Genomic DNA, 57,671 nt, shown 5'->3' on the forward strand with positions numbered 1-57,671 from the left:
CAAAACGAAACTTGGAACATCGAAGGTATTGGAAATGATGCAAAAATTTATATATTTGACCGTTACGGAAAATTGTTAAAGCAAATAAGTCCAGGAGGAACAGGTTGGGACGGTACTTACAATGGTAATGCTATGCCAACTAGTGGCTATTGGTTTACAGTAGAGTACAACGAACCTTTAACAGGTGAACGTAAAGAATTTAAAGCCCATTTTACCTTGAAACGATAAACAAGATCTTTCAATTATAGAAAAGTCTGAGCATTACGTAATGCTCAGACTTTTTTTATAAGTTATCTGTAATGAGTCTGTAAAATTATTAAGGTAAAAAAAGTATGAAAAATAATAAAAGTTAATCTCTCTAATATAATTACAAACGCTCTATCAGTTTTTATAATTTTAGTGACGCTACATTAGAAGTTGTAAATCCGATTAGAATGTTATTTATAAAGACATGTTTTATATTAGTCTGTTTACTTTTTTTAAGCAGTATCAAACTTATATGGCGTCTACTGGTTTTTCGTTGGGTAATAGTTAAAAGAAGTTTAGAATATTATATTTAAAAATGATACAGAAAAAAGCCTAGACATATGTACTGTTCAGGCTTATTTTAAGAAACACGTTATTAGATGTTAAAACCAACAGTGAAAACAAAGTCTGTAAATTTTGATTGGATTTCTGCCGAATCCGTCAACCCTTCATTGTATAATTGATGGTTTATATCGCGTTTCGCTTGACTAAAGGCCAAGTCTAAATTTAGATTTCCAAAACTATAACCAAAGCCAAGTGAATATCCATTAAGATCACCATAAAAGTCAGTATTTTCATAAGGACTTTCTTCAATACGATAACCACCTCTAAAGCTAAGTTGTTTGTATCTGTATTCTCCACCGAAACGATACGACGCTGCAGATGTTAAACGATTGTTGATGTCATTATTTATACTAGAGAACAAAGCGTTAGACGTTGGTTTAAATTTTGTATTACTATAATCTTTAAGGGAATAATCAAAACTTAATAAGCCACTCTTACCAAAAACATAAGCTAAACTACCTGTTAATTTACCAGGTGTTTGTAATTTATATTCTTCATATACGTTAATTACATTAGGATTAATAATTAAACCTAGATCTGAGCCACCTTCTTGTCTTGTCGTTTCCAAATACTGCGATGTCTCGTCCGAAATTCTATACCATGTTGGTGAGTTGTAAGATAAGCCGAGCCTAAATTCTTCAGACAATTTTGCAATACCTCCCAATTGAACCGAAAAGCCACTTCCCGTTGTAAGCAGGTTATTTTCAAAATAGACATCAGTCACTATTGAACCTGGGTTAGAATTTGATTCTTGCAAAAATGTAGTGCGTTCAAAATCTATAAAATGAGAATTTAAATTTATTCCAAAATAAAATTTATCGTCGTAACTGGTCGCAAAATTAAATGCTAATTTACCATTGTAGCCTCTACTGGCATAGGAATATCGCTGTGCGTAATCGCCACCTACTATAGTCGAATTATAAAGATCAGTATTCGCATCTCCATCAGGGTTTATAATAAATCCTTCATATCCTAAAAAAGCTTGTTGGTGTTGAAATCCAAATAATGAACCGATCTCCGAATAGGCTTGGGAAAAGGACTCTTCAGATAAAACTGAAATATCATTTAGTGGTAAACCGTTGGCATTAGCCACAAAATAAGATCCAATAGTATTGTTAGGGTTTACACCGCTAGCTATCCAATCAGTATCAAAATCTGAAGTTCGATCATACGCCACACTCAACGAAAATTTTTTCCACGGGGAATTTGAGTTTGTATTATTAAAAATAAAAGCAGCCCCCAACTGATGTAAATCAATGTTTGAATCGGATGATGAATTATTTCCATTAAAATAATTAGTATCGTTATTTCTATCAAATAAACCTGCCGATATAGAAGCATGACTATTGTTAAAAACGGCCGAACCAGCTGGATTGATATTAACGCTAGACATATCACCACCCAAAGCTCCAAAAGCACCGCTCATAGCTTTAAATCTTGCTGTGCCTTGTAAGTCTTCAGTAGAATACCTTACGGCATCAGTAATGTCTTGAGCTAAGATATAAGACGTGCTTAATAAGCCTATGCTAAGCATAAGAAACTTTTTCATAAATAATTTTTTAAAATTTGGAATTAAATAAAATGTTTACCCTCGGCCTCTTCGGCTATTACTAGAAGAACTACTACGACTACCACTACTAGATCTAGAATTACTAGATGACCTTACACTTCCTGATGAAGATCTTGAACTTCTTGAGCTAGAAGATCTTACTGACCCAGAAGATCTTGCACTTCTAGTAGGTGTTGATATTCTACTACTAGAACGGGTTGATCTCGTTGACCGGGTTGTTGTAGGTCTAGTACGAATTGCTGCAGGTCTTGATATTCTTGAATTAGAGCTAGATCGGCGAACTGAAGGTTGTGCTGTACTTCTACTTCTAAGAGTTCGTGTATTAGAATTAAATCTTGTACTTGTGCTTCTTGAATAATTAGACGTGGCAGAATTAGATGATCTGCGTATAGTAGAAGTCGTTCTAGATATGGCAGAATTGCCTCTACCAGTGCGACTCAAATTATCATTATAGAGTAATGATCCTCTCCTCGAATTGTTATAAGCAAATCTATTATTAGATCTGTAATAACCATGATTCCATCCATAATTAGTATAACCGTAACCATAATGCCATGGGGAATGATAACCATAACCGTAATAGCCGCCATAAACCCAAGGATTGTTCCATCCCCAATTATCATATCCATATCTCCAAGGTCTGTTCCATCTGTAGTGACCGTATCCATATCCATAACCAAAACCACCATTTATTAACCACGGACTGTTATAACCATACCAACCGTTATCAATAAAATTAACGGTAACAGTGTTGTTATTTTGTCCCCAACCACCGTAAGCCGGTTGTTGCTCTGTTGTCTCCGAAGAGGATTGAACATAGTCACTTTCGTAAGAGTCAATATCGGTAAATACTTCGCTTTCTTCTTTTATGGCTTCAACCTCTGCCGTGTTTTCTGCAAAGTAGTTTTTATAATAATTTGAATTATCTGTTGAAGTGGTTACAACTGGGGTTTCTGTATCGTCATTGTCATATTCATCTGTAGAATAAATGCCATCATTATCATAACCTGCGTATTGAAACGATCCACAAGAAGTTAACACAGTCGCTAAACCAAGTGCAACAAAAAATGGCAATTTTTTAGTAAATAAATTTTTAAATTGCATAACTCTTTTTTTTATTGTTGAACATAGTAAAAATAGTTAGTTTTGTTGAACTATTTAATACATTTAACATAAGCACAACATTTGTGCCAAAACACTGAAAATGAGCAAAAATCTTACGAGTAGAGCTGAAGATTATTCAAAATGGTATAATGAACTGGTGGTAAAGGCTAATTTAGCCGAAAATTCTGCAGTTAGAGGTTGTATGGTTATCAAACCTTATGGTTATGCAATTTGGGAAAAAATGCAAGCAGAATTAGACAGAATGTTTAAAGAAACAGGACATGAGAATGCCTATTTTCCTTTATTTGTGCCAAAAAGTTTATTTGAAGCTGAAGAAAAGAATGCGGAAGGTTTTGCTAAAGAATGTGCAGTCGTTACCCATTATAGATTACAGAACGATCCTGATAATGAAGGTAAATTAAGAGTTGATCCCGAGGCTAAATTAGAAGAAGAATTGGTGGTAAGACCTACAAGTGAAGCTATCATTTGGAACACTTATAAAGGATGGATTCAAAGTTATAGAGATTTACCAATATTAATAAATCAATGGGCTAATGTAGTGCGTTGGGAAATGCGAACGCGATTATTTTTGCGTACGGCAGAATTTTTATGGCAAGAAGGCCATACGGCTCATGCCACTAAATCTGAAGCATTAGTAGAGGCTGAGCAAATGAATGATGTGTATGCTGTTTTTGCAGAAAATTTTATGGCTATCCCAGTTATTAAAGGTGTTAAAACAGAAAGCGAGCGTTTTGCTGGTGCGGTAGAAACGTATTGTATAGAAGCTCTAATGCAAGATGGAAAAGCACTGCAGGCAGGTACTTCTCATTTTTTAGGACAAAATTTTGCTAAGGCGTTTGATGTTAAGTTTACCAATAACGAAGGCAAATTAGATCATGTATGGGCAACTTCATGGGGAGTTTCTACACGATTAATGGGAGCTTTAATTATGACTCATAGTGATGATAAAGGATTGGTGTTACCGCCAAATTTAGCGCCATTCCAAGTGGTTATTGTTCCTATATATAAAAATGATGAACAATTTATTTCTATCTCAGAAAAAGCTGAGTCTATAATAAAACAATTGAAAGCTTTAGGGATTAGTTGTAAGTTCGATAAAAGAACGACGCATAGACCAGGTGCTAAATTTGCACAACATGAATTACAAGGAGTTCCTTTACGTATTGCAATAGGACCTAAAGATTTAGAAAATAATACGATTGAATTAGCTCGACGCGATACATTAACGAAGGAGATTGTTGCGATGGATGAATTAATCTCTACGGTTAAGGATCTTTTAAAGATTATTCAAGGAGAATTATTTCAAAAAGCAAAAGAATTTAGAGATGAGCATATAACTACGGTTGATGATTTTGAGACGTTCAAAAATGTTTTAGAAACCAAAACTGGTTTTATTTCTGCACATTGGGATGGCACTATAGAAACAGAGCAAAAGATTAAAGAGCTGACTAAAGCCACAATACGATGTATTCCTATGCAGAATAAAACAGAAAGCGGAAAGTGCGTATACAGCGGAAAACCGTCTAATCAACGCGTGCTTTTTGCTAAGGCTTATTAATTTTTTTTAAAAAAAAATTACTTTGGTGTTGCAAAAGTAAAAAATAGTTGTATTTTTGCATCCGCAATGGAAACGTTGTTGGTTCATTTAAATAATAAAAATACCAAAATGGCCCGTTCGTCTATCGGCTAGGACGCATGGTTTTCATCCATGTAAGAGGGGTTCGATTCCCCTACGGGCTACAATTTTAATAAGGAATAAGGAAAAATATAATGGCAAATCATAAGTCAGCTTTAAAAAGAATTAGAAGTAACGAAAAGAGACGTGTACTTAATAAGTATCATCATAAAACAACGCGTAATGCAATAAAAAAATTACGTGAACTTACTGATGCTAGCGAAGCACAAAAAATGTTGCCTTCGGTACATAGTATGATAGATAAATTAGCTAAAAAGAATATTATTCATGCTAACAAAGCTGGAAACTTAAAGTCACAGTTAACTAAGCATGTCGCTGCAATTTAATTGTAGTTTCTACTAAGATATTAAAGTCTTTCCAATTGGAAAGACTTTTTTGTTTTCTGGTATTTCCTTCTTTTGGCTCTTTTACTAAAAATTACGATCGTTGTGATGATAATAAGAGCAATGCCTAATAACCAAAATATTAAATTCGATGTTGTGTTGAAATCGATTGGGGTAGTATCTCCTATTAAAACTAAACCAGCCCAATATTGTGGTGCTATGGTTCTCCCTTCGGCAGATGCAATATAATCTAGTTTGGCTTGTTGTAGTGCTTCGTCCTTTGCTAAGCCATTATCAAGATGACTGTAAAACCTTTCTATAATTATAGAGCTAGATTGTTCATCTATTTTCCATAAACTTGTTAATATGCTTTCGCTACCTGCATAATTAAAGGCATGTGCTAAAGATATCATACCTTCCCCAGCTTGGTGTGTGGGTTTACCTGTTTCGCAAGCCGTTAAAATTGTGAGGTTAGAGGATAAGTTTTGATTATATATTTCGTAAGTGTATAACGAATTATCTTCTGATGAAATCGTATCATTGACATTTTTAGCAAAAATTAGTCGAGATAATTCTGGAGATATATTATTAGATTCTGCATGAGTTCCGATATGAATAATTTTATGCTCTTTAGCTTGTTTTGTAAATATCTGTTTAGACGCTTTTTCGTTTAAAAAAGACCTGCCATTGAAACGTTTTGAGGACTTCTTAGCAAGATCCATGGCAAATGGTTGAGGCAATAATGTTAAATAAGTCTTGTCTAAAATGAGTGAATCTGTGATGGTATACCGATAATCTAATTTCATTTTAGAATTAAACTCTGGAGCAAATGCTATGAAATCAGCCTCATAAAATTTCGTTTTTTTGGAGTTGTGTAATAATAGTAAACTGTAATTGTATGATATGTTATATTTTGCGAGTAAACTAGTTGCAGCTAATTCTCTAAAAGAGGCTATAGGATTAGAAATTAAAGTCTCAAAACTTAAATTAAAGAGTTCGCCATCTGGAATAATTATAACATTTTTAGAATTAATTTTTTCTGCAAATGGGTTCCATAATTTATTAAAGAGCGCATTATAAATTGTACTTATTTCTGAAATATTAAATTGGTGGTGTTCTATTGAGTAGATTAAATCTTTAAGATTATTTGAGTCTAATTTGTAAATATTTCGGTCTGATTTGGTTACAACAAAAGCATATAAATCGTCTTCTATAAACAAATAACGTACAACTGTTGTCTGATTAGAAATATTATCTTGTAATTTATCCAAGGGTTTCTCGAGTATGGCATAACGCATTTTGTAATATTGAGGATAATGCTGTTTTAAAGTATCTAAAAAAATAGTCCACTGCTTACGGGCTTTAAAGAAATCATCGATATCATTATCTAATGATTGCGCGAGTTTGTTTCTAAGTTTTTCTTCACGTTTTATTTTTTCTTCTGGAATATTCAAAAAATTGATATTCTTCCTTAAATTTAAGTGGAGTCGTATTCTATTGTATATTATGGATTCGTGTAAACTAATTAGTTTATTTAAATAGTTCTTGTTTTTTGTTAAATAATAGAGTTCTAAGTAAATTCTCTTGCTAAATGAGATGATTTCTTTATTGTTTTCTAAATGCGCGTTGATATTATCAATAGATACGAAAATAGATTTCTTTTGCTCGATACTTGTGAGCGCTGCAGTGGTGGTTTTAAGTAGTTCTTTTAAGAATAGACTGTCTCTGGTTGGTGCTAAATAATATTTAGATTTTGCATTAATGAGTAAAATTTCAGCTTTTTTATCTTCAATTTGTATTTTATTATATCCCTCTTCCTTAGTGTTGCTATTATAGATATTTAAGCTATATTCTGTCCATTTTAAACTTTCTTCGTAATCCTTAAGCTTTAGAGCAACACGAGCTAAGGTTACCAATAATTCATTAGTTAAGTAATCATTTTCACCATTCTTTTTCAAGAAATAGTGGTAAGGTTCTTTTAAGGTTGTATAGGCTTTTTCTTTATCATTTATTTCAGCATATGTGAGTGCTAAATTCATTTTGCTATACAATCGGTTTGTATCATATTCCCCCGAATTAGATTTTATATAATACTCATCACTAAGTGACCAATACGTTATAGCTTTATTATATTGTTTTGTTTGATAGAAATTAGTCGCATATGCATTGTACAAAAAAGCATGAAGCTGATCGTTTTCATCAACCATGTCTCGTAAACAAACATCGGCCTTATTAAGATATTTTAAAGCTTCATCATACGCTTTTATTGTATTTTTTATTTCGGCCAGATTGAGTGCTGCCATAAAATATTCTTGGGAATTATGGTCAAAATGTTGCTCTGCATGCTTATATGAGAGCTCGGAGATTTGTTCAGATTTTGTAAAGTCTCCAAGATCATTATATAGGCTAGAAAGATTAGTATAGCCAATACCGATATTTCTTTTAACTCGCGGAGCTAATGGATGATTTGTTGCTTTTTTTAGAAAGGTTTTACTTAAGGTTATAGACTCTTCCACTAAAGTTTTAGCTTGTTCGTGTTTGCCTTGATTTAGATACATTAAAAACAAATTACCTTTTATAGCGGCAGGAAGATAAAGCTGATTTTCGTAATTTTTTTCTAGAAATTTCACATGGTCTAGTGCGGCTTCAAAATAATAGATAGCGCTATCTTGTTTTGACGAATAATACATGGTTGCCCCCATTAAGTTATAAACTCTGGCGGTAATTTTATACTGTAATTTTGGTGATTTTTTTATAATTTGTACCGCTTGTCTAATATGTTGCTCTAACAACGCAATTTTACCTAATTTCATGCCATAATCTCCTAGGTAATATTCCGAAATTAATAGGTGTTCATTAGCTTTTAACTTTGAAGCGTGGTTTCTGGCTATTAAAGCGTAATCATAAGCTTTTTGGATGTTGTTAAGTTCAAAATATAATTTGGATAGGTTTATATTTGTTTGGTACAGAGTGTTCGCATCCTTTGTGTTATTCTGAATTAATGATGCTAAATGTTCGCTTACAGTGTTGGCGTTGACATCTTTATTTTTTAATAATTGAATTTTCCCCACTATATACACATATCTAGCTAAACTATTGTATCTTTTTTGAGCTATTAAATTAGCTGTTTGCTCATTTATTTCTAATTCTGCTTTTTCTATAGAATTACGTTCTAGAAGTGTTTGAATATTTGATATACCGCCAATTGAATCATTTTGCGTAAACGCTTGTTTTCCAATCAAAATGAAAGAAAAAAGCATAAAAAGCCTATAACAATTATAAAATCGTTTCATAATCAGTGCATTAAATAAAAACAAGTTAATCGTTCAGTTCCGATAAAAGGGCTTTGCTATTATCTATCGTTGAGTGTTGTAAATTGGATTTTGCTTTGTCTAGATCATTAGATTTTAAATAGGCCAAACCTAAATAATAATATGCATCGTTAACCAATGCAAATTCTGAGTTTTTTGTTACTTTTTCTAAAAACGAAATCGCATTGTGTTCTTTCTGGTTGGCCAAATGTGCTACACCAATGAAATAATTTAAGGTATCGTTATTTATTTTTATGTTTTGCAAACGTTCCCATTTAGAGATAGCTGTGTTATAATTTCCTTGTTTATAGTCAACCATAGCTTCATAAAATTTATAGTTGTCAGAACTACTCATTGTAGTTGGTAATCCAGGATCTGGAGTAAAATATTTTGAGTACAGTTGGTTATTAAGATTACCACTTATTATCCAAAAACTACCTGCAGCAATAACAAGTGTAGCCGCTATTACGAGTCGTTTCCAATTAAAATTATAAATTTTAGAATCGTTAACGTTGTGCTTTATATTGTGACTTTCAATGTCATTATGAAATTTATTTAACTGTTCTTTTAATGTCTGGGCTTCAATACCCATTATAGTAATTTTAAGTTCTTCAACCTTAGTTTTGAAATCCGAGTCATTATTTAAACGTTGATCAAAGTCATGTAAATCAGAATCATCCAGCCAACCATTTAGATATTTTTCTATCTGTTCAAATTCGTTTTGTGATAAGTGAGGTAGGTTCATTGTTGCTAAATATCAATTTTTAAAAGCTATTTCTCTAAGTTTTTGCATACATCTGTATTTTTTATTTCGAGTAGATGCAGCATTTAAGGCCAATTCCTCAGCAATTAAATTCAAAGATTTTTTTTCAAAATAAAACTTACGCAATAAGCTTTTACATGCCTCGCCTAAATTTTTAAAAGCATGCATTACATCTTCTAATCGTTTATCTTTTAAAATGTCATCGTCAATATCATTATATTCTTCTGCTTTAATTTCAAAATGCTTTAATCGTGATGTTACAATAGTTTTTTTATAACCTTGCGATCTCAAAACATCCAACCATTTATTTTTAGCAATTGCGTATATATAACTATTAATAGAAGTTTCGCTCTGTGGTCTGAATTTATTTTGTTTAACATTTTGCCAAACGGCTAAAAATGCTTCTTGATAAATATCTTTAGCCTGATCTTTAGAGCCATTGTTTTTTAATATAAAAATTTCAATTTTGGGATAATTATACCTGTAGATTTTCTTTAGTATAATAGGATCATTATCCTGAATGGCAAGTATGACTTGACGTTGGGAATCGGTTTTAAATATGTTTTTCATATTATTAGCTAAACAGAATAAATATACGACTAATTCATTTTCTTTCAAATAGTTACGTTAGTAAATAGCTTTTTGTCGGCGAATGTTTTAAATAAACCCGTAATGGTACATAAATTGAATTCACAGTGGAAACTGCGGCAAAAGCAGTGGTTTTAATAGATTTTAAAATTAGTTTCTGCAGCAATATAGAATGAAGCAATTAAAAACTTTATAGGTACAATCATTATAAATATTAACTTTGCAGTAAAACATGTAAGATGCACAAAGCTGGTTTTGTAAATATTATTGGAAATCCTAATGTTGGTAAGTCGACATTGATGAATGCGTTTATAGGTGAAAAGCTATCTATAATCACCTCTAAAGCGCAAACTACGAGACATAGAATATTAGGTATTGTAAATGGTGAGGATTTTCAGGTGATTTTAAGTGATACGCCGGGAATTATTAAACCAGCTTATGAATTACAAGAATCTATGATGGATTTCGTAAAATCGGCTTTTGATGATGCTGATGTGCTGATTTATATGGTTGAAATAGGAGAGAAGGAGTTAAAGGATGAAGCCTTTTTTAATAAAATAACCAATTCTAAAATTCCTGTTCTACTGTTATTAAATAAGATTGACAAATCTAACCAAGAGCAATTAGAAGAGCAATCTGAGCTGTGGCAACAAAAGGTTCCTAATGCTGAGTTTTTTCCTATTTCTGCGACGGAAGGATTTAATGTTCAAAATGTATTTAATAGAATAATCGAATTACTACCCGAATCTCCGGCCTTTTATCCAAAAGATCAATTAACCGATAAACCTGAACGTTTTTTTGTAAATGAGGCCATTAGAGAAAAAATCTTAATGCATTACAAAAAAGAAATTCCGTACGCTGTAGAGGTTGATACCGAAGAGTTTTTTGAAGAAGACAATATTATAAGAATGCGTTCTGTAATTATGGTTGAGCGCGAAACTCAAAAAGGAATTCTCATTGGCCATAAAGGAACCGCTTTAAAACGTGTTGGAGTGGAGGCTCGAAAAGATTTAGAAAAATTCTTTGGTAAGCAAGTGCATTTAGAGTTATATGTAAAAGTTAATAAGAATTGGAGGAGTAACCAGAAGCAATTACGTCGTTTTGGATATAATCAGAAATAGTAAGGACATCTTATTCGCAATAGTTTTTATTTTTAACAGATAATGGTTGAGTGATAATCGCCGCTATAATTTTTTAATCTTCTACCTTTATTATCTTCTCATTTTTTGGTAGAATTAGCTACTCAAGCTAATAGGCATAGGTATTTAGTAGTGGCTTGTTTTTCTTTATGTCGTAATAATGAGCTTGTATTGAATCCGAAAATAACTGCTAATTTGGGCATTGTGAGCCATATATAAAATCGTTATAATAATTATATAATACGCATCTAGAATGCTACGAAATTATTGGAATGAAAAATGGAGACAGATTGAATATGAAGACAAGATTTCCAAAAAAGAAAAGTTAAAATTTCAAATTACTGCAGAATCATAAATTGCAAAACCGATGAAGAGTTTTTCGAAAAAGAATACTTTATAAATAGATATTAAGATTTACCTATTAAACAAAAAAAGAACGGAAAACAGATTAGTAGGTATGTCCATAAACTTATTGCTAATCAATTGTTTTTTTAAAAAAATCACGGCGTTTGTATTATTCACTTTTCAATTACGACAAAACCAACAATCGGTTAGAAAATTTAAAATGAGCGACCAAAAATTATTAAACGTCAATCAAATAACGAAAAAATAGGTTGACTATGATAGCAAAACGATTCAGGGAGTCTGAAATGAAAATTACAGAATTAAAACAGAGGAAAATTGGGGTTCTGTAACGGTACAGAAAGATGAGTCACATACGGTTAATTAATTCTTAGTTACAAACCAATTTACAAAAGTAACGTAACTATTAAAATTGATTTTTTTGCTACGATAAGGCATATACGACATCGCCAAATAATAAAATAAAGCTTAACTTCTTAAATAAAGTCACAATTTTAAAGCCATTCATTCCTAAATTTGCAAGAGTGAAAATAAAGTTAGAAATAAAAAACGTTAATTCAATGCTGTTCATATTTGGACTAGCATTCTTGCTTATAATTTCTCCGTGTAAAATTAGAAATTTTATTCAGGCTGAATTTGGTGTTCCTACGACGCAAGTTTTAAACAAAAGTCAATCAGTACTTTCTCAATCTAATTGTCAGACGTTTAATGAGTCTATTCAAACTATTTCTAAACAAACGATTGAGCAACCTGATTATCTCACATCAGAAGCTTATAATTTTGAATTTCTAATAAATTCATCTAATAATTCTTTTTCTCAAGGAACGTTAAAAAAACGACAGGTTGCGGATGTTCCTTTATACATTTTATATCAAAATATTCAAGTTTATATGTAATTGATTTTTCGATGAGTTAACATTAAAGCAGTTAAAAGACTGCATTTTATCAATTACAAATAATAAACATGAAAAATATAAAAAATGATGCAGGGCTGTTAGCTTTAGCATTAAGATTGGTAGTGGGATGGACTTATTTTTCCGCTTTTTGGAGGAGAACTGCACTAGCCAACAAACTAGACCCAGAAGCCGCAGGATATATCGGTGAAAAGTTTAACGCTTTTTTACCCAACGCCTTAGGTATAAAACCCCTAATTCAATATCTAGTAGAAAATCCAGATGCCCTTTGGATTAATATGGTAATTTTCACGATCATTGAAGGTGTTGTAGGTTTATTCATTATGTTCGGTTTGTTTACCCGAATAATGAGTATAGGTGTTTTTGGACTTGCAATGGGCATTCTATTAGGTTCAGGGTGGATTGGCACAACGTGTCTCGACGAATGGCAAATAGGAGTGCTAGGAATCGCTACAGGATTTGTCTTATTTTTAACTGGAAGTGGAAAATACTCTGTGGACAATTATTTAGTTAAAAATAATAATACAATTACTCAAACGAAATGGTTTGCTTGGTTTGGTTCAGGTTTAATACCCATAAAAGAAAGTGTTTTTTCCAAAGTTGTTTTATTTGGTTCTCTATTTATTTTAGGAATGACATTAATGACAAACCAAGTATTTCACGGTGGCTTGTGGGGAGCCCTTCATAATAAATCGGTAAAACCAAAACTGGAAATTACCGAAGGAAAAATAGTGAATAATATATTAAGCTTTGATATATTTAGAACGGAAGGTGTGGACGTATATGGCGCTTGGGTAATTGGTATTGAATTGTTTGACGACAAAAAAAGTTCAATCCTAGAATATACTCAAGATGATTTAGCCATACTTAAAGATAAGAGTATTTCAAATTACTATGTAGCTAAAATAAAACCAGGTAAACATAGTCTCATTGTTCCATTAGGAGCTAAAGCCAAATTAAACTTGAATAATGAAGTTTTAGCAACATTGCCAAACGGAACCTATACACTCAAAATTACTGACATAAGTGGTGCTTTTTGGGAATATAAGATTGTAAAATAATAACAGTTATCCATGTGTCAAATCAATAACGGTTCGGGTATAAACTCGAGCCGTATTGTATCCCACTAAAATATCTCACTACTTATAAGAATAGGTTGTTAATTGGGCTATTGCGTTAATGTTTTATTGATGTTGTAGACCTTATAAGAAGACTCAATATGTTTTTACAATTTTTTGATTTTACGACTAATTAGTTTCTTAAACAACATGGATATTTTACGGTACCAATTAAAATATCTCGGAATATTTAAGTTTGAATCCATATTTAGACCTACCAATTATTACTGTTTAAATTTGAAATTACAAGCGCTTGCTTTGTAATATTTATATAACAGAGGTTATATGAATAATTTTAGATCATCAAATTTTACTGCTCAAGACGTTTTACAAATAGATGCATTAATTAAAGACTGAACTATATAACAAAAACTGGCAAAAATTGTAACTTTACCAAATCGTTAGGGGTGCCAAAATTATGGCTGAGATGATACCCTATGAACCTGATATGTTTAACAACAGCGGAGGGAAACGAGGATTGTATATAATCAACATATATAACTATACAAGCCACTTTCGCAGCTGCGGAAGTGGCTTTTTTATTAACAAAAAATGACAATAGAAATTATGTCTAAGAAAGAACAATTCGAGAAAATACTAAAAGAAATACGAGACCAGTCGCCTTTAGTTCATAACATCACCAATTATGTAGTAATGAATAATACGGCCAATGCGTTGCTAGCTATTGGTGCATCACCAGTAATGGCACATGCCATTGAAGAGGTAGAGGAGATTACTTCCATTGTCTCGGCTTTAGTCATCAATATGGGGACCCTGAGTCCAAAATGGGTTGAGGCAATGGAAATAGCAATAAAAAAGGCAAATGCACTTAATAAACCAGTTGTTTTTGATCCTGTAGGTGTGGGAGCTTCTACATACAGAACCGAGACAGCTTTAAAAATAATAGAAAGCTACAAACCTTCCGTTATTAGAGGAAATGCTTCAGAAATTTTAGCATTAACACAATTAAGTAATAATACTAAAGGAGTCGATAGTACGATCAGTTCTGAAAATGCATTGCATGCGGCACAAGAACTATCAAAAAAACTAAATAATACAATTGTTATAAGTGGAGCCACAGATTACATTATAACAGGCGAAAATATTGATAAAGTCACCACTGGTAAACCTATTATGGCTAAAGTTACCGGAATGGGCTGCACGGCTACTAGCATAATTGGATCGTGTATTGCTGTAAACCCAAACTATCATATGGCATCATACTTGGCCATGGAATTAATGGGGGAAGCTGGCAATATGGCTGAAAAAATATCAAAAGGGACTGGTAGTTTCCAGATGAATTTTATCGATGCCTTATATCAAATAGCGAACGAAAAATGAAAAAGGTCAATTATTCTCTAATGTATGTTACAGATGAGCGAATTACAGACCATACGCAATTCTTAAATGTTCTAGAATCTAGCCTAAAAGGAGGTGCTAGCATTGTTCAATTGAGAGAAAAAAAGTTAAATACAAAACAGTTTTATTTGCGAGCAATAGCGGTAAAAAAACTTTGTGCAAAATACAATACGCCACTTATTATAAATGATAGAATTGATATTGCTCTAGCTATAGATGCATATGGTGTACATATTGGTCAGAAAGATATGCCGGTCTGCATTGCACGGACATTATTAGGAAAAAATAAAATTATAGGTTGGTCTGTAAGTAATGAGGAGCAAGCGGTAGAAGCCAATAATCTAGCGGTTAATTATATTGGTTTATCCCCAATTTTTAAAACAGAAACAAAAATAAGGGACTTAGATACTCCGTTGGGTGTTGAAGGTTTAAAAAAAATAAAAAAATTAAGTAATAAATTTATTATCTGCATAGGCGGAATCGATAAATCTAATACAGCAAAACTAATACAAAATGGATCCGATGGTGTAGCCATAGTTTCGGCTATTTCACAAGCCAATAATCCAGAACAAGCAACACAACAATTAAAAGAAATTATATGTCAAACTGGTACAAAGCAATAAACCAAAACACAGCACGCATATTGGAACAAATCAAAGCACATGATTTTATAAAAGAACTTATGGCTGGTACGCTATCAAAAGAAATATTTAATTTTTATATAAACCAAGATGCTATTTATTTATCTGAATACAAAAAGATTTTGGCCCAAATTGGTGTTAAATGCTCAGATGAAAATGATACACAGTTTTTTTTGAATGCCGCAACAGGAATAATAACTGTAGAAAATGCACTGCACCAGAATTTTCTTAATGAAAAATGTATTATAAATGAAGCCTCGGTGACTTGCGAACTTTATATAAGTTACTTGTCTCGCATGACACATACTAAATCTTTAGAAGAAGGTCTTGCGGCTGTACTTCCATGTTTTACTATTTACCAACAGATTGGGGATTACATTTTAGCCAATCAAACAAACAAAGACAATAACCCATACCAAGATTGGATAAATACTTATGGTGGAGAAGCGTTTGCAAATTCAGTGAAGAATGCTATCGAAATAACTAATAAATATGCCATTAAATCATCACCAGAGCGCATCGATAAAATGAATACAGCTTTTGAAAAAGCATCAAAATTAGAATGGATGTTTTGGGACAGTGCGTATAATAAAGAATCATGGAAAATATAAAGACATTATATAACAGTGTGTTGACTATTGCAGGAAGCGATTCTGGAGGTTGCGCAGGAATACAAGCAGATATTAAAAGTATTTCAGCATGTGGCGCATTCGCTGCAAGTGTTATTACAGCATCTACAGCACAAAATACAATAGGTGTTATTGATATACACCCAATGCCTATTTTACATATTGAAAAACAACTGGATGCCGTGTTTTCTGATATAAATTTTGGAGCGATTAAAATAGGGATGCTTCACTCATGTGAAGTAATAGAAACGGTTGATCGAAAATTAGCTGAATATAATGCGAAAAATGTGGTTATAGATCCTGTAATGATTGCAACATCAGGTGATAAATTAATCACTGACAATGCCATAAATTGCTTAAAAAAGTTACTGCCAAAAGCATTACTTATTACACCCAATACTAAAGAAGCAGAAACCTTAATTGAACAACCGATAAATAGGCAAAACGCCGAAGTTGCGGCTAAAAATATTGGGATGAGATTTAAAACATCCGTATTGCTTAAAGGAGGTCATTTAGAGGATTCGGGAGATGGTATATTTGATGTTTTGTACGACTATTCAACCAATAAAATAACTGTATTTAAAAACTCAAGAATAGACACAAATAATACACACGGTACAGGTTGTAGTTTGTCATCAAGTATAGCTGCGTATTTAAGTAAAGGATATAAATTAGAAAATGCTGTTAAGGAAGCTTGTAAATTTATAAACCTTGCTATTGATAATGGCAAAAATAAAATATTCGGAAAAGGTAACGGGCCTATTAATCACTTCGGATTATAACAGAGGTCTAAAATATATAATAACACGTGTTGTGCTTGATCGGAACATCAGCTATTTAAAATAAAATGATTTAAAAGTTAATAATTTCTGAAATACGTAATACATATGAATTAGATGAAATAATCTTTAGCTAACTTAAATTTGTTGCTTAGATATATTTTTGAAAAATACTTGCGGGTAAAAGAACAAAACTAAATGTAGAATTATTTCCCAGGAAAATGTATACAATACGCTCCAACAAAATTAAGAGAATTGATAGAGTGCTGCTATCTCGAATTCCATAAGCATTCAAATTTATAGACTGCACTATAAAAATTTTTTACGAACTGCTTCAAAAAAAATTAAAACTATACATCGTAATTTGCTTTAAAGTCAGTATTTCAGCGTGTTGGCGTATTGTTTTGTTTAAATTAATTACGGGCGTCCTTTTTGTGGCCTATTTCGAACGTCAAATAAAATATATGATCAGTAAATTTCTCTATTCATTTTTTAATCTGCATGGCTTTGAATACAGAAAAAAATAAAGAGCTTTTTATGTAAAGTTTGAATATGGTTATAATAATGCAGATAATCTGTTAATGTAGTTAAAACATTTCCTTCAATATTTTGTTTAATGTTATTTATGGAAATGATAATTATGAAATTCCAAATTTCAAAATAATCGTACGTAGCATTAAAGAAATTTAACGATAACTGCTTAGTGTTGTATTCATAAAAGTTTGTAAGCGATACATTTCAGGTTTACCTTTTGCGCGTCCAATCCTGCCCGCAAAATACAATCCAAACCATATAAGAATCATTAGAATGCTGAGACATAATTGCAAGGAGTATGAATTTTCTAAATTATAATTGGTGTACGCCCAAATACCGAATCCAAAAAATAGGGCAGCTGTAATAAAGTGCAAAAACATAAATAAGGTCCAAACGGTTGGATTAGGGCCAAATAAACCATGCACAATAGCTTTGTCAGGTCCGTCTTCGTTAATCTCTAAATGTAGTTGTGGTGACCAAAAGTGTTGATCTTTTTTCGGAAATTTTAAAAAAACATGATCATCTATTCTAGAGACAATAAATTCCGTTTGAATGGATTTTTTATTTTCAAAACTTTCTAATAATGTTTGGTTATTAGTTGCTATTTCAAATTTAAATCGAGGTCTTAGAACAATTTCGTTAGCGAGTGGCATATTTTCTTTTTAAATGGATATTATGCTATCGTAAGATAATAAATTCGCAACGTCTATTAATTGAATATTCTGTTTCTGTACAATTTTCACCACATGGAACTAAAGGCTTTGTTTCTCCAAATCCTTTTGAGGTTAAACGACTTCGCGAAATACCGTTCTGCACCATGTATTCTAAAGTAGCACGAGCTCGTTTTTCAGAAAGATCCATATTAAATTCATAACTCGCTCTAGAATCTGTATGGGCACCTAGTTGAATTTCCATCCGTGGATATTTTCTAAGTAAAGCGACTAACACATCTAAGGTTTTAGCTGCTTGTGCTTTAATATCCCATTTCGCAAAGTCGAAGTAAATATTTTCTAACTCAATGTACGTATTACCTTCATCATCATCGGTTACTATTTCTTCAGCATCTTTGTATGATTCTATTTCGAGCTCAATATTAAATTCTATATTACCTTTGTCATTGGTATCAAAAAATTCAACTTGAGGAATGTATTTAGGTTGAAAACCTTCAACAGAATACTTCTGATTGGGTTTTGTGATTAATTTGTAACGACCATCTTTGCCCACCAATTGTTCCGCAATGACGTTACCATCTTTGTCAAATAACGTTACGGTTGTATTAGGTAAGATTTCGCCCGTCACTTTATCTGTAACTAACCCTTCTATATAATAACGTCTTTCATTTTCAATACGTTTAAAGGTGTATATATTATCTACTCCAAAGCGATTAGAAGATATATAGCCGGTATTTGAAGAGTCAACTACTACAAATGCGAAATCGTCTTTTTCACTATTTACGGATTCTCCTAAATTAAGCGCATCTAATAATTCATTGGTATCTGGATTAACACGACTTGAAAATACGTCCAAACCACCAAACCCGGGTTTACCATTAGAGGCAAAATAAAGTGTACTGTCTGTTGCTACAAACGGAAATTGTTCTCGATGTTCCGTATTGATATTATCACCTAGGTTTACAGGTTCTCCAAATGAAGTGCCTCCTATGATATCCACATAGAAAATATCGAAAGACCCTAAAGTGCTAGGCATGTCACTAGAAAAATAGAGTTTTGTCTCATCGTTATTCAATGCGGGATGCATGGTAGAATAGGTCTCGCTAGAAAAAGGTACAGGTGAAACGTTTGTCCATTCGCCATCCACTAGTTCTGCTTTAAATATGCTAACTACTGCAATTTTTGTAGAATCTAAATCAACTCGTTTTTTAAGATTTCTAGAAAAATACATGGTTTTACCATCTTTTGTAAAAACTGCATTACTTTCATGTTGTTTAGATGTATTTATTTTTTTATTGAAAGATTCAATACTATCTAATGCCATAGCGTCTCCCATGGTTACTGTTGCTTCGTATAAATCTAAATAGGGTTTACCGTTCCATTGATAATTTGGGTTTTTTAAATTTTTAGTTGAGGAAAACACAATTTTTTTTCCATAAAGTCCTACACCAAAATTTGAACCTCCTACATCACCCGTTAAACTTTTTAGTTCATATTCGTAAGGAATAATACGTTTTAATAAAGATTTAAAACTATCCGTATTGAGTGGGTTGTTTAAATGGATAGTAGAAATTTTGTCGGCCTCTTTATAATTTTTAATACCTTTTAAAACATCGAAATATTTAAAGTAAAAGTCTTCTGTTAAATCGTTTGAGTCAGCCTTAGAATCAAAAACCTGTTTATAAGCTTTGTAGGCACTTTCAAATTCTGAATTATAATAATAACAATCCCCTAATTTTTCTAGATTAGCAGCTGTTTTCGGTAATTTCACAAAAATTTCTGCCGCCTCGACATAAGCTCTATTTTGATAAAGTTCATTTGCTTTTTTAGATTGAGAAAAGCATAAGCTTCCTGTGATTAACACAGCAAATAAGATATATAGTTTAAACGTTTTCATTTGTCTTCAATTAGAAAAATCTTGGTGATTTGTCAAAGCCTTTTCCGAGTGTACCAATGTTAAATAATAACATTATTTCGTGAGATCCAGAATTAAATCGTCCTAAATTAGAAATGGTATGATCGTAGGCATATCCAATACGGATCCCTTCAATTACTGAAAAATTAACCATACCAGTATAAGAATCATCAAAACGATAACCTAATCCAAACTCTACCAAATCATTATAACGGACATTGGCGGTTAAGTCTACGGATAAAGGAGCTCCATTAACACGTTTTGCCATAAAAGCTGGTTTCAATTTAAATCTATCACTCAAATCTAAAACATAACCTCCTGTTAAGAAAAAATGGATGTTTTCAGAACCTTGTGAAACTATACCGCTATCTTCTTCTAAATGTTTTGTCTCCAATAAATTTGGCGCCGAGAAGCCTAAGTAGAAGTACTCAGAAAAAAAGAATAATCCAGCTCCAACATTAGGAAACGTTCGACTTATGTTTTCCTCAAAAGCAGGATCAGGTAAAGGATCTGAATATACAAATCCGTCAAAATTGGTGCTGTAAAAGGTAGCTCCGGCCTTAATTCCAAAAGACAATTTTGTGTTATCACCTACCGGAAGTACATAAGCAATATCAGCAAAGGCACTTGTTTGTTTTACGACGTCCCCAATTTTATCATGAACTATTGATATGCCACCTTCCATACGATCCGTGATTGCAGAATGTATAAAATAGGTGCCTGTTGTTGGGCTGCCAATAGAATTAGCCCATTGGGTACGATAGAGTAAACCAATATTCATCATTGAATTATCGTCAGTAGCGTATGCAGGATTTATCACACTCATATTATACATATATTGCGTGTATTGCGGATCTTGTTGCGCATGAGATACCAGCCCTAAAATTAGGAATACTATAGTAAAACAATATGTGGTTATTTTATTAATCATTTTAAATATCGTAATTATCTACTGAGATAAACCCTGCCCTGTACTGATTCTGTTTCTCCATCGTTAAATTCTATGATATAAAAATAGACACCAACAGGTAAAACAGAATTGTTATTTTTTGAAGTGCCATCCCATTTTGGGGAATTTTTATTGCCCTCGTAAAGTATATTGCCGTATCTATTATAGACGCTTAATTTATAATTAGGAAAGAGTTCATCTAAGTAAAGAATATCGAACACAGGATTAATGGCATCTCCATTAGGTGAAAAACCATCAGGAATTATAATACTGTCAATACATTTAACAAACGCAATACTTGTTTCAAGTCTAACTGAGCTTTCACAACCGCTAATGGTTTGAATCGCACCATAATAAATTGCTCCATCTTGTAGTAATTCTGAGTTATCAATAGCCATACCATTTTCAGATTGATTATACCAAACTACTATTTCACCTTCAATAAGATTAATGTTAGAAATGTTGTTTGATAGATCCGCAATGGTAGAATTATCTTCTAAACAAAATTCGACTTCATTATTAATTAGCTGTGGAGTAGGTGGATCTTGAACTAATATTTTAAATGGCTCTATATTATCTGTGATAGCACTACACGATTGTCCTAGAACAAACAACTGTGTTAGCGTTACCATTGTAATTCCTGGATTTGCTATAAGTGATTGTGGGATTGTAAAAGTAGCACTGCCATTAATTATACTAATGGCTACCGTATTAACCGAATTATTAGCTTCAGAGAGTTGGTAAACAATAGAATATTCACCATCTGGTAATTGATTAGCGCCGGATATTAATATTTCTGCATCTTCAAATTCAAAACAAATAAAATTACTAGCCATAGACAACTCAAGTCCGGTAACATCTGGAAGTTCAAGTATGGCAACGGTTACTATAGCAGAAGCCGTTAAATTGCATTCTGTTGAGGTTACTGTATATGTATATTCACCGGCTAAATCAATCGATGGATCAAAAATTCCGGTCCCATTAGTAAGCGCAGGACTCCAAGTACCACCCGTATCTGGTGTTCCTCCTAGGCTGTCAAATAGATCAACTGGATTAGTCTCATCTATACATAAAAGAAGTGAATCATCCACACCAGCATTTGGTGGAGTACTAATGGTGACAGATACTTCTGCAATCGCATCTGGACAATTAGAATTCACCGAAGATACGGTGTAAATATATGTTCCGGCACTATCAACAGCTGGATCAAATACTCCAGTGCCACTGGCAAGTTCAGGAGACCATGTCCCGCCTGTTTGAGGTGTGCCTTCTAAACTGTCAAACAGGTCAGTTGCAGTAGCATCACTACAGAATTCGATTGAACCATTGGCTCCAGCATTGTTGGCCAATGAAATAGTCACTGTTACGACAGCAGAACTAGTTCCACATGAATTGTTCAAAGTATATGTGTAATCACCAGCAACATCAACATTTGGATCAAACATTCCAGTGCCGCTAGTTAGAGTAGGAGACCATGTTCCTCCTGTTTGAGGTGTTCCCCCTAAACCATCAATTAAATCTACCGTCGTTTCATCCGTACAAATATCTAGTGTGCCGTCGTTACCAGCGTCTGGTGTTTGTACAAAAGTGACAACAACATCTGCGGTTGCATCTGGACAAGTAGAATCAGGATTCGAAACCGTATAAGTATAAGTTCCTGCTACATCAACCATTGGGTCAAAAATTCCGGTTCCACTGTTTAAAGCTGGAGTCCATGTGCCGCCTACATCAGGTGTTCCTCCTAAACTGTCAAATAAATCTACTGTGGTGACCGCTGTACAAAGTTCTAGAGTACCATCAGTTCCTGCATCATTGGTATTAGATAAAGAAACCGCTACTGTGGCCGAATTTGTGCCACAAGAATTAGTTAATGTGTATGTGTAGACCCCTTCCGAATCCGTATTGGGATCAAAAATTCCTGTTCCGCTGTTTAAAGCAGGCGTCCACGTTCCTCCAGTTTCAGGCGTTCCCGCCAAACCATTGAATAAATCTACTGCATTTATTGAATCACATAAATTCAACGTGCCATCATTGCCAGCATCCGGTTCTTGTAAAATAGAAACTGTTACTGTAGCTGTTGCATCAGGACAAGGTGTAGCAGCATTTGAAATGGTATACGTGTAAACTCCTGAAGTATCTACCATTGGATTAAAAATTCCGGTGCCACTGTTTAAAGCCGGAGTCCAGGTGCCACCAACATCTGGTGTTCCTCCTAAACTATTGAATAAATCTACTGCAACATCTGTAGAACAAAGTTGAAGTGTGCCATTTGTACCAGCATCATTTGTACCAGAGAAAGACACAGTTACTGATGCAGAATTTGTTCCACAAGCATTGGTTTGTGTATATATATACGTCCCTTCTGGGTCTGTATTAGGATCAAATAATCCTGTTCCACTAAATAAAGCAGGAGACCAAGTTCCGCCTGTTTCAGGTGATCCAGCAAGGCTATCAAATAAATCTACGGTATTTGTGGAATCACATAGATTGAGAGTACCATCATTTCCGGCATTAGGCTCTTGTATAATGGATACTATAACTGTTGCTGAATCATCGGGACATAAAATTGTACTATTAGAAACGATATAGGTGTAAACGCCAGGAGCATCAAACATCGGGTTAAAAATTCCTGTTCCACTATTTAAAACAGGTGACCATGTGCCACCGAGATCAGGGGTACCTCCTAAATTATTGAATAGATTTATTGGTGCATCATTAAAACATAGTTCTAAAGCGGCGTTGTCTCCTGCTTGATTGGCATCTATTACTGATACTGAAATTGTAGCAGAACTGTTTCCACATAAGGCTGAATTAATAGTATAGGTATAATCTCCTTCAGCGTCTAAGCTAGCATCGAAAACTCCGGTTCCACTAGAAAGTGCAGGTGACCAAGTTCCTCCAGATTGAGGCGTACCGCCAAGGCTATTAAATAAATCTGCTGTGCTACTTAGGCTACATAAAATTAAGTTTCCATCTAAACCTGCATCTGGTGCTAACTCTACAAAAACTTCAACTGTAGCGGAGTCATCAATACAAGCTCCTGTTCCAGATGTTGTATAGGTATAAATTCCAGCTGTATCAACTAAAGGATCAAAAATTCCTGTACCACTAGCAAGGGATGGTGTCCATGTTCCACCAGTACTTGGTGTTCCGCCTAAGCTATTAAAAAGATCGATAGAGCCGTCATCAGTACAAACCGTTACCGTACCATTTAAACCTGCATCCTGAAATGGTACAACAGTTAAAGTTACTGTTGCTGTAGCATCCGTACAAGGTGCTGTTCCTATCACCGTATAGGTGTAAGTGCCTTCAGCATCAATTAATGGATCAAAGATATTGGTGCCACTAGTTAGTGCAGGTGTCCACGTACCACCAACTTCAGGTGTGCCTCCGAGACTATTAAACAAATCAACTGGTCCATTGTTATTACAAATGTTTTCTACCGCATCTATTCCAGCATCTGGTGCAATATCTATTGTTACTTCAACTGTGGCTGTGTCATCAATACAAGGTCCTGTTCCAGATGTTGTATAGGTGTAAATACCAGCCGAATCTATTGAAGGATCAAAAATTCCTGTACCACTTGTTAACGTAGGAGTCCAAATTCCTCCAGTTTCAGGTGTACCACCAAGACTATCGAAAAGATCAATTGTATTAGTATTACTACAAATTGTTATTGAACCGTTTAATCCAGCATTTTGGAAAGGTGTAACCGAAATTGTTACATTTGCCGTTGCATCAGCACAAGGACTGGTTCCTGTAACCGTATAAGTATAAACACCAACAGGATCTAATAAAGGATCAAATATATTGGTTCCACTAGAAAGAGTTGGTGACCATGTTCCACCAACTTCTGGAGTGCCTTCAAGCGTGTCGAACAAATTAATAGTGCCATCATTATCGCAAATATTAACTTCAGCGTTGATACCAGCATCTGGTTCTTCTAAGATGATAACATTAACTTCTGCTGAAACATCTGTACACGGCGGTGTGCCCGCTAAAGTATAAGTATATAATCCTGCAGTATCAACTGAAGGATCAAAAATTCCTGTACCACTATTGAGTGCGGGAGTCCAAATTCCCCCAGATTCAGGGGTTCCCCCTAAGCTATCAAATAAATTTACGGGTGTAAAATCAGAGCTACAAATATTTAGAGAACCGTCTGTGCCAGCAATGGGTAATGGGTTTATAGTAACGTTAACCGTTGCGGAGTCATCAGGACAAGGAGAATTACCTGTTAAAGAGTAGGTGTAAATGCCAGGTGAATCGATTAATGGATCAAAAACTCCAGTGCCGCTATTTAAAGCAGGTGACCAAACACCACCAGAATCGGGTGCTCCACCAAGATTGTTAAACAAATCTACCGTTCCTACATTATCACAAATGTCTATTGTTCCGTCTTCACCAGCATCTTGAAACGCTGACACCGAAACATTAACTGTTGCCGTTGCATCTATACAAGGTGCTGTTCCACTTACAGTATAAGTATATAAACCGTCTGTGTCTATTGTAGGATCAAATACTCCAGTGCCACTTGCTAGCGCAGGTGACCACGTTCCACCAGTTTCGGGTGTGCCTCCTAAGCTTAAATACAAGTCTAATGCACTATCTTCACTACATATTTCTAATATGCCGTTTGTCCCCGCATTTGGTTCTGGAATAAGAGTTACTGTAATAATTGCCGAATCATCAGGGCACGTATTTCCAGAATTTACGGTGTAAGTGTAATCGCCTGCCGAATCAATGTTAGGGTCATAAATTCCAGTGCCGCTATTTAAAGCAGGTGACCACGTACCTCCTGTATCAGGTGAACCACCAAGCGTAGTAAATAAATCGATAGTTGTACTTATGTTGTTCTCACAAACATCTACAGTTCCATCTTCACCAGCATTGGGCCCTTCATCTAAAATGGCAATCACCATAAAGCGAGCAGAACTCTCACATGGGGGATCTAAGGTTGTACCGTAATAGGTTTGGCCACTTATTAAAGGAGTGTTTGTAGGTAAAGGAAAGGCCGAGAATAATGAAATATACCAATTATTATTTCCACTTGCTACTAAATCTCCAACGGTTGGTGTAGATCCTGAAGTACTACAAAAGTTTTGAATCATATCTCCAGTTGGCATAGGAGTAGCACCAACATTTACTAAAACAGTTAGTCGAGATGTTCTACAACTACCATCTGGACTCGCTTGATCGGCATAATACAAGGTGTTATCCATTAATATATCCGTATCATTTAAAGGAGTGCCTCCAGAAGGCGATAAATACCATTGTACATCATTTCCTGTTGCATCTAAACTAGCAACAGTTGCGAGTGTAGGATCGTCTAGACATACACCTTGAAAGGGACTTCCAACTGGTGGTCCATAGATAGTAATAGTAACTTGAGCTCTAGCTCCACATGAGCCACTATTGTCATCGGCATAATAATCTTCTCCGCTAATAAGACTAGCAGAATTTGGAAGTGGTGTAGTAGAAGTGGCCGTTTCATACCAAACAATTCCTCCACCATTATCAATGGCTTGTAAATCCCCAACTAAAACCGATTGTATATCGCACAAAGTTTGTGTATTATCAATTACTGTCGGACATTGAGCATTAGCAGAAGTTAAACCGCAGGTTATTAATAAAAGAAGAAATGTTACAAGTACAGAATAACATTTATAACTGTGCTCTTTGGCTTTCATTAAAAAAATTTAAATAATTACTTTTAGTTGAAATCGATGCCATGGATTAAGAACAGCACGTTCAAAATAAAATCGTTGACTTGCTAATTTGTTAGATTAAGGGGAAACAAATATATGTAATTAGCCATTACTTAACAAAATTAAAATTTACAGATTTTATTTCATTTTAATTTATTGTTATTCAAGTTCTATCATACCCTCATTTGAATTATATTGTAATAAATGAACACCAGAATTTGAATAGCTAGAGGGATTTATTTTTTGATAATCGAATTTTAAATGTGGATGTTGAGAAATCACTGTATTTATTGTTTCTTCAAAAGAGTTATTTTGTGATAACCTTAATAGGGTGTCAAAAGTAACATCAAATCCTAATTGAGAATATCTTGTGGGTTTAGTGCCAAATACATTTTGGTAATTAGAGGAGAAGTCGTCAATATCTTTCCTGTTTCTAGGATCGGTAATTGCTGGATATATAAGTTTTAAAACACGGTAACGCATATCTGAAACTTCATTTTGATTAGGTAATAATGATGATTTCAGCATAACCAATTGAATTCTATGATCTGACAATTTGCGCATTAATGTTGTAGTCGTATTTAATAAAATAATAGTCTTGTCACTATCCAACACGAGATAATTTAATTGGTCTTTACTTAGTGTTTTATCTAGTTCTTTCGAGTCAAAAAATCCAGCGTTATCCACGGTTAAAAATTGAGCATCTGGGAGGGTATTGTGTATTAATTCTTTATTTCTAGGTTCGTCGAGATCGCTAACTATTACAACATTAGCGTCTTGTTTTGCTAAATAATTTAGGGTCTTGGTCTTTTGGAAATTTTCAGAAGGCACAGATTTATAGACCTTTAAGCTATCTTTAGAGTTAATGTTAGATTCTATGCCTACCACAGAGAATGTTTGCTTTGATTCAATTTTTGGATAATGCGATGCATTGTCCAAAAATGGAACTAAAAAGGCGTTCTTTTTATGTGGACTGTCTATCTTTAATTGTGTTTTGGCTATATTCTTCTTTATTAAAGTGACGTCAAAATTTAGATGTAAAGCTTTTGCGGAATCAATGGCTATTTGTGCTCCTTGAAAAAAATCAATATATTTTTGAAAATCAACATTAAACTGAATCATTTTTTCTCGTTCTTCAGAAGCACTCAATTCTTCACTCGAGAAAGGAGTGTAAAAGTAAATTCCGTTAGATGTTGAAGTAATTAAATTATTAAGTAACGTTTCAGATTTATGGTTTATTCTTTGTTCTGCGTGATCATCGGTTGTATTATCTGTTAGGTCATTAGACGCCTCATTTTGCGATACTGTATTTGGCATTTTAATTATATCGCCTTTATTTACGGAAACTAATAATTTAGGATTTAAAGCTGTAAATTCGTTAATTGGCATGCCTGCTTTTTTAGCCAATCCGTAAAGTGTTTCCTTAGCCTGAATAACATAGTCCTCATAACCACTTTCCGAGAATGTTGTATCTATTGCTATTGAATTTTTTTCAGTATTATTAACATTATTAGTCGTCGAATCCTCTTGTATATTGGTAACGGTATTGTCCGTTAAATTATCCACATCAATTCTATGACCTGCCATTAATAATTCTACAATATGAGGGTTTTTTTCTTCGAGCTGGGCAATGGTGAGATTAAAACGTTTTGCCAAACCAAATTTGGTGTCACCAGGTTTTACCAAATATTCTCCTTCTTTAAACACTTCATAATCTTTATCTGGAATAGTTAATATAAGTCCTATCTGCAAATACTCAGATAATCGTCCAGCATTTGCTCCTTCAAGTTGTGCTACGCTAATCCCATTTGTTCTTGCAATACCCCAAAGAGTTTCTCCTTTTATTACTTTATGCTCACCTGCTTTTGCGCTGGTCGTCTCTTCGGTAATAGTCTTGTCGAGATTTATAAGATGCCCGGCTTGAAGCATGCGTACAATATGTGGGTTCTGTTGCTCTAATTGGGCAATGCTTACCCCAAAACGCTTAGAAAGTCCAGATTTTGTCTCTCCACGTTTAACTTTGTAATTGTTTACTCTTGTGTCGGTTATGGTAGTGTTTGTAGAGGACGAATTGGTATTGTTTGTGGTGGGAATTTTAAGAGTACGCCCTGCGTATATGATATCTCTTGAGCCTGGGTTGAGCTCAAAAACTGCATTTGGACTAACGTTATATCGCCTAGAAATCATATATACATTTTCACCTTTTTTTATGGTATGGTCAAAATAGTTTTCTTGAGCTATTACAAGTTTAAAGCTTATAACTAAAACTATAATTAGCGTAAAATATTTCCCCATTAGTTTTGAAAAATTTAATATAATTATTAGTATTTGAAATCATGTTCAAATACGTAAGAGGTTAATTTGGATATACTTAAACCTTTAAGAAAAGGGCTGATTCCTGAAGGGTTAGTCTCGGTTTGTTTATAAAATTGGGTGCTTAAGTCATAATTAAATACACGCAATAAAATTACAAAAAATAGAGGCTTTATATTTGAAATTTATACTTGTTATCAACAGGATGTTAACAATGTTTTTACTGATAAATACTATAGTCTATTTAGTATATCATCGATTTTAGGCTATATTATGAAAAGTCGCAAATAGAGTATTATAACTAGTCAGTATATAGTATCTTTGTCGCTCTAAATAAAAAATAATGAGCAATATAGTCGCTGTAGTAGGTCGTCCAAATGTAGGGAAATCGACATTTTTTAATCGTCTTATTAAAAGGCGTGAAGCAATTGTTGATGCCGTAAGTGGTGTAACAAGAGATCGTCATTACGGTAAAACTGATTGGAACGGTAAAGAGTTCTCTTTAATAGATACAGGAGGATATGTGGTTGGTAGTGATGATGTTTTTGAAGCAGAAATAGACAAACAAGTGGAACTGGCTATTGAGGAAGCTGATGCTATAATTTTCATGGTTGATGTAGAATCTGGTGTCACTGGAATGGATGAAGACGTTGCCAAATTATTACGAAAAGTAAAAAAGCCTGTTTTTTTAGTGGTTAACAAGGTTGACAACAATAAGCGCTTAGAAGATGCTGTGGAGTTCTATTCTCTTGGTTTGGGAGAATACTATGCTATAGCGAGTATCAACGGAAGTGGAACAGGGGATTTGCTAGATGCTGTTGTTGAGGCGTTACCAGAAAAAGAAGAGGAGGAAGAAGATGAATTACCAAGATTCGCAGTTGTCGGAAGGCCAAATGCTGGAAAATCTTCATTTATTAATGCTTTAATTGGAGAAGAAAGGTACATCGTTACTGATATTGCTGGTACGACAAGAGATTCTATTGATACAAAATATAACCGTTTTGGATTTGAATTTAATTTAGTAGATACAGCGGGTATTCGTCGTAAATCTAAAGTAAAGGAAGATTTAGAATTTTACTCTGTAATGCGAAGCGTTAGAGCTATAGAGCACTGTGATGTTTGTTTAGTGGTTTTAGATGCTACTCGTGGTTTTGATGGGCAGGTACAGAATATTTTTTGGTTGGCAGAACGCAACCGTAAGGGCGTTGTTATTTTAGTTAATAAGTGGGATTTAGTAGAAAAAGATACTAAAACAGCCAAGGAATTTGAGAAACACATCAGAAATGAAATTGCACCATTTACCGATGTTCCTATTGTGTTTATCTCTGTTTTAAATAAACAACGTATTTTTAAAGCTATCGAAACAGCGGTTGAAGTTTATAAAAATAGAACTAAGCGTATAAAAACGAGTGTGCTCAATGAAACTTTATTGCCAATAATAGAGCATCAGCCACCTCCAGCTTATAAAGGCAAGTTTGTAAAGATAAAATACATCATGCAATTACCTACACCACAGCCGCAGTTTGCATTTTTCTGTAATTTACCACAATACATTAAAGAGCCTTATAAACGTTTTTTAGAGAATAAATTACGTGAAGAATTTGACTTTACCGGTGTTCCAGTTAGTGTTTACATGCGGAAAAAATAAGAATTTAATGCGTATTCTATTTCGATTAAAATTTACAATTGCTGTCTTAGTTTTTTGTTTACTCTTTACTAAAATACAATCACAAAACATACCGCAGATTGCCGCAGTTGGGAATCAGTTTTATTGTTCCGAATTACCCATGTCTATTGTCACCAATATCAGTATTTCTAATACTTTGGGTACGCTAGATACTGTATTTGTACAAATTTCTACCGGCTATACGCTTGGTGAAGATATTTTATATTTAGAAGGCATACATCCTAATATTAATGCCAATTGGTCTGCAGGAGAAGGACTACTTACATTAGAGGGGCCAGCCTCGTTTTCAGAATTCGAAACCGCCATAAGTGCTATCCGGTTTCAAACGACCCAAAGTGTATTTACTCAAGATAAATTTTTTTCTATCAATTTAGGGGAGGCAAATTTTCTGCCGTCTACTGGTCATTATTATTTTTATGTAGCAGATTTAAGCATTACTTGGTTAGAAGCTAAAGCGGCTGCGGAACAACGCAGTTATTTTGGTCTGCAGGGTTATTTAGCAACGATAACATCTGAAGAAGAAATGCAACTTACGGGTGAGCAAAGTTCTGGCACTGGATGGATAGGTGGTTCAGATCAACAAAATGAAGGCGTTTGGATATGGGAAACTGGACCAGAAGCGGGACAAGTATTTTGGGAAGGACTTTCAAATGGTTATGCACCAAATGATATGTATGCATTTTGGAATACTAGTGAGCCAAACAATTTAAATAATGAAGAAGATTACGCACACATTACGGCACCTAATATTGGTATTTTAGGCTCTTGGAATGATTTAACCCTTACTGGGGGCAACGATCCCAATAGTGATTTCCATCCCAAAGGCTATATCGTTGAATTTGGTGGTATGCCAGGCGATCCTGACATAAATATTTCAGCGAGTACCACAATTGTAACACCAAAGTTAGAAGTAACAACTTATACCGTTTGCAATAGTAGCGGATCTCAGATTACCTTAAATTCTAATGCAGATAATGCCTATTGGTACGATTCTTTAACATCTACTACGGTTGTAAATTCTGGTTTAACTAATCAAAATCTAATAGAGGGGTCAACAACTTATTGGGTAGAGCTGATTTTTAATGGGTGTAGTGAAGGGGCTAGAATTCCAATTACTGTTAATGTCAATGCGTCTCCTGTAGCGAACGACATAACCATAATTCAATGTGAAGATGATAGCATCGATTTTATTTCTACGTTTTATCTCAATAATTATAGAAATGATATTGTAAGAGATGACAATGGACAAATAGAGACGGGTTTAAATGTTCGTTTTTTCGAAGACGATTTACTTCAAAACGAAATAACGTCCAATAGTTATAATAATAGTGTTGATTTTCAAAAAATTTATGCTTTAGTCACTAATGAATCTACAGCTTGTTTGTCGTTAGCAGAAATAACATTACAAGTGAACCCGCCTAACGGATATTCTGCGACTTTAGAAGTTTGCGATGATCTCGAAGCTGATGGTTTTGCAACTTTCAATTTATCTGAAGCTAACCCACAATTGCTAAATAGCGAAACCATTAATACTACAGTTTCATATTATTTAACATTTGATGAAGCATTGGAACAAGCCAATGAAATCGTTGATTCTTTTACCAATGTCGTTGCTTTTAATCAAGTGGTTTATGCCCGAATAAACATTGATAATAATTGTTACGCAATTAACGAAGTTGTTTTACATGTGAAAGATTTACCAAATGTGCTACAATATGAAGAGATTTACTATTGTCTAAATAGTTTTCCTGAGACCATAACATTATCTGGTGGAATTATAGACGATGTACCGAACAATTACTACTATAACTGGTTTACTGGCGAAACAACTATGGATATTGAGGTTAATGAACCGGGCACATATTCGGTAACAGTTACACAGCCATTAGGTTGTTCTAACGAAAGAACGATAACGGTTTTACCATCTAGTACTGCTGAGGTTGAAAGTATTGAGGTCACCGATTTATCGGAGAACAATACCGTTTCAGTATTAGTTAATGGGAATGGGGATTACAGATATGCTTTAAATAACGAGAATGGTATTTACCAAACTTCGAATCATTTTGAAAACGTACCAGCAGGATTTCATACTATTTTTATAAAAGATATAAAAGCCGATTGTGGTACGGTGTCTAGTGATATTTCCATTTTAGGATTTCCAAAATTCTTCACGCCGAATGGGGATGCTGTAAATGAAACATGGCAAATTACCGGATTTTCTTCAGAATTTAATAATACGGCTACAGTTGAGATTTTTAATCGATACGGCAAACTAATAACAATTCTAAAAGCCAATAATTCGCAGTGGGATGGTACAATAAATGGCGCCATGGCGCCAAGCGATGATTATTGGTTTATAGCGAGATTTATTGATGGTAGAACTTACAAAGGCCATTTTACATTAAAACGATAATTTTACAAAAACTTTAAGATTTTTCATACGGTTTCTGTTCTATTTTTGAAAACGCTATTCATCAATCAATCAACCACCATGAAGAAACTAATTCTAGTTCTTACGGTATTTTTTACACTCTTTTCATATTCGCAAGAAAAATCTTTTGAACTTACAGGTACACTCTTAGCAGAGGACAGCAAGACGCCAATTGAGTCTGCGACCGTTTATTTAGAGCGTGTCAAAGATAGTTCGGTGGTCTCTTATACCATTTCAGATAAAGACGGGAAATTTAAAATAGAAAGTACGACTTACGATAAAAGCTTAAATTTTTTCGTATCCTATATTGGTTATAAAACCTATGTTAAAAAAATTGATATTGATAAAGAACAAATTACTTTATCTACAATTAAAATGGAATTAGACAATCAGTTAGATGAAGTTATAGTAAAATCTACGGCTCCGATAACTATTAAAAAAGATACTCTAGAGTTTAACGTAAAATCTTTTAAAACAAAAAAAGATGCTAATGTTGAAGATTTGCTAAAACAGTTACCAGGAGTAGAAGTTGATGAACAAGGTAATATTAAGGTCAACGGTAAAGCGGTAAATAAAATATTGGTAAATGGCAAACCTTTTTTTGGTAACGATCCTACGATTACGACCAAGAATTTAACGAAAGATATTATCGAAAAAATTCAGATTGTAGATACTAAAACAAAATCTGAAGCTTTTACAGGGGAAGAAGGTGATACCGAAAACAAAACCATTAATCTTACCATAAAAGAGGAAAATAATAAAGGTGTTTTTGGACGCGTATCTGCGGGTGCAGGAACAGATAAGCGTTACGAATTTGCAGGTATGGTGAACTTTTTTGATAACGACCAAAGATTAAGTGTATTAGCGGGAGGTAACAATACAAACTCCCCAGGGTTTAGCTTCGGTGAAATTTCTAAAATGTTTGGTCGCGGTGGCGGGGTTTCTTTTAACAGTAACGGTTCATTCGCTTTAGGCGGTCGGTCTTTTGGTGGCGGCCAAGGTATTACAACTTCGCAGAATGCCGGAATTAATTTTGCCGATGTGATAGGTGAAAATACAGATATTGCGGCTGATTATTTTTTTGCATCAAGTAATTCTGAAGATGAATCATCGACAGAACGTGAAACAATTTTAGCAGATACTCGTTTTTTTACCAATTCTAGGTCCAGAACACTAAGTGACACAGATAGCCATTCTGTAAATTTAGAATTTGAAATTGAAACAGATTCTACATTTCAAATCAGCATAGAACCGTCATTTAGCTACTCTAAATCAAGTACCCGATTTTCTAGTAATGAACAAACTTTAGATGAAGATTTAGTGTTAACCAATCAGTCGGATGTAAACTCAAATGTAGAAAATTTTGCAAGAAGGTTTTCAAATCAAATTTCGGCGACCAAACGTTTTGGAAGTAGAGGAGCTTTTGTTCGAATGGAGATAGAGACTAGTATTAATCAGCAAGAGAGCGATGATTTTTTAAATTCAGAAGCGGAAGTTTTTGGTGCAAATCCAGAAACTATAGAACGTAACCAATTTACCGATGGCGAGAAGAATAGCTATGGAATCACCACGGAAATGACCTATAGATATCCTATAATCGCCAAAAAGTTTTTTTTAAATTTTGAATATGAATATTCACGAGATAAAGACAAAAACACAGAAAGTACTTTCGATTTTAATAATACCTTACAAGATTATACTAATTTTAATAATGATTTAAGTACAGATTTCAAATATTTAGACATTCAAAGTGTGCCTACTTTTGGATTAACTTATCGTGGTGAAAAATTATCTACAAGAATAAAAGCAGCCTACAACATGCGGACTTTAAAGAATGAGGATGTATTAAGACCGCAATTTAACATAGAACGAGAATTCGAAAATATTGAATTAAATTCAAGAATTAATTATAGGTTTAGCCCTAAGGCTTCCATTTATGCTAGTTACAGATTGGCTAATAATCCACCAGGTCTAAGACAGTTACAGGCGTTTACGGATGTGTCCGATCCCTTAAGAACAATCATTGGAAATCCTAATTTAGAGCCCTCAAACAGTCATAGTGTTTATGCTGGTTATAATGGATTCGATTGGCAGAAACGTACCGGTTTATATGCTAATATCAACGCCAGATTTACTAACAACCAAGTAGTATCTAAAACGATTGTCGATCCCACAACATTGAAACGAACAACAACGTACGAAAATGTAGATGGCAATTATAATTATGGTATCTCTGGCAATTATACCAAAGATTTTAAATTAGATACGCTTAGAACCATAAAGTTGAGGTTGAGAGCACGTTATAATTTTTCTGAACGAATTAATTTTAATAATGAGGTACAATATGCGAGTCAAGTAAAAACTTTATCGCCAAGAATTGGTATCGATTTTCTTTGGAATAAAGTTATGGAGTTTAAACCTTATTATCAGTTGCGTTTTACAACTAATGCCTATGATATTGCAGCTTTTGACGATCGGGAATTTACCAGTCATAATGCAGGGTTAAGAACCGCAACGTTTTTACCTAAAAATTTGGAATGGCAAAACGATATTAATTTTAATTATAACCCAAATGTCTCTGATGGTTTTCAAAAAAGTGCATGGTTTTGGAATTCCACGCTAGCCTATAGCGTTTTAAAAGAAAAGGCTATAATTTCTTTAAAGGTCTATGATTTATTAAACCAAAACACCAATGCGAGAAGGATTGCAACGGAAGATTATATTGAAGATAGACAAAGTACAGTTTTAAGGCAGTATTTTATGCTAAGTCTAAGTTATAAATTTAATAGTTTGGGAAGCAAAGGAGAAACAGGAGATGGTGATGTTATCTTTTTTGATTAATTATATTTAGGCTCAAAGTTTTCAGAAATTATAAATTAAAACGATAATCCGAATTATATTTTTTCAATCTCACGACTGCTTATTATGTTTTTATAACACTAAACACTACTTACTAATAGCTTACCAGCCACCTGAAGCTCCACCGCCTCCAAAGCTACCGCCACCGAAGCCTCCACCAAATCCGCCGCCTCCAAAGCTTCCACCTCCAGAACTGCCGCCAAAACCTCCAAAGCCACCAGAAGATCCGCGGGAATAACTACCACGTCCCATATTACTTAAAATAATGGCTTCGAGAAGACTTCGACTTCCCGAACGATTGCCTCGGTTGCCACCACCTCCTCCACGAGATTTAGAAATGACAATAATAAATATGATGAAAATGATAAAGAGAAAAAATAAGACTTCAAAAGGGAATTGACCTTCGGTTTGTCTCGTTCTTTTATACTCACCATTTAAAACTTCGAAAATAGCATCTGTCGCACGGTCCAAACCGCCATAATAATCATCCTGTTTAAAATAGGGTATGATATCGTTATTAATTATACGTTTACTTAACGCATCGGTCAATAGATGTTCAATCCCTTTACCTGTGCTGATTCCTATTTTACGATCGTCTCGAGCCAATAATATAAAAATTCCATTATCCTTATTGGCTTGCCCAATGCCCCATTCTTCTGCCCATTGAGCGCCTAAATAGTTTATGTATTCTCCTTTTGTAGAGCTGATGGTTGCCAACACTATTTGAGTAGAAGTAGAATCGGAATAACGTATTAGTTTCTGTTCTAAGCTGTTTTTTTGAGTTGTGGAAAGCAAATTAATGCCGTCATAAATACTGGTCTGAGCTTCTGGCTTTTCGGGAATATCATATTGAGCCCATCCAATAAATGGACTCGCTAACATTAGAAGTATTAAAAATTGAAATATGTTATTTTTAGTTGGGTACATTAACCTTTTGAGATTGTGTTATCTAATTCATCTTCGTCGTGATGATGCCAAGGAAAATGGTGAGACAACGCTTTACCAGCTTCTCTAACACCATCGATTATTCCTTGTTTAAAGTTTCCGGATTTGAATTGCGAGGCAATTTTATCGCGTGTTGAATTCCAGAAGTCAGCACCTACGATATTGTTGATACCTTGATCACCAAAAATCACAAACGATTTATTATCAACCGCAACATATATTAATACTCCATTTCTCTGAATGGTATTATCCATTTTTAAAATATGAAAAACGTCGAGTGCATGTTCATAAACATCAATATCACATTTTTGTTCTATGTGCACACGAATTTCTCCCGAAGTATCGCATTCGGCAATTCTAATGGCTTCTACAATTTCCTCTTCTTCTTTCGCTGTAAGGAAATCTTCAATTTTTGGCATAATTAGATGTTATTTAAAAGTCGAAATCGACATCTGGTGCATTTTCACTACCTGGATCTGCTTTGTATCTTGGCATTTCTTCAAATCCAAACCAGCCCGCTAGTATTGATCCAGGGAATTTTGTGGTATGAATATCGTAAATATTTACTTTTTCATTAAAGCGATCCCTAGCCACATTAATACGATTTTCCGTACCCTCTAATTGGCTTTGTAATTCTAAGAAATTCTGATTGGCTTTCAATTCAGGATAACGTTCTACTGATACTAAAAGTTTAGATAAAGCTCCACTTAAACCACTTTGGGCTTGTTGAAATTGTGCCATATTTTCGGGAGTTAAACTATTAGCGTCAATGGTTGTAGATGTTGCTTTAGCTCTGGCTTCAATGACTTCTCTCAACGTAGTTCTTTCAAAATCGGCAGCTCCTTGTACGGTTTTTACTAGGTTACCTATTAAGTCATTTCTTCTTTGGTAGGCACTTTCTACATTAGACCATGCGGTCTTTGCATTGGCTTCATATTCTACAGCGGTATTGTTAAAGCCTACGGCATATTGATAAATTGCGAATCCTACGAGCGCAATAATTATAACTGGAATTAGCCATTTTTTCATAATAGTTGAATTTAAAGTTGAGTTTTAATTTTTATTAATTGCGCTTTTATGCTTTCAAGTTTTTCAATGATTTCAAATTTTTCTAACGCTTTTTTCTTTTCTTCCTTGAGATGTGTTTTTGCACCTTCAAGTGTAAATCCCCGTTCTTTTACCAAATGATAAATAAACTTAAGATTTTTGATGTCTTCTGGTGTAAACTTTCGATTGCCTTTGGCATTTTTCTTCGGTTTTAAAACATCGAATTCTTTTTCCCAAAATCGAATTAAAGAAGCATTTACCTTAAAGGCTTTGGCTACTTCACCAATACCGTAATAGCGTTTTTCTGGAAGATCTATATGCATCTTAATCGAGAGATTGGTTTTCTAATGATGCTTTTTTAAGCAAAATATCATATTCTTCGGCAGATAAATTGCCGTAATAAAAGTTAATAGGATTAATTCGTTCTCCATCCTTGAAAACTTCGTAATGTAAATGTGGCGCTTCGGAGCGACCGGTACTACCAACATACCCAATTAAATCACCACGTTTTACCCGCTGATTTACTTTAACGTTGTATTTGTATAAATGGGCATATAATGAAATATAGCCATAACCATGATCGATGCGAATATGGTTGCCATAACCTGTAGATCTGCTATCTGCTCGCTTGATAACTCCATCGCCTGAAGCATATATTGGAGTGCCTCGAGGGGCTGTAAAATCCATTCCGAAATGAAATTTTCTAACCTTTGTAAATGGATCAGTTCTATAACCATAGCCTGAGGCCATACGTGTCATATTCACATTGCTTATAGGTTGAATGGCAGGTATAGCTTCTAAAAATTTCTCTTTGTCTTCAGCCAATTTTGCGATTTCATCTAAAGATTTAGATTGAACAACAATAGCTTTTTCGAGAATATCTAAACGTTTATAGCTCTCCGCAATAAGTTGTGAATTATCAAAGCCTTCATATTTTTTATAGCGATTGATACCTCCAAATCCCGCTCTACGTTGTTCGGTTGGAATTGGATTGGCTTCAAAGTAAAGTCTATAAATCGCATTATCACGTTCTTCAACATTTTCTAATGCCGCAAAAGCATCATCTGTACGTTTATTTAATAGCTCATATTGCAATTCCATATTTTGCAATTCGCGCGCTAATTGGCGCTCTTTTGGTGACTCAATATATTGACTGGCTATAAAAAATGAAAGAAATCCAAAAAGCGCTGCAGCAGTTAAAAATACTGTAGCATATTTAAAAGTTGTCGTTTTTTTACGCTTTATCTTACGGTAAGATAGCGTTTCAGAATCATAATAATATTTTACTTTAGCCATGTTCGAATTTATGCTATTTTTGCAGCAAATAAGCTCAAATTGTAAGCCTCTATTGTTAGTAGAACAATCAAAGATAAAAAAATGTTTTGCATTTGTGCTAATTAAATAAAAACAAGCTCTAATTTCAGAATATGAAGTCTCAAGATATACGATCTAAATTTTTCAATTTCTTTGAAGGAAAACAACATCTTATTGTTCCTTCTGCACCAATGGTACTAAAGAACGATCCTACATTAATGTTTGTTAATTCAGGAATGGCCCCATTTAAAGAGTATTTTTTAGGAAATGCAGAGCCAAAGAAAAATAGAATTGCCGATTCGCAAAAATGCTTGCGTGTTTCAGGTAAACACAACGATTTGGAAGAGGTTGGTTACGATACTTATCATCATACTCTATTCGAAATGTTGGGTAATTGGAGTTTTGGAGATTACTTTAAAGAGGAAGCCATTGCTTGGGCCTGGGAACTTTTAACGGAAGTTTATGGAATTGATAAGGATATTTTATATGTCACAATTTTTGAAGGTAGCGAGGATGATGACAAGCTAAGCATGGATACGGAAGCGTATGATATTTGGAAGAAATATATTGCTGAGGACCGCATATTAAAAGGTAACAAAAAAGACAATTTCTGGGAAATGGGAGATCAAGGTCCTTGTGGCCCATGTAGTGAAATCCATGTTGATATTCGTTCGGCTGAAGAAAAAGCAAAGGTGGACGGAAAGACATTGATAAATAGGGATCATCCGCATGTGGTTGAAGTTTGGAACTTGGTATTTATGCAATACAACCGAAAGGCTAATAGATCATTAGAACCATTGCCAAATAAGCATATTGATACCGGAATGGGATTTGAGCGTTTGTGTATGGTTTTGCAAGGAGTACAATCTAACTATGATACAGATGTTTTTACTCCAATTATTCGCGAAATCGAAACTATTACCGATAAAAAATATGGTGAAAAAGATGATATTGATATTGCAATCCGTGTAATTTCAGATCATGTACGCGCCGTTGCATTTTCTATAGCAGATGGCCAGTTGCCAAGTAATACTGGTGCAGGTTATGTTATTCGTAGAATATTACGTAGAGCGGTTCGATATGGGTTTACGTTTCTAGATAAAAAGGAACCATTTATATATCGTTTAGTTGATGTTCTCAGTAAAAAAATGGGGGAGGCATTTCCAGAATTGAGAGCACAAAAGGTCTTAATTGAGAATGTAATAAAAGAAGAGGAGGCCTCTTTTTTAAGAACTTTAGAACAAGGTTTAGTTTTACTAAATCGTATTGTCGAAGATACTAAAGGCGATACCGTATCTGGTGAAAAAGCTTTTGAGCTCTATGATACTTACGGATTCCCTATTGATTTAACGGCTTTAATTTTATCTGAAAAGAATTTAAATCTGGACGAAAAAGGATTTAAAGAGGAATTACAAAAACAGAAAAATAGATCACGTTCTGCAAGTGAAACTTCCACCGATGATTGGACAATTTTATTTGAAGATGATATCCAAGAATTTATTGGTTATGATACTCAGGAAGCGAATGTTAAAATTGCACGCTACCGAAAAGTAACTTCTAAAAAGGAAGGAGAAATGTATCAATTGGTTTTCAACTTAACACCATTTTATCCTGAAGGTGGTGGACAAATCGGAGACAAAGGATTTTTGGAAGACAAGCATGGTGATATTGTTTACATTTTAGATACAAAAAAAGAAAACAATGTGGTTTATCATTTAACTAAAGAATTGCCAGACCACTTAAACGAAAGCTTTAGAGCAGTTGTAAGTAGTGAGCATAGAGCGTTGTCGTCTAGCAACCATACCGCAACCCATTTATTGCATCAAGCATTACGAGCTATTTTAGGTGAGCATGTAGAGCAAAAAGGATCGCTGGTTAAACCACAATCTTTACGTTTCGATTTTTCGCACTTTTCTAAAGTTACACCAGAGCAATTACAAGAAATTGAAGATTTTGTTAATGCACGCATAGAAGGTCAATTGCCATTAGAAGAACGAAGAAATGTGCCTATGGAGAAAGCTATTGAAGAAGGTGCCATGGCTTTATTTGGTGAGAAATATGGGGATACCGTAAGAACGATACGTTTTGGGAAATCAATTGAATTATGTGGAGGTATTCATGTGAAAAACACGTCGGATATTTGGCATTTTAAAATTGTATCAGAAGGTGCTGTTGCTGCTGGAATACGACGTATAGAAGCTATTACTAATAAAGCCGTTAAAGATTATTTTTCTGAAAATAACGCGGCTTACCTTCAAATGAAAGGCCTGCTAAACAATGCTATGGAACCAATTAAAGCTTTAGAGAATCTACAAGGAGAAAACGCAGATTTAAAAAAGGAAATAGAAAGCCTTTTAAAAGATAAAGCAAAAAATATTAAAGGCGAACTTAAAAACGAACTCACCGAAATTAATGGTGTTCAATATTTGGCCAAAAAACTCGATTTGGATGCCGCTGGAATTAAAGATGTTTGTTTTGAATTAGGTAGCCAATACAACAATTTATTCTTGTTATTCGGTGCCGAGAACGATGGTAAAGCTATTTTATCTTGTTACATTTCTAAAGAGTTGGTAGCTAGTAAAGGGTTAAATGCTGGCGCTGTTGTAAGAGAACTCGGTAAATATATTCAAGGTGGAGGTGGAGGCCAACCATTTTTTGCTACTGCAGGAGGAAGGAAACCAGAAGGGATTTCTGAAGCTTTAAAGGCTAGTAAAGATTATTTGTAAAGAATAAATTACTGAGCTGTACATTTTAGGAAAACGGAAATTCACTGAAAAAGGATGTTGTGTTTTGGTATTTATCAAAACATGATTGTGATAGGATTTAAAATTCAGGAATTGCTATAGTTGATAGTTTTAATATTCTCTGATAAATTTCGTGAATATCCCATATTACAATGCAACGCTTAGACGTAATAATTAAATCAATGAATCTTCAAACCAAAATTCCATTAAAATCACAACAGCATAATCAAATTGATTATAACGCTAAGATTATGTTGCTTGGTTCATGTTTTTCAGAAAATATTGGTGAGAAATTTAAATATTTTAAGTTTCAGTCTTCTGTGAATCCCTTCGGGATTTTATTTCAGCCTTTAGCGATAGAAAACCTTATAACCCGTTCTATAAATAAAGATTATTATTCTGAATTTGATATTCATTATCATAACGAGCAGTGGAGTTGTTTAGATGCGCATTCTAAATTAAATCAAGCCTCTAAAGTTGACTTATTAAAAGCGCTAAATGAGCAGGTTGACGAAACTTATAACCAGCTTATTACGGCAAATCATATTATTATTACATTAGGCACAAGTTGGGTTTATAGATATTTAGAAACCAATAAAATTGTAGCCAATTGCCATAAACTGCCACAAAAACAATTTCTGAAAGAATTACTTTCTGTAGAACAGATTTCGGAATCATTGGAGGCGATTGTTAGTTTAGCTAGAAGTATTAACCCTAAAGTTTCATTTCTATTTACGGTCTCGCCTGTAAGACATATAAAAGATGGTTTCGTGGAAAATACACAAAGTAAGTCGCATTTATTAGCAGCGATTCATCAGATTGTAGAACCAAGAAATCAATTGTATTATTTTCCGTCTTACGAAATTATGATGGACGAATTAAGGGACTATCGTTTTTATAATACGGATATGCTGCACCCCAATACTGTAGCAATAGATTACATTTGGACACAATTTAAGAATGTATGGATATCGAATTCTGGACAAGAGCTAATGAAAACAATTGATGAAATTCAAAGAGGATTATCTCACAAGCCTTTCAGTCCAAATTCTGAAGCTCACTTAAAGTTTTTAAAAGCTCTTCATTTAAAAATTGAAACACTTAAAGATCAATATCCCAATATCATATTTTGAAATTTTAAAACGAAAAAGCCAGCATATATTTCAATTATTGATTCAGCCTTTTTCTGTTTTCTTTTACTTTGAATAGTTAGTCTGTAAAAAATTATTATTTTTGAATTATTAGGGTACTATACGTCTAATAATAACTTATTGACAGAGGTGAGTGATGGAGGAACGGTTTTTGCAGATGAGAGTACATTTACTTATCTCTATAATTCTGCTATTTATCCCATTAGTGCTACAGAAACTAATACTTTAGATTCTGGTGAAGCGGAGATATATACAGTACAATATATTTATGAATAAATTATATTAATTTTAAAAGTAACAAAAAAACTCAAATCTGATTGGTCTGAGTTTTTTTGTTTTATATATAGTAAGGTTTGTTATCATTTTACCCGTACACTATCTGGTACCAATACGGTATAATCTCCATTATTTCTAATAACGTCTCGTACTATTGATGAGGAGATAAAAGAAGTCTTGGAAGCTGTTAATAAAAATACGGTTTCAATTTTAGATAGTTTTCTATTAGTATGTGCAATGGCTTTTTCAAATTCAAAATCCGCAGGGTTCCTCAACCCTCTAAGTATAAATTCAGCATCTATTTTTTCACAAAAATCAATAGTTAATCCGGAGTAGGTAACGACTTTTATTTTAGGTTCGTTTTCAAATAGTTTTTCAATAAACTTTTTACGCTCATCTAAAGAAAACATATAGTTTTTCTCAGCATTGATGCCAATGGCAACAACCACTTCATCAAACAGTTTAATACCGCGTTGAATAATATCGTAATGTCCGTTTGTTATCGGGTCAAAAGACCCTGGAAATAATGCGCGTTTCATGTTTACTTACCACGTTAGTGGAGAACTTATTTTTGGTTAATAGTACACAAAGATAAAGGAATTCTTAATATGAGTTCTTAGGTATAAAATTTATAACCAATCAATTGCTATGGATGGTTGTAGGAATTGATAGATACAAACAAACTAACGCTTCAAACTTTCCTCTATCGCATTGCCGAACAAGTCCTTTAAAGTAATGCCTGCAATTTCTGCCTGTTGTGGTAAGATACTTTCTGTAGTTAAACCAGGTACGGTATTTACTTCGAGCAAATGAGGTTCGTCATTTTTAAAGATAAATTCACTTCTCGTAAACCCTTTCATTTTTAGAATTTCATAAATTCGTTTTGCTTCATTTTTAACTTTTCTGGTATAATTTTCAGAAATTCTTGCAGGTGTAATTTCTTGTGATTTACCCTCGTACTTGGCTTGGTAATCAAAGAAATCATTTTCGGAAACTATTTCGGTGATTGGTAAAACTAACGTTTCACCTTTATAGGAAATTACACCAACGGAAACTTCTACACCATCTAAAAATTGTTCAATTATTATTTCGTTGTCTTCTTTAAATGAATTAGCAATGGCCGCTTGTAATTCTTCTTTTTTATACACTTTTGAGATACCAAAACTACTTCCTGCTTTATTGGCTTTTACAAAGCATGGTAAACCCACTTTAGATATTATGGCATCTTCATCTATAGAATCGCCAAAATTAAGAGGATAACTCTCTGCCGTTTTTATGCCATAAGGTTTTAAAGCCGATAACAAATCGCGCTTATTGAACGTTAGAGCGGCCTGATACATGGAACAACTGGTTTGTGGCATGCCTAACAATTCAAAATACCCTTGCATAAAACCATCTTCTCCGGGCGATCCATGAATGGCATTAAACACACAATCAAATTCTATTTTAGTTTCATGTACTAAAACTGAAAAATCATTTTTATCAATCGCAAATTCTTCATCCATCTCATTGACAAAAACCCATTTATCTTTAAAAATATGAATGCGATAAGCGTTGTACTTGTCTTTATCTAGTGTGTTAAAAACAACGTTACCACTCTTTAGAGAAATCTTGTATTCGCTAGAATAACCTCCCATTATAATTGCAATATTTTTCTTCATTTTTAGTTTAAATAAGCGATACCGTAAATGTATAATATATTTTTTATAAACTAATTCAGTTGTTCATACGTATTTTATTTATGTGTCGTTATTATTTCTTAGTTTTGCCAACAATTATTTGCTTATGAGTTTTGTTAAGTTTCTTACCAGTAAAGTGTTTTTTAAACAAGTGGCGTTGGCTATCGTAGCTGTTGTAGTCTTGTGTTTTATTGTGTTAAAATGGTTGAATGCAACTACCAATCATGGAGAATTTGTAATAGTACCAGACCTTAAAGGTAAATCTCTAGAAACAGTTGAGATAGAATTAAAAGATAACGATTTAGCTATGGAAATTCAAGATTCGGCAAATTATAATCCAAAATATCCTAAGTATTCTGTAATCGAACAAAACCCTTTAGCAGGATCACAGGTTAAAGAAAATAGAAAAATTTATTTAATTTTAAATCCTTCTGGTTACCGAAAAGTTGAAGTGCCTAACATTTTGAAACGAACGTTCAGACAGGCCAAACCACAATTAGAGGCTTTGGAATTTGTCATTGGTAAAATCACATATAAAGATGCCATTGGTGAAGGAGTAATGTCCATGTCTCATAAGGGTAAATCCTTAAAACCAGGTACACTATTACCATTAACGTCTACGATAGATTTGGTAGTTGGTAATGGTAAACTATAATTATATATAATGCCAAATATTCCCGATATTTCTGAAGAAGAAGATAACGAATTGTATGAGCATCACGCTTTTAGAGTCGTAAAAGGTCAGCAACCGCTTCGCATCGATAAATACTTAATGAATTTCATTGAAAACGCCACACGTAATAAAATACAAGCGGCTGCAAAGGATGGGAGTATATTTGTTAACGATGTGCCTGTAAAATCGAATTACAAGGTAAAACCTAACGACTATATTACGGTTAAATTCGAACATCCGCCGCACGAAAATCTGTTAATCGCAGAAGATATTGCAATAGATGTGGTTTACGAAGATGATGATTTGCTAGTGGTTAATAAACCTGCAGGAATGGTAGTACATCCCGGACACGGTAATTATTCTGGAACTTTAATAAATGCCTTAATTTTTCACTTCGAAAATCTCCCAAACAACTCTAGCGAAAGACCTGGTTTGGTGCATCGTATTGATAAAGATACTAGCGGATTATTGGTGGTTGCTAAAACCGAACAAGCCATGGCGCATCTTTCTAATCAGTTTGCCAAAAAAACAAGTGAGCGCGAATATGTGGCTTTAGTTTGGGGAAATATGGAAGAAGATGAAGGAACGATTGAAGGTAATATTGGCCGTCATCCAAAAAACAGATTGCAAAATACAGTGTATTTAGATGATGAAGAAGAAAAAGGCAAGCCCGCCGTTACGCATTATAAAGTTTTAGAACGTTTGGGCTATGTTACTTTAGTAAGTTGTAAACTCGAAACGGGTCGTACGCATCAAATCCGAGTTCATATGAAACATATCGGTCACACGCTTTTCAATGATGAACGTTATGGTGGAGAGCGCATTCTAAAAGGCACCACGTTTACCAAGTATAAACAATTTGTAGATAACTGTTTCAAAATTCTACCGAGACAAGCTTTACATGCCAAAACATTAGGATTTGTACATCCCACCACTGGAAAATTCATGAAGTTTGAGTCTGAAATTCCAGACGATATTCAGCAGTGTATTGACAAGTGGAGACATTATGCTAAGCATGTTGATTAGGATTTTTTATGCAAACAGATATCTCTGATTAAAAAAATACATAAACCATTTTAATTAACCAAGAGGGTTTATTTTTTGAGGGCGTTTCTCTACTTCGCTTAAGCTACGTAGAGTCAGGCTGCCCATTATATCTTTTATTTGGTCACTTCAACTTCGCGCTGAAACCAAATAAAAGGATGCCATTGCCATCCTTAACGCGCTTTCCAAAGGTCGATGATTAGCATCAGACTAAAAGCAAATCTTAATGACAACTCATTATTTAATTTAGAAAATAGCTATTCACTATGTCATCATCAAGATTAGTTCTTATTAATATTTGAAACTCTTTTGTTTAGATTGTATTTTTACAAATGAGAGAGAAAAAAAAAGTTTAACCTTTAATGAGATTTCTGCTTTCGCAGAACGTAATATGAAACTAGTACTATCACCAGCAAAATCATTAGATTACGAAACCAAACTGCCAACAACACAAATAACTGAAGGACGTTTTTTAGCTGAAGCAGAACGTTTAAATAAATTATTAAAAAAGAAATCCGCAAAAAGCTTATCTAAGTTAATGCATATTTCAGATAATTTAGGACAATTAAATTACGAACGCAACCAAGAATGGGAATTGCCATTTACAAAGAAGAATGCAAGACCGGCCATATATGCATTTAATGGTGATGTATATCGAGGTCTGGATGCCTATACTATCGAAAACAAAAAGTTGGATAAAGTAGAAGATACAATTCGTATTCTGTCGGGGTTATACGGTGTATTAAAGCCGTTAGATTTAATTCAGCCATACCGCTTAGAAATGGGCACAAAAATGTCTGTTGGTAAAAACAAGAACCTTTATGAATTCTGGAAAAAGAAAATCACAAAATCTTTAAACGAGGAATTAGAGAACGACGAACTTTTTCTCAATTTAGCAAGTAATGAATATTTTAAAGCTATCGACACCAAAGCTTTAAAAGTGCCTGTGGTTAATGTGGCATTCAAAGAATTTAAAAATGGAAAATATAAAATCATCGCAATTTTTGCTAAAGTAGCTAGAGGATTAATGGCACGTTATATTATTGATACTAATGCTAAAACTTTAGAGGATATTAAAGGTTTTAATCTTGAAAATTATGGTTTTAGTGAAGAACTTTCTTCTGAAAACGAGTTGGTGTTTACAAGATAATTTGTAGTTTATATATATTAATAATTGGTTATCGAAACTTGAAGCGTTTGTAAATATTAAACGGTCTATAATTTCTACTAAATCTTCAGTTTATATTCGTAAAAAGTCAGTAATTTTAGAGATCTAACCCACTTTTATGTACTACTACTTAATTGTTGCCCTTCAAGTGTTTTGTATTTATCATGCTTATAAAAACCATAAACCCTATTATTGGTATTTTATAATACTCTTTATTCCTATGCTAGGTTCACTTATTTATTTGATCACGCAGGTTTATAATAAAAATGACGCTGATAAAATTCAGAGTGAATTAACGTCCGTCATCAATCCAACTAAGAAAATTAAGGATTTAGACAAAAAGATAGAATTTTCAGATACTTATACCAACCGAATAGAATTAGCCGACGCGTATGCTGCTAATAATGACATGCCAAAGGCCATTATAAATTATAAGGAAACCTTAAAAGATACAGCTCAAAATAGTTTGTATGCACATCAACAATTAATTTTGTGCTACTTTCAATTAAAAGACTATCGGGGTGTAATAGAACATTCAGAATTAATAATCGACAAATCTGAATTTAAAAACTCTAAACAGCAATTCTGCTATGGTTTGGCGTTAAAAGAATTAGGCCAATTAGAAAAAGCCGAAAAACAATTAAAACAAATAGACAGACCTTATTCTAATTATAGTGAACGATTAGAATTGGCAAAGTTCTACCTAGAAAATAATAGAATTTCCAAAGGAAAGGAATTACTGAACGAAATTTCCACGGAATCCCAACACATGACGAAACCTAACAGACGTATTTACAGAACAACAATAGTAGAGGTTGAACGTTTGTTAAAGTCGTTGTAAAGTTTATTATTCCTGCGTCGGTAGGAATCTACTTTGAACAAAAAAAATATGTTTTTTCACAAACACCCATACCAGCCCTTTATAAAAAGAGATACGAAAAAATTAATAGTTGGTACGTTACCTCCTCCGAGATTTTCTACAGGGGATTTGCTAGAAAAAGATGTAGATTTCTGTTATGGCAGTTATTACAATTCGCTGTGGTTATTTATAGATAAAATCCATAACCTTAACTTACGTTTCGATAATTCTCAAGAAGCCATAGAGCAGCGCCAGCAGTTTTTAATTGAAAACAAAATCGGAATATGTGACATTGTAGAAAGTGCTGAACGCAAAAAAATTGATGCATCCGATTTAGGAATGCATAATATAAAATTGAGAGACGTTGTTGGTTATATTAAAGAATATTCAAGTATAGAAACCATTTTATTTACAGGAGGCAATAGTAAAAATGGTCCGGAATATTTCTTCAGAAAACATCTAAAAGATTACAACCTGAAATTAGTATTGGTACATAACGAAGTGCCCAGGATTCACCAATTTTCATTACATGTCAATCAGAAGCATACGGCTACATCGAGCACAATTGAGAGGTCTCAGAAGTTAAGAACAATCAAAACGGTCTCATTAACCTCAGGTTCTGGAGCAGCCAATATTTCCATTAGTAGATTGCCGTTATATAAACAACTCAAAACCAAGAATCCAGACTTTAATACTTTTGATTTTCGTGTGATGCAGTATTCTGAATTTATATAAAATAGCGGTCGAATAACTTTAGTGGTAAGAGTTTGCTCTTAAGATTTATAAATGGGCAACCAAACGACTATACTAATATTATAAAAAGCGAATTGAATAGTAATTTATTTTTTCTGACAACTTAAATTTAGGAAATTACAAATCATAATGTTTTAAAACACGAATCGTTTTCTTAACTTGTATTTCAAACAGCGAAACATGAAAAAAACTCTCCAAATAGCCAATGGCATTGCCTATCTTTTAGTAGTAATCGTTAACTATGTTTCAGTGACGGGAGCTTTAAACAATAATACAATTGGTGAAATATCCGACAGTTATAATTCTTTGTTTACCCCAGCGGGTTATGCATTTTCAATCTGGGGAATTATTTACATGCTATTATTAGGTTTCATAATTTATCAAGGTAGAAGCTTATTTACAAAAGCAAAAAACGATGAGTTTATTCTGCATACAGGATGGTGGTTTGTATGGTCTTGTGTCTTCAACTCCCTGTGGGTGTTTGCGTGGGTATACAACTATACAGGATTGTCTTGTATAATCATTTTTTTATTGCTCATATCACTTTTTAAAATTGTACTTAATAACCGAATGGAACTAGACGACGTCCCTTTTCCTAAAATAGTATTTTTATGGTGGCCTTTTGTTATCTATTCGGGTTGGGTCACTGTGGCGAGTATTGTTAATGTTTCAAGTTATCTTGTTAAATTGAAGTGGGATGGATTTGGAATTTCCGAAGTGACTTGGGCTATTGTAATGATAAGCATTGCCGTTCTTATTAATATACTATTAACTTGGAAACGCAATATGCGCGAGTTTGCCTTAGTAGGCGTTTGGTCTCTAATAGGCATTGGTTATGCGAATGAGCTTACTAATGATACGTTATTTTACGTAGCGTTTTTGGGAGCTTTAGTATTATTTGTTAGTTCAGGTATCCATGCTTATCACAATAGAGCGACGAATCCATATTTAAAATTTAAGCATTGGCGGGATTCTAGATCCTAAATAATAATACCATATTTGTGAGAGTCATCGTCTAATTTAACTGTACCTTTGGCAACTAAGAAAAATGACGCTAAAAATTAGATGGTCATTTACCAAATAATTTATATGTCATTCAAATCATTGGGCTTATCTGAGCCATTACTAAAAGCGATTAGTAAAAAAGGATACGAAACTCCTTCTCCAATACAAGCTAAAGCTATTCCACCAGTTTTAGAAGGCAAAGACGTTTTAGCTTCTGCACAAACCGGAACAGGAAAAACGGCAGGTTTCACCTTACCTATGCTTCATCATTTATCTAAAGGACCAGAGCAAAGGCATCGACCAGTTAGAGCATTAATCTTAACGCCAACGCGAGAATTAGCAGCGCAAGTACATGCGAATGTTAAAGAATATAGTGAGTTTTTAAATATAAGAAGCGCTGTAATTTTTGGCGGTGTTAACCAAAAACCACAAGTAGCTAAAATTCGTCAAGGAATTGACGTTTTAGTAGCTACACCAGGGCGATTAATTGATTTAGAAAATCAAGGTTTATTGTCTTTAAAGCGTGTAGAGATATTTGTCTTAGATGAAGCCGACCGTATGTTAGACATGGGTTTTTTGCGTGACATTGAGCGTATTATGAAATTAATACCAAACAAACGTCAAAATTTAATGTTCTCTGCAACCTTTTCAAAGGACATAAAAAAATTAGCCTACTCTATTCTTAACAATCCTGTACAAGTTGAGGCCACACCAGAAAACACAGCTGTTGAGGTTATAGAACAAAAAGTGTATCGTGTTGCTAAGGGTAAAAAAACAGGCTTAATTATAAAGTTAATTTCCGATGGTAATTGGAAACAAGTTTTAGTTTTTACAAGAACGAAACACGGAGCAAACAAACTGTGTAAAAAAATGATCAGTGCTGGTATTACAGCGGCAGCCATTCACGGGAATAAAAGTCAAGGTGCAAGAACTAAAGCTTTAGCCGGTTTTAAGAATGGATCTGTAAGAGTATTGGTAGCCACTGATATTGCAGCAAGAGGATTAGATATTCCGTTGTTACCACATGTTATAAATTTTGAGTTGCCAAACATTTCCGAAGATTATGTACACAGAATTGGTAGAACGGGTCGAGCAGGCGCAGAAGGCCAAGCAATATCATTGGTGAGTGCAGATGAAACAACTTATTTACATGGTATAGAAAAATTAATAGGTGAGTCTATTGAAGTCGAAATTGTAGAAGGTTTTGAACCCGATCCAAACGCGTCTACAGAACCTATTAAACCTGGGCAAAATAGAAATAGAAATCAAAGAAGCAGTAGGAATTCTAATACTAGAAATTCAAAAAAACCTAAAAATTCTAACCGAAACAGAAACCGAAGACGAAACGATAATAGAGATTAGTCGCTTACCGTTTAAAGAAGAATTATAGCGTCGCTTTCTGTGCAAAAAATCTATTCTAAATATGACACCTCAATTAAAGGAAAAAATTTTAGAAGTTTGTAATAAGAAAATAGCTCAGAAGGGAGCTAACGTTGGAATTTCATTTTATGCTTTTTTTAAAAATAAAAATGATAATCCTACATTGTTAATGGAAGCTGCAACTTGGTGGATAGAAACGCATAAGTTAGACCATTTTGAAAAAGCCATTAAGATTAAAGAATTAATTAAATCTCTATAATTTGTCAGCACAACTCAACAATCCGTTGCACGGAATAAAACTAGAACAGATTCTTAACGATCTACAAGCGCATTACGGTTGGGAATATATGGGTTATCAAATTAATATTCGATGTTTTACCCAAGATCCATCAGTGAAATCTAGTTTAAAATTTTTAAGACGTACCCCGTGGGCAAGAACTAAGGTTGAGCAAATGTATTTAGATTATCTAAAGAAAAACCCAAAAACTAAATAGCTAAGTACGTAGTTATTTCGAATTACAGTTAAATAAAACAACCTATAAGAATTATAAGGTATGTAGTTTTTTATCTTTTTTCTTGTCTAGATAATGTCTTAATACTCCGCCTTTCACGTTATTAACATCAAATTCAACAATAAAAGCATTTTCGTCTATATCTTCAATAATTCGATGCATTTTTTTTATATCTATACGATTAATAATAGTATGAATGATATCAAAATCTTGCTGTGGACCTGTACTTCCAAATCCTTTAGACCCTTTATAGGTGGTTAGTCCTACACCTAATTCCATCATAATAGCATTCTTAATTTTTGCATAATCATTGGATACTATGGTGACACCAATAAAATCTTCAAAACCTTCAATGGTTAAATCGGTAACTTTGGCTGTTACTATATAAGTAAGAATTGAGTACAGCGCAATCTCTACAGAAACAACCATAGCAGTGATACTAAACAAAACAATATTAAACATAAGAATAACTCTACCTATACTTAAACCAAATTTATCATTGAGATAAATACCTAAGATTTCTGATCCATCCAAAACTGATCCATTTCTAATGGCAATACCTATTCCGCCACCCAAACATAGTCCTCCAAAAATTGAAATGAGAAGTTTGTCTTCTGTAATAATTCCATAGTTTCCAAAATGAATTATAGATGCAAAGGCCAGTATACTAACAATAGATTTAATAACAATTCGCTTAGAAACTGTGTAATAACCTAAAATTAAAAATGGTAAACTAAATATTACAAGTAATAATGAAATATCTATTCCGATCACTCTATTTACCAGCAAAGCTATTCCTGTAACGCCACCATCCATAAAACCATTGGGTAATAAAAATGCTTTTAAACCCACACTTGCTAAAACAATACCTATTGCGATTTGGCTGTATTCTGATATATAATTATAAGTTTTTGAATGTTTCAAGGGTCAGTTTTTATAGTTCCATTTAATGTCTAAGAAGTTACAAAATTCATTGAGAAATAAAGTTTTTTAATATTATATTTTTAGAGAAACTCTAATTTAAAAAATACCTTAGTGATGTCTTTAAGGAAGTGAGTTGAACTATTTCCGCTATATTAGTAGGATTTTAGGTTTGAAACTCTGACGTTGGTCCAAAAATAAATAGAGGCATATTTTTTAATATTTCGGCATTACTATCGCGAGGTTGGTCATTCTAAATACAAAAAAATCCTCTAAGGTTTGTAGAGGATTTTTAATAGTCAATAAAATAAAAAGATATGATTTAACTTTTTCACATTAAAAGTTATCCCTTTTTTTCTAAAGTATTACTTTTTTTAGCTCGAAGTTTAGTCTCGTTGGGGTTTCTTTTTTCGCGTCTCATTTCAAAAGCGGCTTTAAATTCGGTCTTATCTAAACTTCCGTTTTTATCAGTATCCATTTCTGCAAACTGACTTTCGAATTGTACTTCTTTCGATTTGTCCTTTAACTCTTTAGTTTTAAATTCTTCTAAAGTAATGGTGTTATCGGCATTAATGTCTAAATGTTTGAACATTCTTTCCGATGGGTCTGTTTTTAATTCTTTCTTTTTGCTTTCTATTTTAAACTTTTCTTGAGCTCCTATAGTTGAGATAGAAGCAATAGCAATAATAAATATTCCGGTTTTTAATGTATTAGAAATCATTGTGTTTCGTTTTTAATTTGAATTTAGACTAAAATAATTAAAAATGGTTTAAAAAAGATCAAATGATTAAATTATTTAATCATTTGTAAAATCTGTACTTGGTAGCTTACGTTATAAAAAGTTAAATCTAAAAAGCATAATTTTTAATAGCTCAAAAATGTTTAACCGCATTCAATCTGACGTAAACCTTCATAAACAATTATGCCAACGGCATTCGCTAAATTTAAGCTTCTAATGGCTTCACTAAAAAGTGGGATTTTAAATAGTTGAGCGTCGTGTTTCTCAATTAATGGTTTAGGTAAACCAATAGATTCTTTCCCAAATACTAAGAACATACCGTCTTCGAAGGTAATATCCCAATGGCTTTTTGAACCATGACTAGACAAAAAAACCATTTTTTCATCCTGGTTTTTTGAAAAAAAGTCATCAATATTATCGTAGTAGATAACATCTAAATGTTGCCAATAATCGAGTCCAGCACGTTTAAGACGTTTGTCATCTATTTCAAACCCAAAAGGCTTTACTAAATGTAATTTTGAACCTGTAGCCAATGCTAATCGGCCAATATTGCCTGTGTTATTTGGGATTTCCGGTTCTATGAGAACGATGTTTAATGGCATAATATGAAAAAAGTCTATTCAAATATATGAATAGACTTTGTAAATTTTTCTTTTAAATAATTACTTTTTTGTTTGCTGATCTTTTATTGTTTTTTTGTCAATATCAAATTTATTAGTTTTTTGATTGACATGCTTTGTTGGATTATTCAAATCCGTTTGATTTTGAGTTTTCGTTTTAAACTTTTTTTTATCCTCTATAATTCCCATGATTTCTTTATTTTATCGTTAGTGGATAATGTAAGAAAATTTCTCGGAATTTTGTCACAAAGAACTCTTAAATCCTTGGTTGCTAATGTTAAATAGTATTAACGACCTTTGAGAATCATATCTGAAAAAGATCCAATAGTATCAACCCCGTCCTTGGTTAGGTGTTTAATAAAAGCACTTCCAATAATAGCACCTTTGGCATATTGTGTAGCTTGTGTAAACGTTTCGTGATTTGAAATACCAAAACCTACAATTTGAGGATTTTTCAAATTCATATTAGCTATCCGCTTAAAATAGCTAGTTTGCTCGTCACCAAAACCAGAACTACTTCCAGTAACACTGGCTGAACTTACCATATAAATAAAACCGTTAGATACCGAATCGATATAACGAATGCGCTCATCTGACGTTTGTGGCGTAATCAGAAACACGTTGATGAGTCCATATTTCTCAAAGATATGTTTATAGTCTTCATGATAGACATCAACAGGTAAATCTGGAATTATAAGACCATCAATACCAATGGCTTCACATTTCTTACAAAAATCTTCCACACCATATTGTAACATCGGATTAAAATAACCCATTATTATTAAGGGAATGGAAACCGTTTTTCTAATATCTTTTAATTGGTCAAATAATAACTCGCTCGTCATGCCATTTTTCAAGGCTTGCGTAGAACTTGCTTGTATGGTAGGTCCATCAGCCAATGGGTCACTGAATGGTAACCCAATTTCAATCATATCGACACCACTTTTTTCTAAGTTTTCTATTATCGTAGCAGTATCATTCACTTGTGGATACCCCGCCGAAAAATAGATGGACAATAGCTTTTTATCTTCTTTTAGTTTTTTATTGATTCTATTCAAAATTTATCAGAAATTTTTAAATTTATTTGTCTAGGTAAAAATATAATTTAAAAACGAAATTTCAATAGATTCCTATAATCTTCTTGTTATAACCTTAAGAGGTTCATTTTTGATACTAAAAACCATATAGAAAAATTGCAAAGGGTTGAAAATAAAATTAATAATTAAAAAAGGTCAACCGTTTTAAATTTTACAGTATTCATGTCCTTAGATGCTAATTATGGTTAAGTGAAGATTCGCCATTATATTTAATAACTCCGTGTATAATTATAAGTAAATTCTAACGTTATAGGTTTTGTATATAATTATATTTGTACCGAATAAAATTCATCAATAAAATTTACAACAATGATGTTACTCAAAAAACAGTTAATCATCGTTTTTCTAGTCGTTTCTTCACTAGCAATTGCACAAAAAACTGCGGTTTATACTAGCGATTTACAAGATTATCAAAAAGCATTAACGCTCTATAATAACAAACAGTATAAAGCAGCTCAATCGCTGTTTGATACCATTAAAGACGAAACCGAAGATATTACCATTCAATCCGATTGTGCGTATTACATAGCCAATTGTGCGGTACGTTTAAATCAAAATAACGCAGACGATTTAATTACGGAATTTGTAGAAGACTACCCAACAAGTACCAAACGAAATACCGCTTTTTTAGATGTTGCCGACTATTATTTTGATAATGGAAAGTATGCTTATGCCCGCAAATGGTACGATAGAGTAGATGAAAGTAGTATCGCGCGATCTGAAAAGGAGCGTTTTAATTTTAATTATGGTTATGCATTGTATTCAACTAAGGACGAAAAGCAAGCAACCAAATATTTAAACCGCGTTGTAAATTCCAAAGAATACGGTTCGCAAGCCAAATATTATATCGGATTTTTGGCGTACCAAGGTGATGATTACGATAAAGCTAACGAGTATTTCGATCAAGTTAGTGATAACGAAAAATACAAAGAGAAGTTATCTTACTATCAAGCAGACTTAAATTTTAAGTTAGGAAAATTTGAAAAAGCAATTGCGCTGGCCGAAGAACAATTGCCAAATGTTAGAGGTGTAGAGGCCTCTGAATTGTCTAAAATTATTGGTGAAAGTTATTTTAATCTTGAAAAATACACTGAAGCAATTCCGTATTTAAAAGCCTACCAAGGTAAAAACCGAAAATGGAATAATACCGATTATTACCAATTAGGATATGCGTATTATAAACAAAATGATTTTGAAAGTGCTATTTCAGAATTCAATAAAATTATAGATGGGAATAATTCAGTAGCACAAAATGCTTACTACCATTTAGGAGAGAGCTATATTAATTTAGACAAAAAACAAGAAGCCCTTAATGCTTTTAGAAATGCATCTCAGATGGATTTTGATCTAAAAATACAAGAAGATGCTTGGTTGAATTATGCCAAAATCAGTTACGATATTGGTAATCCATATCAATCGGTGCCACAAGTTTTAACGGGATATTTAAAACAATACCCAGATTCTGGTTTTACAGATGAGATTGAAACGTTATTGATAGATTCTTACATCACATCAAAAAATTATAAAGAAGCTTTAGAGTTATTAAAAGGAAAAAACAGTTTCGAAAATAAGGCAGCCTACCAAAAAGTTGCTTTTTTTAGAGCTGTTGAATTGTATAATGAAAATAAGTACAACGACGCATTAGACTTGTTTGACGGCTCATTAAAAGAACCAAGAGATCCAAATTTTGTTGCAAAAGCGACTTTCTGGAAAGCAGAAACCGAATATAATCTTACTAATTACAACGAAGCCTTAATTGGCTTTAAAC

At 33.6% G+C, this 57,671-nt stretch carries 48 protein-coding genes, 1 tRNA gene and 1 riboswitch (1 of these 50 running past the window's edge); of the genes, 27 read left to right on the top strand and 22 right to left on the bottom strand.

From position 1 onward, the window contains the following. Positions 1–228 (top strand): T9SS type B sorting domain-containing protein (locus QMA06_RS15125; RefSeq protein WP_290207748.1); only part of this gene is annotated, 228 nt, incomplete at its 5' end. Between the two features lie 394 nt (positions 229–622). Here the strand turns inward: QMA06_RS15125 and QMA06_RS15130 are convergent. Further along, the gene (locus QMA06_RS15130) at positions 623–2,140 is read right to left on the bottom strand and encodes an OmpP1/FadL family transporter (protein WP_290207749.1); all 1,518 of its coding nucleotides are present in this window, start codon (positions 2,138–2,140) and stop codon (positions 623–625) included. 36 nt (positions 2,141–2,176) lie between these two features. Continuing rightward, positions 2,177–3,265, bottom strand: coding sequence for a hypothetical protein (locus QMA06_RS15135; RefSeq protein ID WP_290207750.1), 1,089 nt, complete (start codon positions 3,263–3,265; stop codon positions 2,177–2,179). A gap of 100 nt (positions 3,266–3,365) precedes the next feature. Here QMA06_RS15135 and proS point away from each other — a divergent pair, with 100 nt between their 5' ends. The 3 genes from proS (at position 3,366) to rpsT (ending at position 5,308) form a co-directional block, all read left to right on the top strand. Beyond that, positions 3,366–4,844, top strand: coding sequence for a proline--tRNA ligase (proS, locus tag QMA06_RS15140; protein ID WP_290207751.1), 1,479 nt, complete (start codon positions 3,366–3,368; stop codon positions 4,842–4,844). A 110-nt stretch (positions 4,845–4,954) separates the two neighbouring features. After that, positions 4,955–5,026, top strand: a tRNA-Glu gene (locus QMA06_RS15145). 30 nt (positions 5,027–5,056) lie between these two features. After that, positions 5,057–5,308 carry a 30S ribosomal protein S20 gene (gene rpsT, locus QMA06_RS15150; RefSeq protein WP_290207752.1) on the top strand — a complete coding sequence of 84 codons (252 nt, stop codon included), beginning with the start codon at positions 5,057–5,059 and terminating at the stop codon, positions 5,306–5,308. A 20-nt stretch (positions 5,309–5,328) separates the two neighbouring features. Here rpsT and QMA06_RS15155 read toward each other — a convergent pair whose 3' ends face one another. The 3 genes from QMA06_RS15155 to QMA06_RS15165 all read right to left on the bottom strand — a co-directional run bounded on the left by QMA06_RS15155 (position 5,329) and on the right by QMA06_RS15165 (position 9,997). Beyond that, positions 5,329–8,547, bottom strand: coding sequence for a CHAT domain-containing protein (locus QMA06_RS15155; protein ID WP_290207753.1), 3,219 nt, complete (start codon positions 8,545–8,547; stop codon positions 5,329–5,331). Positions 8,548–8,623: 76 nt separating this feature from the next. Next, positions 8,624–9,361 (bottom strand): tetratricopeptide repeat protein, encoded by a 738-nt coding sequence (locus tag QMA06_RS15160; protein ID WP_290207754.1) that lies wholly within the window; start codon positions 9,359–9,361, stop codon positions 8,624–8,626. Positions 9,362–9,373: 12 nt separating this feature from the next. Beyond that, positions 9,374–9,997, bottom strand: a complete 624-nt coding sequence (locus QMA06_RS15165) for an RNA polymerase sigma factor (protein ID WP_290207755.1) — start codon at positions 9,995–9,997, stop codon at positions 9,374–9,376. Between the two features lie 209 nt (positions 9,998–10,206). Between QMA06_RS15165 and era the strand changes: the two genes are divergently transcribed. The 7 genes from era (at position 10,207) to thiD (ending at position 16,912) form a co-directional block, all read left to right on the top strand. After that, positions 10,207–11,088: a GTPase Era gene (gene era, locus QMA06_RS15170; protein WP_290207756.1), complete on the top strand. Its 882-nt coding sequence runs from the start codon at positions 10,207–10,209 to the stop codon at positions 11,086–11,088. 941 nt (positions 11,089–12,029) lie between these two features. After that, the gene (locus QMA06_RS15175; RefSeq protein WP_290207757.1) at positions 12,030–12,365 is read left to right on the top strand and encodes a hypothetical protein; all 336 of its coding nucleotides are present in this window, start codon (positions 12,030–12,032) and stop codon (positions 12,363–12,365) included. 68 nt (positions 12,366–12,433) lie between these two features. Continuing rightward, a complete protein-coding gene (locus QMA06_RS15180; protein ID WP_290207758.1) occupies positions 12,434–13,444 on the top strand; it encodes a TQO small subunit DoxD in 1,011 nt (336 codons plus the stop codon). A gap of 450 nt (positions 13,445–13,894) precedes the next feature. Beyond that, a riboswitch (TPP riboswitch) is annotated at positions 13,895–13,988 on the top strand. A 65-nt stretch (positions 13,989–14,053) separates the two neighbouring features. Further along, a complete protein-coding gene (thiM, locus tag QMA06_RS15185; RefSeq protein ID WP_290207759.1) occupies positions 14,054–14,842 on the top strand; it encodes a hydroxyethylthiazole kinase in 789 nt (262 codons plus the stop codon). Next, positions 14,839–15,483 (top strand): thiamine phosphate synthase, encoded by a 645-nt coding sequence (gene thiE, locus QMA06_RS15190; RefSeq protein WP_290207760.1) that lies wholly within the window; start codon positions 14,839–14,841, stop codon positions 15,481–15,483. Before thiM ends, thiE begins: the two co-directional genes overlap by 4 nt. Then, positions 15,459–16,112 (top strand): thiaminase II, encoded by a 654-nt coding sequence (tenA, locus tag QMA06_RS15195; RefSeq protein WP_290207761.1) that lies wholly within the window; start codon positions 15,459–15,461, stop codon positions 16,110–16,112. Before thiE ends, tenA begins: the two co-directional genes overlap by 25 nt. Next, positions 16,100–16,912, top strand: coding sequence for a bifunctional hydroxymethylpyrimidine kinase/phosphomethylpyrimidine kinase (gene thiD / locus QMA06_RS15200; protein ID WP_290207762.1), 813 nt, complete (start codon positions 16,100–16,102; stop codon positions 16,910–16,912). The genes tenA and thiD overlap by 13 nt, the downstream gene beginning before the upstream one ends. Positions 16,913–17,595: 683 nt before the next feature. On the opposite strand, the gene QMA06_RS15205 is transcribed toward thiD, so the two are convergent. The 5 genes from QMA06_RS15205 to QMA06_RS15225 all read right to left on the bottom strand — a co-directional run bounded on the left by QMA06_RS15205 (position 17,596) and on the right by QMA06_RS15225 (position 28,981). Continuing rightward, positions 17,596–18,096, bottom strand: coding sequence for a GTP-binding protein (locus QMA06_RS15205; RefSeq protein ID WP_290207763.1), 501 nt, complete (start codon positions 18,094–18,096; stop codon positions 17,596–17,598). Positions 18,097–18,121: 25 nt separating this feature from the next. After that, entirely contained in the window at positions 18,122–20,011 is a 1,890-nt protein-coding gene (locus tag QMA06_RS15210) for an OmpA family protein (protein WP_290207764.1), read from the bottom strand. A gap of 10 nt (positions 20,012–20,021) precedes the next feature. Next, positions 20,022–20,960, bottom strand: coding sequence for a PorP/SprF family type IX secretion system membrane protein (locus tag QMA06_RS15215; protein WP_290207765.1), 939 nt, complete (start codon positions 20,958–20,960; stop codon positions 20,022–20,024). A gap of 14 nt (positions 20,961–20,974) precedes the next feature. Next, the gene (locus QMA06_RS15220) at positions 20,975–26,668 is read right to left on the bottom strand and encodes a T9SS type B sorting domain-containing protein (protein ID WP_290207766.1); all 5,694 of its coding nucleotides are present in this window, start codon (positions 26,666–26,668) and stop codon (positions 20,975–20,977) included. A 177-nt stretch (positions 26,669–26,845) separates the two neighbouring features. Then, entirely contained in the window at positions 26,846–28,981 is a 2,136-nt protein-coding gene (locus QMA06_RS15225) for a LysM peptidoglycan-binding domain-containing protein (protein WP_290207767.1), read from the bottom strand. Positions 28,982–29,342: 361 nt separating this feature from the next. On the opposite strand from QMA06_RS15225, the gene der reads away from it, so the two are divergent. From der to QMA06_RS15240, 3 genes are all read left to right on the top strand, one after another. Then, complete coding sequence (gene der / locus QMA06_RS15230) at positions 29,343–30,647, top strand: ribosome biogenesis GTPase Der (protein WP_290207768.1); 1,305 nt, start codon at positions 29,343–29,345, stop codon at positions 30,645–30,647. Between the two features lie 7 nt (positions 30,648–30,654). Next, on the top strand, positions 30,655–33,099 hold the full coding sequence (locus tag QMA06_RS15235; protein ID WP_290207769.1) for a T9SS type B sorting domain-containing protein: 2,445 nt from the start codon (positions 30,655–30,657) through the stop codon (positions 33,097–33,099). Positions 33,100–33,177: 78 nt separating this feature from the next. After that, positions 33,178–35,958, top strand: coding sequence for an outer membrane beta-barrel protein (locus QMA06_RS15240; RefSeq protein WP_290207770.1), 2,781 nt, complete (start codon positions 33,178–33,180; stop codon positions 35,956–35,958). 120 nt (positions 35,959–36,078) lie between these two features. On the opposite strand, the gene QMA06_RS15245 is transcribed toward QMA06_RS15240, so the two are convergent. Genes QMA06_RS15245 through QMA06_RS15265 form a run of 5 tightly spaced genes read right to left on the bottom strand, consistent with a single transcriptional unit; the run spans position 36,079 to position 39,264 of the window. Beyond that, a complete protein-coding gene (locus QMA06_RS15245; RefSeq protein WP_290207771.1) occupies positions 36,079–36,903 on the bottom strand; it encodes a TPM domain-containing protein in 825 nt (274 codons plus the stop codon). After that, a complete protein-coding gene (locus tag QMA06_RS15250) occupies positions 36,903–37,340 on the bottom strand; it encodes a TPM domain-containing protein (RefSeq protein ID WP_290207772.1) in 438 nt (145 codons plus the stop codon). The genes QMA06_RS15245 and QMA06_RS15250 overlap by 1 nt, the downstream gene beginning before the upstream one ends. A 13-nt stretch (positions 37,341–37,353) precedes the next feature. Continuing rightward, positions 37,354–37,950, bottom strand: a complete 597-nt coding sequence (locus tag QMA06_RS15255) for a LemA family protein (protein WP_290207773.1) — start codon at positions 37,948–37,950, stop codon at positions 37,354–37,356. An 11-nt stretch (positions 37,951–37,961) separates the two neighbouring features. After that, complete coding sequence (locus QMA06_RS15260; RefSeq protein WP_290207774.1) at positions 37,962–38,291, bottom strand: MerR family transcriptional regulator; 330 nt, start codon at positions 38,289–38,291, stop codon at positions 37,962–37,964. Position 38,292: 1 nt separating this feature from the next. Next, positions 38,293–39,264, bottom strand: a complete 972-nt coding sequence (locus tag QMA06_RS15265) for a M23 family metallopeptidase (RefSeq protein WP_290207775.1) — start codon at positions 39,262–39,264, stop codon at positions 38,293–38,295. 131 nt (positions 39,265–39,395) lie between these two features. On the opposite strand from QMA06_RS15265, the gene alaS reads away from it, so the two are divergent. From alaS to QMA06_RS15280, 3 genes are all read left to right on the top strand, one after another. Further along, positions 39,396–42,008, top strand: coding sequence for an alanine--tRNA ligase (alaS, locus tag QMA06_RS15270; protein ID WP_290207776.1), 2,613 nt, complete (start codon positions 39,396–39,398; stop codon positions 42,006–42,008). A gap of 200 nt (positions 42,009–42,208) precedes the next feature. After that, positions 42,209–43,159: a GSCFA domain-containing protein gene (locus QMA06_RS15275; RefSeq protein ID WP_290207777.1), complete on the top strand. Its 951-nt coding sequence runs from the start codon at positions 42,209–42,211 to the stop codon at positions 43,157–43,159. Positions 43,160–43,297: 138 nt separating this feature from the next. Continuing rightward, on the top strand, positions 43,298–43,453 hold the full coding sequence (locus QMA06_RS15280) for a hypothetical protein (protein WP_290207778.1): 156 nt from the start codon (positions 43,298–43,300) through the stop codon (positions 43,451–43,453). Between the two features lie 83 nt (positions 43,454–43,536). On the opposite strand, the gene coaD is transcribed toward QMA06_RS15280, so the two are convergent. Both coaD and QMA06_RS15290 read right to left on the bottom strand, forming a co-directional pair. Then, the gene (gene coaD, locus QMA06_RS15285) at positions 43,537–43,992 is read right to left on the bottom strand and encodes a pantetheine-phosphate adenylyltransferase (RefSeq protein ID WP_290207779.1); all 456 of its coding nucleotides are present in this window, start codon (positions 43,990–43,992) and stop codon (positions 43,537–43,539) included. A 144-nt stretch (positions 43,993–44,136) separates the two neighbouring features. Beyond that, on the bottom strand, positions 44,137–45,114 hold the full coding sequence (locus QMA06_RS15290; RefSeq protein ID WP_290207780.1) for a D-alanine--D-alanine ligase: 978 nt from the start codon (positions 45,112–45,114) through the stop codon (positions 44,137–44,139). Between the two features lie 124 nt (positions 45,115–45,238). Between QMA06_RS15290 and QMA06_RS15295 the strand changes: the two genes are divergently transcribed. The 9 genes from QMA06_RS15295 (at position 45,239) to QMA06_RS15335 (ending at position 52,508) form a co-directional block, all read left to right on the top strand. Continuing rightward, positions 45,239–45,787 (top strand): PASTA domain-containing protein, encoded by a 549-nt coding sequence (locus QMA06_RS15295; RefSeq protein ID WP_290207782.1) that lies wholly within the window; start codon positions 45,239–45,241, stop codon positions 45,785–45,787. A gap of 9 nt (positions 45,788–45,796) precedes the next feature. After that, positions 45,797–46,831 carry an RluA family pseudouridine synthase gene (locus QMA06_RS15300; RefSeq protein ID WP_290207783.1) on the top strand — a complete coding sequence of 345 codons (1,035 nt, stop codon included), beginning with the start codon at positions 45,797–45,799 and terminating at the stop codon, positions 46,829–46,831. 409 nt (positions 46,832–47,240) lie between these two features. Further along, the gene (yaaA, locus tag QMA06_RS15305; protein ID WP_290207784.1) at positions 47,241–47,999 is read left to right on the top strand and encodes a peroxide stress protein YaaA; all 759 of its coding nucleotides are present in this window, start codon (positions 47,241–47,243) and stop codon (positions 47,997–47,999) included. A gap of 136 nt (positions 48,000–48,135) precedes the next feature. Next, a complete protein-coding gene (locus QMA06_RS15310) occupies positions 48,136–48,858 on the top strand; it encodes a hypothetical protein (protein WP_290207785.1) in 723 nt (240 codons plus the stop codon). A gap of 48 nt (positions 48,859–48,906) precedes the next feature. Further along, positions 48,907–49,611 carry a uracil-DNA glycosylase family protein gene (locus QMA06_RS15315; protein ID WP_290207786.1) on the top strand — a complete coding sequence of 235 codons (705 nt, stop codon included), beginning with the start codon at positions 48,907–48,909 and terminating at the stop codon, positions 49,609–49,611. Between the two features lie 198 nt (positions 49,612–49,809). Then, positions 49,810–50,613, top strand: a complete 804-nt coding sequence (locus QMA06_RS15320; protein WP_290207787.1) for a tryptophan-rich sensory protein — start codon at positions 49,810–49,812, stop codon at positions 50,611–50,613. A gap of 105 nt (positions 50,614–50,718) precedes the next feature. Further along, positions 50,719–51,996 carry a DEAD/DEAH box helicase gene (locus tag QMA06_RS15325; protein ID WP_290207789.1) on the top strand — a complete coding sequence of 426 codons (1,278 nt, stop codon included), beginning with the start codon at positions 50,719–50,721 and terminating at the stop codon, positions 51,994–51,996. A 61-nt stretch (positions 51,997–52,057) separates the two neighbouring features. Further along, complete coding sequence (locus QMA06_RS15330; RefSeq protein WP_290207790.1) at positions 52,058–52,273, top strand: DUF6500 family protein; 216 nt, start codon at positions 52,058–52,060, stop codon at positions 52,271–52,273. A gap of 1 nt (position 52,274) precedes the next feature. Then, entirely contained in the window at positions 52,275–52,508 is a 234-nt protein-coding gene (locus QMA06_RS15335; protein WP_290207791.1) for a VF530 family protein, read from the top strand. A 51-nt stretch (positions 52,509–52,559) separates the two neighbouring features. Here QMA06_RS15335 and QMA06_RS15340 read toward each other — a convergent pair whose 3' ends face one another. The 5 genes from QMA06_RS15340 to trpA form a co-directional block, all read right to left on the bottom strand. Next, positions 52,560–53,450: a YitT family protein gene (locus QMA06_RS15340; protein ID WP_290207792.1), complete on the bottom strand. Its 891-nt coding sequence runs from the start codon at positions 53,448–53,450 to the stop codon at positions 52,560–52,562. 340 nt (positions 53,451–53,790) lie between these two features. Further along, a complete protein-coding gene (locus QMA06_RS15345) occupies positions 53,791–54,168 on the bottom strand; it encodes an EF-hand domain-containing protein (protein ID WP_290207793.1) in 378 nt (125 codons plus the stop codon). Positions 54,169–54,329: 161 nt separating this feature from the next. Further along, positions 54,330–54,788 (bottom strand): tRNA (cytidine(34)-2'-O)-methyltransferase, encoded by a 459-nt coding sequence (locus QMA06_RS15350; protein WP_290207794.1) that lies wholly within the window; start codon positions 54,786–54,788, stop codon positions 54,330–54,332. A gap of 60 nt (positions 54,789–54,848) precedes the next feature. Further along, the gene (locus QMA06_RS15355; RefSeq protein ID WP_290207795.1) at positions 54,849–54,995 is read right to left on the bottom strand and encodes a hypothetical protein; all 147 of its coding nucleotides are present in this window, start codon (positions 54,993–54,995) and stop codon (positions 54,849–54,851) included. A gap of 98 nt (positions 54,996–55,093) precedes the next feature. After that, on the bottom strand, positions 55,094–55,864 hold the full coding sequence (gene trpA, locus QMA06_RS15360) for a tryptophan synthase subunit alpha (protein ID WP_290207796.1): 771 nt from the start codon (positions 55,862–55,864) through the stop codon (positions 55,094–55,096). 348 nt (positions 55,865–56,212) lie between these two features. On the opposite strand from trpA, the gene QMA06_RS15365 reads away from it, so the two are divergent. Then, positions 56,213–57,671 carry the 5' end (the start) of a tetratricopeptide repeat protein gene (locus tag QMA06_RS15365; protein ID WP_290207797.1) on the top strand. 1,565 nt of this gene lie beyond the right edge of the window, so only the first 1,459 of its 3,024 coding nucleotides appear in the window; the start codon lies at positions 56,213–56,215; the stop codon falls past the right edge of the window.

This window comes from Winogradskyella bathintestinalis, from assembly GCF_030407435.1.
In the GTDB taxonomy this organism is placed as follows: domain Bacteria; phylum Bacteroidota; class Bacteroidia; order Flavobacteriales; family Flavobacteriaceae; genus Winogradskyella; species Winogradskyella bathintestinalis.

Excerpts from the sequence above, each read along its gene's own strand:
- QMA06_RS15135 (WP_290207750.1), bottom strand. The coding sequence starts at position 3,265 with ATGCAATTTAAAAATTTATTTACTAAAAAATTGCCATTTTTTGTTGCA.
- alaS (WP_290207776.1), top strand. The coding sequence starts at position 39,396 with ATGAAGTCTCAAGATATACGATCTAAATTTTTCAATTTCTTTGAAGGA.
- QMA06_RS15290 (WP_290207780.1), bottom strand. The coding sequence starts at position 45,114 with ATGAAGAAAAATATTGCAATTATAATGGGAGGTTATTCTAGCGAATAC.
- QMA06_RS15355 (WP_290207795.1), bottom strand. The coding sequence starts at position 54,995 with ATGGGAATTATAGAGGATAAAAAAAAGTTTAAAACGAAAACTCAAAAT.
- QMA06_RS15300 (WP_290207783.1), top strand. The coding sequence starts at position 45,797 with ATGCCAAATATTCCCGATATTTCTGAAGAAGAAGATAACGAATTGTAT.
- QMA06_RS15250 (WP_290207772.1), bottom strand. The coding sequence starts at position 37,340 with ATGCCAAAAATTGAAGATTTCCTTACAGCGAAAGAAGAAGAGGAAATT.
- QMA06_RS15320 (WP_290207787.1), top strand. The coding sequence starts at position 49,810 with ATGAAAAAAACTCTCCAAATAGCCAATGGCATTGCCTATCTTTTAGTA.
- thiE (WP_290207760.1), top strand. The coding sequence starts at position 14,839 with ATGAAAAAGGTCAATTATTCTCTAATGTATGTTACAGATGAGCGAATT.
- rpsT (WP_290207752.1), top strand. The coding sequence starts at position 5,057 with ATGGCAAATCATAAGTCAGCTTTAAAAAGAATTAGAAGTAACGAAAAG.
- QMA06_RS15275 (WP_290207777.1), top strand. The coding sequence starts at position 42,209 with ATGAATCTTCAAACCAAAATTCCATTAAAATCACAACAGCATAATCAA.
- QMA06_RS15260 (WP_290207774.1), bottom strand. The coding sequence starts at position 38,291 with ATGCATATAGATCTTCCAGAAAAACGCTATTACGGTATTGGTGAAGTA.
- QMA06_RS15180 (WP_290207758.1), top strand. The coding sequence starts at position 12,434 with ATGAAAAATATAAAAAATGATGCAGGGCTGTTAGCTTTAGCATTAAGA.
- QMA06_RS15345 (WP_290207793.1), bottom strand. The coding sequence starts at position 54,168 with ATGATTTCTAATACATTAAAAACCGGAATATTTATTATTGCTATTGCT.
- QMA06_RS15205 (WP_290207763.1), bottom strand. The coding sequence starts at position 18,096 with ATGCCACTCGCTAACGAAATTGTTCTAAGACCTCGATTTAAATTTGAA.
- QMA06_RS15330 (WP_290207790.1), top strand. The coding sequence starts at position 52,058 with ATGACACCTCAATTAAAGGAAAAAATTTTAGAAGTTTGTAATAAGAAA.
- thiM (WP_290207759.1), top strand. The coding sequence starts at position 14,054 with ATGACAATAGAAATTATGTCTAAGAAAGAACAATTCGAGAAAATACTA.
- QMA06_RS15295 (WP_290207782.1), top strand. The coding sequence starts at position 45,239 with ATGAGTTTTGTTAAGTTTCTTACCAGTAAAGTGTTTTTTAAACAAGTG.
- QMA06_RS15265 (WP_290207775.1), bottom strand. The coding sequence starts at position 39,264 with ATGGCTAAAGTAAAATATTATTATGATTCTGAAACGCTATCTTACCGT.
- QMA06_RS15220 (WP_290207766.1), bottom strand. The coding sequence starts at position 26,668 with ATGAAAGCCAAAGAGCACAGTTATAAATGTTATTCTGTACTTGTAACA.
- QMA06_RS15325 (WP_290207789.1), top strand. The coding sequence starts at position 50,719 with ATGTCATTCAAATCATTGGGCTTATCTGAGCCATTACTAAAAGCGATT.
- era (WP_290207756.1), top strand. The coding sequence starts at position 10,207 with ATGCACAAAGCTGGTTTTGTAAATATTATTGGAAATCCTAATGTTGGT.
- QMA06_RS15210 (WP_290207764.1), bottom strand. The coding sequence starts at position 20,011 with ATGAAAACGTTTAAACTATATATCTTATTTGCTGTGTTAATCACAGGA.
- QMA06_RS15130 (WP_290207749.1), bottom strand. The coding sequence starts at position 2,140 with ATGAAAAAGTTTCTTATGCTTAGCATAGGCTTATTAAGCACGTCTTAT.
- QMA06_RS15225 (WP_290207767.1), bottom strand. The coding sequence starts at position 28,981 with ATGGGGAAATATTTTACGCTAATTATAGTTTTAGTTATAAGCTTTAAA.
- thiD (WP_290207762.1), top strand. The coding sequence starts at position 16,100 with ATGGAAAATATAAAGACATTATATAACAGTGTGTTGACTATTGCAGGA.
- QMA06_RS15175 (WP_290207757.1), top strand. The coding sequence starts at position 12,030 with ATGCTGTTCATATTTGGACTAGCATTCTTGCTTATAATTTCTCCGTGT.
- tenA (WP_290207761.1), top strand. The coding sequence starts at position 15,459 with ATGTCAAACTGGTACAAAGCAATAAACCAAAACACAGCACGCATATTG.
- QMA06_RS15315 (WP_290207786.1), top strand. The coding sequence starts at position 48,907 with ATGTTTTTTCACAAACACCCATACCAGCCCTTTATAAAAAGAGATACG.
- QMA06_RS15245 (WP_290207771.1), bottom strand. The coding sequence starts at position 36,903 with ATGTACCCAACTAAAAATAACATATTTCAATTTTTAATACTTCTAATG.
- proS (WP_290207751.1), top strand. The coding sequence starts at position 3,366 with ATGAGCAAAAATCTTACGAGTAGAGCTGAAGATTATTCAAAATGGTAT.
- der (WP_290207768.1), top strand. The coding sequence starts at position 29,343 with ATGAGCAATATAGTCGCTGTAGTAGGTCGTCCAAATGTAGGGAAATCG.
- QMA06_RS15160 (WP_290207754.1), bottom strand. The coding sequence starts at position 9,361 with ATGAACCTACCTCACTTATCACAAAACGAATTTGAACAGATAGAAAAA.
- QMA06_RS15350 (WP_290207794.1), bottom strand. The coding sequence starts at position 54,788 with ATGCCATTAAACATCGTTCTCATAGAACCGGAAATCCCAAATAACACA.
- QMA06_RS15240 (WP_290207770.1), top strand. The coding sequence starts at position 33,178 with ATGAAGAAACTAATTCTAGTTCTTACGGTATTTTTTACACTCTTTTCA.
- QMA06_RS15235 (WP_290207769.1), top strand. The coding sequence starts at position 30,655 with ATGCGTATTCTATTTCGATTAAAATTTACAATTGCTGTCTTAGTTTTT.
- yaaA (WP_290207784.1), top strand. The coding sequence starts at position 47,241 with ATGAAACTAGTACTATCACCAGCAAAATCATTAGATTACGAAACCAAA.
- QMA06_RS15310 (WP_290207785.1), top strand. The coding sequence starts at position 48,136 with ATGTACTACTACTTAATTGTTGCCCTTCAAGTGTTTTGTATTTATCAT.
- QMA06_RS15255 (WP_290207773.1), bottom strand. The coding sequence starts at position 37,950 with ATGAAAAAATGGCTAATTCCAGTTATAATTATTGCGCTCGTAGGATTC.
- coaD (WP_290207779.1), bottom strand. The coding sequence starts at position 43,992 with ATGAAACGCGCATTATTTCCAGGGTCTTTTGACCCGATAACAAACGGA.
- QMA06_RS15215 (WP_290207765.1), bottom strand. The coding sequence starts at position 20,960 with ATGATTAATAAAATAACCACATATTGTTTTACTATAGTATTCCTAATT.